At 41.3% G+C, this 45,492-nt stretch carries 33 protein-coding genes and 1 riboswitch (1 of these 34 only partly in view); of the genes, 17 read left to right on the top strand and 16 right to left on the bottom strand.

Translation table 11 applies throughout. From position 1 onward, the window contains the following. Positions 1 to 788 precede the first annotated feature (788 nt). The 6 genes from ACK2WI_RS05310 (at position 789) to ACK2WI_RS05285 (ending at position 9,885) form a co-directional block, all read left to right on the top strand. The gene (locus tag ACK2WI_RS05310; protein WP_093100478.1) at positions 789 to 1,406 is read left to right on the top strand and encodes a response regulator transcription factor; all 618 of its coding nucleotides are present in this window, start codon (positions 789 to 791) and stop codon (positions 1,404 to 1,406) included. A 122-nt stretch (positions 1,407 to 1,528) separates the two neighbouring features. After that, positions 1,529 to 2,590 (top strand): efflux RND transporter periplasmic adaptor subunit, encoded by a 1,062-nt coding sequence (locus tag ACK2WI_RS05305; RefSeq protein ID WP_313368339.1) that lies wholly within the window; start codon positions 1,529 to 1,531, stop codon positions 2,588 to 2,590. A gap of 11 nt (positions 2,591 to 2,601) precedes the next feature. Beyond that, a complete protein-coding gene (locus ACK2WI_RS05300; RefSeq protein WP_409149988.1) occupies positions 2,602 to 5,697 on the top strand; it encodes an efflux RND transporter permease subunit in 3,096 nt (1,031 codons plus the stop codon). 1 nt (position 5,698) lies between these two features. Continuing rightward, positions 5,699 to 7,003 carry a TolC family protein gene (locus ACK2WI_RS05295; RefSeq protein WP_093100473.1) on the top strand — a complete coding sequence of 435 codons (1,305 nt, stop codon included), beginning with the start codon at positions 5,699 to 5,701 and terminating at the stop codon, positions 7,001 to 7,003. Between the two features lie 264 nt (positions 7,004 to 7,267). Beyond that, positions 7,268 to 8,677: a Gfo/Idh/MocA family protein gene (locus tag ACK2WI_RS05290; protein WP_093100471.1), complete on the top strand. Its 1,410-nt coding sequence runs from the start codon at positions 7,268 to 7,270 to the stop codon at positions 8,675 to 8,677. 131 nt (positions 8,678 to 8,808) lie between these two features. Then, entirely contained in the window at positions 8,809 to 9,885 is a 1,077-nt protein-coding gene (locus ACK2WI_RS05285; protein WP_409149987.1) for a formylglycine-generating enzyme family protein, read from the top strand. Between the two features lie 154 nt (positions 9,886 to 10,039). On the opposite strand, the gene carB is transcribed toward ACK2WI_RS05285, so the two are convergent. Both carB and ACK2WI_RS05275 read right to left on the bottom strand, forming a co-directional pair. Beyond that, a complete protein-coding gene (carB, locus tag ACK2WI_RS05280; protein WP_312698031.1) occupies positions 10,040 to 12,859 on the bottom strand; it encodes a carbamoyl-phosphate synthase large subunit in 2,820 nt (939 codons plus the stop codon). 279 nt (positions 12,860 to 13,138) lie between these two features. Beyond that, on the bottom strand, positions 13,139 to 15,391 hold the full coding sequence (locus ACK2WI_RS05275; RefSeq protein ID WP_409149986.1) for a family 20 glycosylhydrolase: 2,253 nt from the start codon (positions 15,389 to 15,391) through the stop codon (positions 13,139 to 13,141). A gap of 142 nt (positions 15,392 to 15,533) precedes the next feature. On the opposite strand from ACK2WI_RS05275, the gene lipA reads away from it, so the two are divergent. Together lipA and ACK2WI_RS05265 are read left to right on the top strand one after the other, a co-directional pair. Next, positions 15,534 to 16,415 carry a lipoyl synthase gene (gene lipA, locus ACK2WI_RS05270; RefSeq protein ID WP_093100463.1) on the top strand — a complete coding sequence of 294 codons (882 nt, stop codon included), beginning with the start codon at positions 15,534 to 15,536 and terminating at the stop codon, positions 16,413 to 16,415. A gap of 74 nt (positions 16,416 to 16,489) precedes the next feature. Continuing rightward, positions 16,490 to 17,386: a hypothetical protein gene (locus ACK2WI_RS05265; protein ID WP_409149985.1), complete on the top strand. Its 897-nt coding sequence runs from the start codon at positions 16,490 to 16,492 to the stop codon at positions 17,384 to 17,386. Between the two features lie 4 nt (positions 17,387 to 17,390). Here ACK2WI_RS05265 and ACK2WI_RS05260 read toward each other — a convergent pair whose 3' ends face one another. After that, positions 17,391 to 19,037, bottom strand: a complete 1,647-nt coding sequence (locus ACK2WI_RS05260) for an amidohydrolase (RefSeq protein WP_093100459.1) — start codon at positions 19,035 to 19,037, stop codon at positions 17,391 to 17,393. Between the two features lie 126 nt (positions 19,038 to 19,163). Beyond that, positions 19,164 to 19,574, bottom strand: coding sequence for a BrxA/BrxB family bacilliredoxin (locus tag ACK2WI_RS05255; protein WP_093100458.1), 411 nt, complete (start codon positions 19,572 to 19,574; stop codon positions 19,164 to 19,166). 162 nt (positions 19,575 to 19,736) lie between these two features. Here ACK2WI_RS05255 and ahcY point away from each other — a divergent pair, with 162 nt between their 5' ends. Beyond that, entirely contained in the window at positions 19,737 to 21,053 is a 1,317-nt protein-coding gene (ahcY, locus tag ACK2WI_RS05250) for an adenosylhomocysteinase (RefSeq protein WP_093100456.1), read from the top strand. Positions 21,054 to 21,149: 96 nt separating this feature from the next. Here the strand turns inward: ahcY and ACK2WI_RS05245 are convergent, their stop codons facing one another. The 4 genes from ACK2WI_RS05245 to upp form a co-directional block, all read right to left on the bottom strand. Continuing rightward, positions 21,150 to 21,689: an AAA family ATPase gene (locus tag ACK2WI_RS05245; protein WP_409149984.1), complete on the bottom strand. Its 540-nt coding sequence runs from the start codon at positions 21,687 to 21,689 to the stop codon at positions 21,150 to 21,152. A gap of 12 nt (positions 21,690 to 21,701) precedes the next feature. Then, complete coding sequence (gene pnuC / locus ACK2WI_RS05240; RefSeq protein WP_312698026.1) at positions 21,702 to 22,340, bottom strand: nicotinamide riboside transporter PnuC; 639 nt, start codon at positions 22,338 to 22,340, stop codon at positions 21,702 to 21,704. A 364-nt stretch (positions 22,341 to 22,704) separates the two neighbouring features. Then, entirely contained in the window at positions 22,705 to 23,178 is a 474-nt protein-coding gene (locus ACK2WI_RS05235) for a ribonuclease H-like YkuK family protein (RefSeq protein ID WP_093100451.1), read from the bottom strand. Positions 23,179 to 23,280: 102 nt separating this feature from the next. Continuing rightward, positions 23,281 to 23,925 carry a uracil phosphoribosyltransferase gene (gene upp, locus ACK2WI_RS05230; RefSeq protein WP_093100449.1) on the bottom strand — a complete coding sequence of 215 codons (645 nt, stop codon included), beginning with the start codon at positions 23,923 to 23,925 and terminating at the stop codon, positions 23,281 to 23,283. A 117-nt stretch (positions 23,926 to 24,042) separates the two neighbouring features. Between upp and uvrB the strand changes: the two genes are divergently transcribed. Together uvrB and ACK2WI_RS05220 are read left to right on the top strand one after the other, a co-directional pair. After that, positions 24,043 to 26,076 carry an excinuclease ABC subunit UvrB gene (gene uvrB / locus ACK2WI_RS05225; protein ID WP_093100447.1) on the top strand — a complete coding sequence of 678 codons (2,034 nt, stop codon included), beginning with the start codon at positions 24,043 to 24,045 and terminating at the stop codon, positions 26,074 to 26,076. 54 nt (positions 26,077 to 26,130) lie between these two features. Then, positions 26,131 to 26,562 (top strand): hypothetical protein, encoded by a 432-nt coding sequence (locus ACK2WI_RS05220; RefSeq protein ID WP_409149983.1) that lies wholly within the window; start codon positions 26,131 to 26,133, stop codon positions 26,560 to 26,562. A gap of 35 nt (positions 26,563 to 26,597) precedes the next feature. Here the strand turns inward: ACK2WI_RS05220 and ACK2WI_RS05215 are convergent, their stop codons facing one another. From ACK2WI_RS05215 to ACK2WI_RS05205, 3 genes are all read right to left on the bottom strand, one after another. After that, on the bottom strand, positions 26,598 to 28,622 hold the full coding sequence (locus ACK2WI_RS05215) for an alpha-galactosidase (RefSeq protein WP_409149982.1): 2,025 nt from the start codon (positions 28,620 to 28,622) through the stop codon (positions 26,598 to 26,600). A 146-nt stretch (positions 28,623 to 28,768) separates the two neighbouring features. Then, positions 28,769 to 29,932, bottom strand: coding sequence for an alpha-hydroxy-acid oxidizing protein (locus ACK2WI_RS05210; RefSeq protein ID WP_409149981.1), 1,164 nt, complete (start codon positions 29,930 to 29,932; stop codon positions 28,769 to 28,771). 118 nt (positions 29,933 to 30,050) lie between these two features. Continuing rightward, complete coding sequence (locus tag ACK2WI_RS05205) at positions 30,051 to 30,575, bottom strand: DUF4833 domain-containing protein (protein ID WP_093100439.1); 525 nt, start codon at positions 30,573 to 30,575, stop codon at positions 30,051 to 30,053. Positions 30,576 to 32,074: 1,499 nt separating this feature from the next. Here ACK2WI_RS05205 and ACK2WI_RS05200 point away from each other — a divergent pair. After that, on the top strand, positions 32,075 to 33,466 hold the full coding sequence (locus tag ACK2WI_RS05200) for an APC family permease (RefSeq protein ID WP_409149980.1): 1,392 nt from the start codon (positions 32,075 to 32,077) through the stop codon (positions 33,464 to 33,466). A 64-nt stretch (positions 33,467 to 33,530) separates the two neighbouring features. Here the strand turns inward: ACK2WI_RS05200 and metE are convergent, their stop codons facing one another. From metE to ACK2WI_RS05185, 3 genes are all read right to left on the bottom strand, one after another. After that, complete coding sequence (gene metE, locus ACK2WI_RS05195) at positions 33,531 to 35,840, bottom strand: 5-methyltetrahydropteroyltriglutamate--homocysteine S-methyltransferase (RefSeq protein ID WP_409149979.1); 2,310 nt, start codon at positions 35,838 to 35,840, stop codon at positions 33,531 to 33,533. A gap of 75 nt (positions 35,841 to 35,915) precedes the next feature. Beyond that, a riboswitch (SAM riboswitch) is annotated at positions 35,916 to 36,014 on the bottom strand. Positions 36,015 to 36,284: 270 nt separating this feature from the next. Then, complete coding sequence (locus ACK2WI_RS05190; RefSeq protein ID WP_093100433.1) at positions 36,285 to 36,974, bottom strand: response regulator transcription factor; 690 nt, start codon at positions 36,972 to 36,974, stop codon at positions 36,285 to 36,287. Between the two features lie 18 nt (positions 36,975 to 36,992). Then, complete coding sequence (locus tag ACK2WI_RS05185; RefSeq protein WP_093100431.1) at positions 36,993 to 38,864, bottom strand: sensor histidine kinase KdpD; 1,872 nt, start codon at positions 38,862 to 38,864, stop codon at positions 36,993 to 36,995. A gap of 126 nt (positions 38,865 to 38,990) precedes the next feature. On the opposite strand from ACK2WI_RS05185, the gene ACK2WI_RS05180 reads away from it, so the two are divergent. After that, positions 38,991 to 39,374, top strand: coding sequence for a hypothetical protein (locus tag ACK2WI_RS05180; protein ID WP_409149978.1), 384 nt, complete (start codon positions 38,991 to 38,993; stop codon positions 39,372 to 39,374). A 62-nt stretch (positions 39,375 to 39,436) separates the two neighbouring features. Here the strand turns inward: ACK2WI_RS05180 and pyk are convergent, their stop codons facing one another. Beyond that, on the bottom strand, positions 39,437 to 40,870 hold the full coding sequence (gene pyk, locus ACK2WI_RS05175; protein WP_093100428.1) for a pyruvate kinase: 1,434 nt from the start codon (positions 40,868 to 40,870) through the stop codon (positions 39,437 to 39,439). A gap of 111 nt (positions 40,871 to 40,981) precedes the next feature. Beyond that, on the bottom strand, positions 40,982 to 41,482 hold the full coding sequence (locus ACK2WI_RS05170; protein WP_093100426.1) for an IPExxxVDY family protein: 501 nt from the start codon (positions 41,480 to 41,482) through the stop codon (positions 40,982 to 40,984). 266 nt (positions 41,483 to 41,748) lie between these two features. Between ACK2WI_RS05170 and ACK2WI_RS05165 the strand changes: the two genes are divergently transcribed. The 4 genes from ACK2WI_RS05165 to hisS all read left to right on the top strand — a co-directional run. Continuing rightward, positions 41,749 to 41,985 (top strand): acyl carrier protein, encoded by a 237-nt coding sequence (locus tag ACK2WI_RS05165; RefSeq protein WP_079643602.1) that lies wholly within the window; start codon positions 41,749 to 41,751, stop codon positions 41,983 to 41,985. Positions 41,986 to 42,012: 27 nt separating this feature from the next. Continuing rightward, positions 42,013 to 43,266, top strand: a complete 1,254-nt coding sequence (gene fabF, locus ACK2WI_RS05160) for a beta-ketoacyl-ACP synthase II (protein WP_093100424.1) — start codon at positions 42,013 to 42,015, stop codon at positions 43,264 to 43,266. An 80-nt stretch (positions 43,267 to 43,346) separates the two neighbouring features. After that, positions 43,347 to 44,084 (top strand): ribonuclease III, encoded by a 738-nt coding sequence (gene rnc, locus ACK2WI_RS05155; protein ID WP_312697326.1) that lies wholly within the window; start codon positions 43,347 to 43,349, stop codon positions 44,082 to 44,084. A 186-nt stretch (positions 44,085 to 44,270) separates the two neighbouring features. Further along, positions 44,271 to 45,492: the 5' portion of a histidine--tRNA ligase gene (gene hisS / locus ACK2WI_RS05150; protein ID WP_409149977.1), read on the top strand. It continues 158 nt past the right edge of the window; the window shows 1,222 of its 1,380 coding nt (coding positions 1-1,222); its start codon is at positions 44,271 to 44,273; its stop codon lies beyond the right edge, outside the window.

The raw sequence follows: 45,492 nt of genomic DNA, 5'->3' as shown, positions 1-45,492 counted from the left end.
CTTCCCATTCCGAACAGAGAAGTTAAGCCCGCCAGAGCCGATGGTATTGCCGTAACAGGTGGGAGAGTAGGTCGGTGCCTAATTTTATAGAGAGGCCCGCTGTCAACAGACAGCGGGCTTTCTGTTTTTATGGACATTGGGAAAGCGGTAAGGGAACAGGCAGGTCCGGTGCATGGCGGCGGGCGGATGCGATCCGCCCCTACGGAATGGGGGACGTTCAGGCGGAAGTATGTTTTCCATGACGGTCTTGGTCCATCCTCCAATCCCATCCATCCTGGTTCAAACAATCCTCCCATCCCATCCATCCTGGTTCAACCATCCTTCCCATCCAACTTCAATTGCCCAACAATTAATAAATTATCTCAGTTCCCCCTTAGTCAAGCTTTTTTAAGGTTATTTCACTTAATCCAATATCAATCCTTCTTATTGCTTTACCGTTTTTGTAATTTTATCTAAATAATTCATGGAGAAAACCTCTAATTATTCAATGTATTTATTGAATTTCAATCTATGTTTCTTAAATTTAACCTAATACTTAAGTTGTAACAAATAAATTGTATAAATCTTTGTTTGTTTTTACTTAAGGTTGTTTAAATTATTTCGTTTATCTCTACTGAAAAATATTATCTCTTATTTTTATAAATTAATTAATTTATAAAAAATAATCCTACTTTTACATATAGTTTCTTTCTGAATTTGCATACAAATTGTATATTTATAAGGAAACATAATAAGTTGTTAATATTGATTTGCCCAAGGATCAATTTAGTGGATTTAAGTTAATAAATATGCAGAGCATTAAATTAGGAATAATTGATGATAGCGTCTTTTGTCGTACTTTGACGAAATTCCAGCTTATGAATATCAATGCAGTTCACTTTGATTTTGTAATCGAGGCTGAATCGATCATGGACTTCCAAACGAAAGCCGCTAATTCAGAAATCCCTGATGTAATCCTCTTGGATATCATGATGCCTGATATCGATGGGATCTCTGGTATCCCGATTATTAAGGCGCTTTATCCCAATGTACATATCCTCATGCTATCGGATGTTGATAACCCTGCCATTGTTCGTAAGAGCCTACTTGCTGGCGCTAATGCCTTTGTCAAAAAAGGAACTAAATCCGTGGACATGATGAATATAATCATTGATGTGATCAATGGTTCTTCTTATGTCAGTCCTGAAATTACTAAATCCCTGTTCTTTGGGATCCAACAACCTCCCCAATCGAGGAGAAAGTTGTCCAAGCGTGAATTGACCATAGTGCATCGCTTATTAGAGGGGTTTAGCCTGAATAATATTGCTAAGCACTTTGAAATAACAGTGGATAAATTATGGCAATTGATCCAAGTCATCCTTAAAAAGCTTAATATTGTGAGCTCTGTGCAGGTTCCTTCTGCATAGTATTCTTGTGTTAATTCTCTGCTAATAATAGTATAATAACAATATTACACTATCCTATTCCTTTTTTTTCTATTTTTCAGTTTTATAAAACGTGAAAACGATAAGTTTTTATCTAACCTGAAATGAAAAGAAAATCCATAGTAATATTATTGATAGCAGTATTGGTTGTTGGTGGAATGGTCTTCTATAGGATCAACAAAAATAAAGAAAAAGCAGCGGCACAACAGGGACCTAGAGGTGGCAACTCCTCAGTAAAAGTTTATGGGACTGTCGTTCAAGGCCAACCTTTCTCTGATTTCCTTTCTTTATCGGGTGCCATCGAGGCAGATGAACAGATTGAGCTGCATACGGAGATTTCGGGTATCGTAGAGTCGATCAATTTCTCGGAAGGGGGCAGGGTTTCTCAAGGTCAACCTCTTTTGACCATCAATGATGCGGAGCTGCAAGCTCAATTGGCTCAAGCTCAAACCCGCAATAACCTAGCTGCTGAAAATGAAAGAAGAGCTAAGCTCTTGTTGGAAAAGGAAGCTATTTCTCAAGAAGAATACGATATCGCAAGTGCCGACTTCCGGACTGCGCAATCGCAGATCCAATTGATCAAGGCGCAGTTAAGCAAGACGGTTATCCGTGCTCCTTTTTCGGGCCGTATCGGTCTAAGAAGTATTTCGAAAGGAAGTTATGTGACTCCGACAACCAATATTGCACAACTGGTAAATACCAATAGGTTGAAGGTTTCTTTTTCAATTCCAGAAAAATATGCCAATAAAGTAACCCTCAATAATCAAATTAAATTTAGTGTTCAAGGTGTGGAAGGGGAATTTACTGCCAAGATCTATGCAACGGAACCGGCAGTGGAAGCAAACACCAGGACATTATTAGTAAAAGCAATCACATCTAACAGTTCAGATCGTATCATTCCAGGAACTTTTGCCAATATTATCTTTCCATTGGAAACTTTGGAAAACGGCTTGTTAGTTCCGGCAGAAGCGTTGATACCCGTTCAAAATGGTAAAAAGCTTTTTGTGATGAAAAATGGTATGGCGAATGAGGTCATGGTTGAAACAGGAGCAAGAACGGATGAGGACGTATTGATTACTTCGGGGATCCAGACAGGAGATACTGTGCTGACTTCGGGAGTAATGTCCTTGCGGAATGGCTCTAAAGTTCAGGTGAACCTTCAATAATCGAGAAAAAAATGAGTTTATCTACCATAAGTATTAAGCGGCCTGTCCTGACGATAGTCATGAACTTGATCCTGATTCTTTTTGGAATCATTGGATATACGTTCTTGGGGGTCCGTGAGTTTCCGTCCATTGACCCTGCCCAGATATCCGTTCGAACAAACTATGCAGGTGCCAATGCCGATATCATTGAATCGCAGATAACCGAACCTTTGGAAAAATCCATCAATTCCATTGATGGGATCAGGAATATATCTTCTTCTTCCAATCAGGGCTCCAGTAATATTACCATAGAGTTTAACCTAAGCAAAAACTTAGAAGAGGCAGCAAATGACGTGCGGGATAAGGTTTCGCAGGCCTTGCGGAGTTTGCCTCAAGATATTGATGCCCCGCCGGTGGTTTCCAAAGCAGATGCGGATTCGGAACCTATTCTGACCATGACGATGCAGAGTGCCACTAAGAATGTGTTGGAATTATCGGATTATGCAGAAAATGTCATTGCCCAAAGGCTACAGACCATTCCTGGTGTGAGTTCGGTTCAGATCTGGGGGCAGAAGAAATTTGCCATGCGTTTGTGGATAGATCCCGTGAAGTTAGCTTCCTATGGCTTGACCGTATTGGATGTGAGGTCTGCATTGACCACTCAGAACGTGGAATTACCATCAGGGAAATTAACGGGTGCCAATACTGAACTGGCCATTAAAACCATTGGTAACTTAGCAACAGAGGAAGAATTCAATAATATTATCATCCGTTCGGATAACAACCGGATCGTCCGTTTTTCGGATGTAGGTAAAGCTGCATTAGAGGCTGAAAACTTTGAGACCAAGATGTCCGACTCAGGCTTTCCAATGGTCAGCTTGGCGGTAATCCCTCAACCCGGTACAAACTACCTGGAAATTGCCGATCAGTTCTATAAGGAGTATGATCGCCTGCAAAATGAATTGCCGGAAGGCTTTGAATTGAATATAGCGATCGATAATACTCAATTCGTAAAAAAGGCTGTCTTGGAAGTTGTAGAAACCTTGCTGATCGCTATCGTTTTGGTTGTGTTGATCATCTATCTGTTCTTCCGAAACTGGTCCATTGCCTTTAGGCCATTGATCGATATCCCAGTTTCATTGATTGCCACTTTCTTTATTATGTACCTCTGTGGTTTCTCCATCAACGTATTGACCTTGCTGGCCATTGTATTGGCCACCGGTTTGGTGGTGGATGATGGTATTGTGGTAACTGAGAACATCTTTAAGAAGGTGGAAGAAGGGATGTCGCCTATTCAGGCAGCCATTAAAGGATCGAATGAGATTTTCTTTGCGGTAATCTCGATTTCTATCACCCTAGCAGCGGTGTTTTTACCGGTAATCTTTTTAGAAGGATTCGTGGGAAGGCTATTCCGGGAATTCGGCGTCGTCATCGGGGCAGCGGTATTGATTTCAGCTTTTGTTTCATTGACTTTGACCCCCATGTTGAATGCCTACTTGATGAAAGGTGGCGAGCAGAAGAGATCGAAGTTTTATATGCGTACTGAGCGTTATTTTGAAATGATGAACTCAAGCTATGCAGATTCCTTGAAAGGTTTCCTTCGGATGAAATGGCTTAGTTTTGCCACGATTCTAGCTTGTTTTGCATTGATCTATTTCTTTTATCAATTATTGCCAAAGGAAACAGCGCCCTACGATGACCGTAGTTATATCAGTCTGAGGGCAACGGCTCCTGAAGGGGTATCCTATGATTATATGGATCGGTTTATGACTGACCTGACCCTGTTGATCAATGATTCGGTGCCTGAGAAAAAAGTTAGTTTGGTAATTACATCTCCAGGTTTTGGTTCTGCTTCATCCAATTCAGGATTTGTCCGTTTGGGATTAGTGCAGCCGAATGAAAGAGAAAGGACGCAGCAGGAAATTGCGGATGACCTTTCGAGATTGACCCGAGGCTACTCCGAGGGACGGGTTTCTGTATCGCAGCAACCTACCATTTCGGTAAATAGAAGGGGAGGTCTTCCTATTCAGTATATCATACAGGCGCCAAACTTCCAGAAATTGGAAGAAAAGATTCCTGAATTTATGGATGAGCTGGCAAAAGACAATACTTTCTCCATTACGGATGTCAATTTGAAATTTAACAAACCAGAGGTATATGTGAGTATCGACCGGGAAAAAGCCCAATCCTTGGGTGTCTCGGTGTTGGATGTGGCTCAGACCTTGCAAATGTCCCTTTCTGGTCAACGTTTTGGCTACTTTATGATGAATGGGAAGCAATACCAAGTGATGGGGCAGTTTGACCGTAAGGATAGAGCGACACCGATGGATCTTGCGTCCATCTTTGTCAAGAATAGTCAAGGAGAATTGATCCAGTTGGATAATATCGTGGAAATCGAAGAAAGAAGCAGTCCGCCGCAGTTATTCCACAATAACCGCTATATGGCTGCGACCGTTTCTGCTGGCCTAGCGCCTGGAAAGAGTATGGGGGATGGAATCGAAGCAATGGAAGCGATCAAAGAACGGGTTTTGGATGATACTTTCACTACCGATTTGGGTGGTGAGTCCAGAGACTTTGTGGAAAGTGGATCGAATACCATGTTTGCATTCGGATTGGCAGTTTTGCTAATCTTCCTGATCCTTGCCGCACAATTCGAGAGTTTCATTGACCCTATCATCATCATCATTACCGTTCCGATGGCTGTTGCCGGGGCTATGTTTTCACTATGGCTCTTCGGACAATCTTGGAATATCTTTTCACAGATCGGAACGATCATGTTGATTGGATTGGTAACTAAGAACGGGATCTTGATCGTGGAGTTTGCGAATCAATTGCGGGAAGAAGGCTATAATAAGTACGATGCCGTGGTTACGGCTTCGGAAGCGAGGCTGAGACCTATTTTGATGACCTCATTGGCGATTGCATTAGGCGCATTGCCGATAGCCCTTTCATTAGGGGCTGCATCAACCAGCCGTATCGGCATGGGGGTTGTGATTGTTGGTGGAACTATTTTCGCCTTAATATTGACTTTATTTGTTATTCCTGCATTTTACCTGATGATGTCAAGGAAGAAGAACTTACATCCGGAATTGGAAGAAATTAAAATGCTGGAGGAAATTGAAGAATAAAATGAAGAAACTTGTCTTATTAGGCTGTTTGATCCTGTTAGCAGGGCTGGATTTGCATGCGCAGGGATTATTGACTGCTAAAGATGCTGTTCAGATTGCACTTGAGAATAACTTTGAAATAAAACTATCGCAGAATGACCTTCGTATTGCACAGGAAAATACCACCTATGGCAATGCAGGTATGTTGCCGAATGTGACCGGTAATTTTTCGCAGAATAACTCTGTGATGAACTCCTCGCAGGTGCAAGCCAATGGCGATGAGCGATCCTTAAGGAATGCGAAAAACAATAGTATGAGCTATGGCGTAAGCATTGGATGGACCATCTTTGATGGTTTCGCCATGTTTTCAAGATATGATCAACTCAAGGAGTTGCAAAAGCAAGGCGAGTTTGAGCTTAAAAAAACCATATTGGCTAAGGTATCTGATGTCATCTCTACTTACTATACCATTGTGGAGCAACAGAACCTCCTGAATGCCATAGATTCAAGTATCAATATCTCCATGGAACGCCTACGTACTGCTGAAAATAGATTCATGATCGGAAAAGCTTCTCGTTTGGAAGTATTGAACGTGCAAGTGAACCTGAATGAAGATGAATCCAACCGATTGAGGCAAGCCAATGTAGTCAAGAACCTAAAGATTAACCTGAACAGCCTAATGGCGCGCGAACTCAATATTGAGTTTGATGTAGAAAGAGAAGTGGAGTATGATGATTCTTTGATCTACGATGAACTATTGAACAAAGCCAAAGAGTACAATCCAGATCTGCAGATCATTGCGATTAATAAAAGAATGGCTGAATTGGAAATCAAGCGGGTCAAAGGGAATCGGTATCCAGTTGTTCGCTTGAGCACAGGCTATAATTTTTCAGAATCGGAATCCAGTCTAGGATTCGTTTCCAGTTCGAACTCCCGAGGATTTAATTATGGTGTTACCGCTTCGATCAATATTTTCGATGGATTTAATCAACGGAGAAATGAAAGGGTTGCCAAGATCCAATTGGAAAACTCAGGCTTGATGATCGATCAACAGAATCTATTGATCCGTACAGCCATGTCTACCGCTTATGAATCATATCAAACAAACCTGTCTTTAGCGCGTTTAGAGGAGAATAATGCCGATATCGCCAGACAGAACCTCAATATTACCCTTGAAAAATATAAGATAGGAACCATTTCCGCCGTGGAGTTCCGAGATGCCCAAGAAAACTTCATCAATGCGGTATCGAGGTTCAATTCTTCCAGGTTACAGGCGAAGCTTTCGGAGCTGGCGCTGAAGGAAATGATCGGGAATATCAATCTATAGCCTTTTGTCTCAATATTTTGACAGAAAGCAAACGGTTGTGCAAATTGGACAAACGTTTGCGTGGTCAAATTGTTTTTGTTTTATCAAAAATCGTATTATCATTGTATTAGTGGTTTGATAATCAAGCCCCTCAACCAAATTATACCATTCGTTAATTTGTGATAAATCAAAATTTGACTGTTTAGTTTGTTTTAAAATAGGTGATTTATAGGGGGACTATGTCCCCCTTTATTTTGTAAATTAGTTAGATAATAAATTTATACTATGAATAACTCCCGTAGAGATTTTTTAAAGAAGGCTGGTTTGTTGTCCAGCGCAGCAATCACATTGCCCTCTTTGCAAAACGAGGTGTTTGCAAGTTCCAACTTCAATATGTCTGGATTTGCTGCTCCAAAAATAGATAAAGTTAAAGTAGCCGTTATTGGACTCGGAATGCGTGGTCCTGGTGCTGTGGACCGTCTGTCTTACATCGAAGGAGTAGACATCGTAGCTCTATGTGATAAACATGCTGACCGTGTTACGAAAGCTCAAACTATTTTAACTAAAAAAGGTCTGAAGGAAGCGAAAGCTTATTCTGGTGAAGATGGCTGGAAAACCATGTTGAAAAACGAAGAATTAGACCTTGTATATATCACAACCCCTTGGGAATACCATGCTCCAATGGCTATTGAAGCAATGAAATCTGGTGCTCACGCAGCAACAGAAGTTCCAATGGGATTGACTGTCTCTGAAATCTGGGAAGTGGTAAAAACTTCTGAAGCAACCAAGAAACACTGTATGATGTTGGAGAACTGTTGTTATGACTTCTTCGAAATGTTGACATTGAACATGGTTCGCCAGGGATTATTCGGTGAATTGGTACATGCCGAAGGTGCATATATCCACGACTTATTGAGCCTAAACTTCGATAAGAACGGTTATGATAACATGTGGAGATTGCGCGAAAACATTAAAATGAACGGTAACTTATACCCAACTCACGGTATCGGCCCAATCGCGCAATGTATGAACATCAACTGTGGGGATAAATTGACCCACTTGGTAGCTATGCAGTCTAACGACTTCATGATGGCTGATAAAGCTAGAGAATTGGCTGCCACAGATGATTTCTTCAAAGAATTCGTAGGTAAGAAATACAGAGGTAATATGGACACTACCTTGATCAAAACTGAAAAAGGTAAAACATTAATGGTTCAACATGATGTTACCTCACCTCGTCCTTACTCTCGTATCCACTTATTGAGCGGTACAAAAGGCTTTGCGCAGAAATACCCGCAAGAAGGAATTGCTTTTGGACATAGCTTCGTGAAACCAGAAGAACTTAAGAAACTATACGATCAATATACTCCAGAATTAGTGAAATTCATCGGTGAACAAGCTAAGGAAGTAGGTGGCCACGGTGGTATGGACTTTATGATGGACTGGAGAATGATCGACTGTCTACGTAATGGCCTTCCTCTAGATCAGACTGTTTATGACGGTGCTGTATGGAGTGCGATCGTTCCATTGAGTGTTGAATCTGTTTCTAAAAACAGCAGAACAGTGGATATCCCTGACTTCACAAGAGGTAACTGGAAAACAAACAAGCCTCATGACATGACCTTGAACGGTGGTGGTAACACCAAGATCCGTCCAAAGGTGAATGCGAAGGATGTTCAATTAAACGTGAAATAGTTAAAAATCCTATATTTTCATTAAAGCTGCCTCAACAGGCAGCTTTTTTTGATTCCAGTCCTACTTATTCCAGATTTTCATTTTTCAATTACTCTGTTATCTTTGTAAAAGGAGACTTTCAATCCTGTACTATGAACATTTTCAAATCTATTCCTATATCCATTTTACTATTTACTGCTTGCCAATCAGGTGCTAAGAATAAAGAGCAGGTTGTTTTTTCTGATTCGGTTGCCGTTTGTCATACTTCATCGATCCCTTCGCGTTTCGCAAGCCTGAAGAAGGATTCAATTAGTAATATCGTAGGAGAGGATAAATCGGAGATGGTCAAGATTGAAGGCGGAACCTTTGAAATGGGGAGCAATAACTTCCAAGATGCCCAGCCTTTACATCAGGTTACGGTCAATAGCTTTTACATGGATGTGCATGAGGTGACCAATGCGCAATTCGAAGCTTTTGTAAAAGCAACTGGATATGTAACGGTAGCAGAGCGTCCATTGGACCCAAAAGATTTTCCAGGAGCTGACCCTGCACTCTTGGTCCCAGGTTCGGCGGTCTTCTCGGCTCCCAAACAAGTCCAAGGTTTGCAAGATCACCTGCAATGGTGGGAATATGTCCCCGACGCAAATTGGCGCCATCCTGAAGGCCCTAAGAGCTCCATAAAAGGAAAGGAGAACCATCCTGTCACGCAGCTTGCTTATGAAGATGCAGAAGCGTATGCAAAATGGGCTGGTAAGCGGCTCCCAACTGAAGCAGAATGGGAATACGCTGCCAAAGCAGGAAAGCATCAATCGGAAACCTATTATTGGGGATCCGAAAAGCTAGAAGATGGCAAATGGTTAGCCAATATTTACCAAGGTGAATTCCCAACCAAGAACTCCAAGGAAGATGGATTCGAAACCACAGCACCCGTTAAATCCTTTCCAGGGAATGCCTATGGCCTTTACGATATGGAAGGCAATGTCTGGGAGTGGTGTTCTGACTTCTACAGGCCAGATTACTACCAGCACAGTCCCAAAGATAATCCCAAAGGACCTGCGGACTCTTACGACCCCCAAGAACCCGGAACCATCAAACGCGTACAACGCGGTGGCTCTTTCCTCTGCAACGACCAATATTGCGAACGCTATAAAGCCGGCAGCCGCGGCAAAGGAGAAATCAACTCACCAACCAATAATGTGGGGTTTAGGTGTGTCAAGAGTAGTATTTAGTAGAAGTATTTAGTAGAGAGTATTTAGTATTTAGACTATATGTATGTCAAAAAAGGTCTGAGAAATTAATCTCAGACCTTTTTTTTGTATTTTTTAGTCTTAATACTAAATACTAAATACTAAATACTAAATACTTAGTACTTCGTACTTAGTACTACTGCGCATTCAAGAACATTGATTTCTTGCTGTACAATTCTCTGAAATGTGGATCGTTAAGATCTTTGATAAAGCGGATCGCTTCACCAGTTGATTTCATCTCAGGGCCTAATTGCTTATCTACCTCAGGGAATTTCGAGAAAGAGAACACAGGTTCTTTAATCGCGTATCCATTCAATTTACGTTCAATCGTGAAGTCTTTCAATTTGTTCTCGCCCAACATCACCTTCGTAGCGATATTGATGTAAGGTACATCATAAGCCTTCGCGATAAATGGAACCGTACGGGATGCACGAGGGTTCGCCTCGATTACGAATACCTTCTCATCTTTGATCGCGAATTGGATATTCAATAGACCGATAACATTCAAGGCTTTCGCTAATTTGATAGTGTACTCTTCCATTTTTTGCTGAACATTTTCTGATAAGCTAAATGGAGGCAATACCGCTGATGAGTCACCAGAGTGGATACCTGCTGGCTCGATGTGTTCCATCATACCGATGATGTGAACATCCTCACCGTCACAGATCGAATCTGATTCCGCTTCCTCAGCTCTATCCAAGAAGTGGTCAATCAGGATATGGTTACCTGGAAGGTTTTTCAATAGGTTCACTACTGCTTTTTCCAAGTCTTCATCGTTGATCACGATGCTCATTCCTTGTCCACCTAATACATACGAAGGACGAACTAAAACTGGGTAACCAACTTCATTCGCAACTTTGATGGCTTCTTCTGCAGATGTCGCAACACCGTATTTAGGATAAGGGATATCTAAATCTTTCAATAAGTCAGAGAAACTTCCACGGTCTTCTGCCAAGTCCATGTTAGCGAAGTTTGTTCCGATGATCTTCACGCCCTCAGCTTCTAAGCGCTCAGCCATTTTCAAGGCAGTTTGACCACCCAACTGAACGATTACACCTACTGGTTTCTCCAATTCGATGATTTCACGAACATGTTCCCAGAATACAGGCTCGAAGTAAAGTTTGTCAGCCATGTTAAAGTCTGTCGATACAGTCTCAGGGTTACAGTTCACCATGATGGCTTCGTAACCACATTCTTTTGCTGCCAATAAACCGTGTACACAGGAGTAATCAAACTCGATACCTTGACCGATACGGTTTGGTCCCGAACCTAATACGATGATCTTCTTGCGGTCAGATGCTACAGACTCGTTCTCATCTTCGAAAGTAGAGTAGTAATATGGAGTTTGTGCAGGGAATTCCGCAGCACAAGTATCAACCATTTTATAAACGCGACGGATACCCAGCTCTTTACGACGTGCATAAACCTCGTCTTCTGTAGTATTTCCTAATAACCAAGCGATTTGGATATCAGAATAACCTTTTTGTTTCAAGGTCATGAAGAAGTCGCGCGGGATATTGTTCAATTGGTATCTACGCAATTCACCTTCTAGTTGAACCAGCTCTTGAATTTGCAATAAGAACCATTTGTCGATCAGGGTAGCTTTACGGATTGATTCCAAAGGAACACCTAATTCGAAAGCATCTTTGATATGGAAAAGGCGATCAGCACTTGGATGCTCCAAGCTATACATGATTTCCTCTAAGTTTCTAGATTGGCGACCATCCGCACCTAAACCAGCACGGCCAGTTTCCAGCGATTGAGCAGCTTTTTGAAGCGCTTCGATAAAAGTACGGCCGATTGCCATTACCTCACCTACAGCCTTCATCTGTAAGCCCAATTCTTTGTTAGCACCTTTGAACTTGTCAAAGTTAAATCGTGGAACCTTTACGATTACATAGTCCAAAGTAGGCTCGAAATATGCTGAAGTATTTTTAGTGATCTGGTTCTGTAATTCATCCAGGTTATAACCGATTGCCAATTTCGCAGCGATCTTAGCGATTGGGTAACCTGTAGCTTTAGAAGCTAATGCTGATGAACGGGATACACGTGGGTTGATCTCGATGGCAATGATCTCTTCGTTTTCAGGATTTACTGAGAACTGAACGTTACAACCACCGGCGAAGTTACCGATAGAGCGCATCATCTTGATTGCTTGATTACGCATATCTTGGTAACATTTGTCCGAAAGGGTCATTCCCGGTGCAACGGTAATGGAGTCTCCGGTATGGATACCCATTGGGTCAAAGTTCTCGATGGTACAGATGATGATTACGTTATCGTTCGAGTCACGTAATAATTCCAATTCAAATTCTTTCCAACCCAATACCGCTTGTTCCACCAATACCTCATGGGTAGGGGATGCATGCAGACCTCTGTTCAAGGCAGCGTCAAATTCTTCTTTCTTGTGCACAAAACCACCTCCGGTTCCAGCCAATGTGTAAGAAGGGCGAATTACCAATGGGAATCCGATCAACTGAGCCGCTTCCTTTCCTTCCAAGAAGGAGTTTGCGATTTTAGAGTTCGCAACACCAACACCGATGTCGATCATCAATTGGCGGAATTCTTCACGGTTTTCAGTTTTCTCGATAGCAGCTACATCAACTCCTATCACTTTAATATTGTATTTGTCCCAAATACCACGGTTCGAGGCTTCAATACATAGGTTCAAAGCGGTCTGACCACCCATAGTCGGAAGTACAGCATCGATTTGACGTTCCTGAAGGATCTGCTCGATACTTTCGCAAGTTAATGGAAGTAAATAAACGTGATCTGCTACAACACTATCGGTCATGATTGTAGCTGGGTTTGAATTAATGATGGATACAGAGATTCCTTCTTCTTTCAGAGACAATGCTGCTTGTGATCCTGAATAGTCAAACTCACAGGCTTGTCCGATAACAATAGGTCCAGATCCAATGATTAATACCGAATTGATGGAGGTGTTTCTAGGCATTATTTTTTATTTCAATTGTTAAATACAAATAATTAAGTGGACGCTTGCAGACAGAGATTGCCTTAATGGGAGGTGTTTTTCCGACTGCTTTGTCGGAGTGCAAAGTTACATTTTTATTTTAATAATGAACGAATTATTTCATCGAAAAAATTGAAGTTTCCTATACGCTTATTTAGGAAATTCATCATGAATTAATCGCATTAAACCCTTTATGCCCCAGCCTACAAAAAGCAATGTCCATAAAAAAGGGAACTCATTGTTTTGAATTCCCTTTTTCCTTTAATAAATGACGATCTCATCGGCAAATAGATAACCCTTCATCGGATTGGTTGCCTTGATCTGTATATATCTTGCCATTATCGGCTTTTCTAGCTTGATTTCAAACTTTTGGAATTTCAAGGCTGGATCTGTAGTGCTCACCTGATTTTTTACAGTTCCTAATTCTCTGTAACTTTTTCCATTGTCCGATACTAACACCGTAAACTCTCCCGGAAAATAGACCCCCGGAGCAGGTATCTGCATAAAATTCAGGGCTACAGATTTTATCTCTTCCCTTCTTTCAAAATCCACGATCACATCAACCCCTTTGGTAAATCCTTGCCATTGCCCATCCTGATAGGTCAACGTTCCTTTAATGCCGTTGGTCAGTGTCCTGTTTCCTTGCGCCGGATATCCTTCCCAAGGCGTTTTATAGATCACCTCTTTACCAATCGCTTTATGGATATCCAATTCTATGGTCTCCACTGGGCTTACTCGCGCTGAATCCAAAAATGAGGCCGCTTTGATTACTGCTGATTTGGAAAGCTCGATCGGAAGGTTGTATAAGGTCGATGATTTGCTCGGTTCCGTTCCATCTATCGTATAGCGAATGTATGGTTTAAACTGTTCCGAACTTAAACTTATGGTATTCTTAACCTGAGCAGAATCAAATTCCACCTTGTTGATCACATTATAGGAAGGACGGTAATAATTCACCTCCAGCTTCTGCAATATTTTATATTGCTGTTGCAATCTTTTCTGGAAATCAGGCCAAGATTTACTGTCTTTATCTGTCCAGACCACTTCCGAAAGCGCTAATGCCCTAGGGAATGCCATGTATTCCACATGTTGGTAGGTCGGGATATGCTCGGTCCATACATTGGCCTGTGCACCTAAAATATGTTTCTTCTTATCATCCTGAATGCCTTCGGGAATAGGATTATAACTATATACCTTTTCCAAAGGAAGAAATCCACCCAATGCCTCAGGTTGTGTTCTTGGATCGGTTTGGTAGCCATCAAAATATAGATAAGCACCCGGCGTCATGATCACATCATGACCGGCATTTGCCGATTTGATACCGCCTTCTTCACCTCTCCAACTCATCACCGTTGCTCCCGGAGTCAATCCGCCTTCCAATATCTCATCCCAACCAATCAGCTTTCTGCCTTTTGATTGCAAGTATTCATCCATTTGCTTGATAGCATAGGATTGTAGCTCTTCTTCCGACTTCAAGCTATCCCTTTTCATTAAGGCCTGGCACTTTGGACAATTTTTCCAATGTGATTTATCAGCCTCATCTCCTCCAATGTGGATATATGGGGAAGGGAAGATGGTCATCACCTCGTCCAAAACGTTCTTCAGGAATTTATAGGTATCCTCATTTCCCAGACAGAACTCACCTTGGGTATATGGGACTCCAGTACATGATAGTTCAGGATAAACCGCCAATACCTCTTCGGAATGGCCAGGCATTTCAATCTCAGGAATAATGGTGATACCACGCTTGGCAGCATAGGCCACCAATTCCCTTGCTTGGTTTTGGGTATAATAGCCACCACTGGCATTTGGAGTACCCTCATCGACGTATTGCCTGCCATTGTTCCACCAATCCTTCCATAGCGTATGTGTTCTCCAGGCAGCCTTCTTCGTCAATTCTGGGTATTGCTTGATCTCCAATCTCCATCCAGCACCATCTGTGATGTGCCAATGGAAATAATTGAATTTATAAAGGGCCAATAGGTCTATATATTTCTTCAGGAAATTAAAAGGCATAAAATTGCGCGATACATCCAAGTGCATGCCTCTATATGGAAACCTTGGCTTATCCTCGATGCGAACATAAGGCAAGGACTTCGAATCGTTCAGGTAGCTCAATTGCACCAAGCTATAGATTCCGGGAATCATGGCTTGAGGAGAATGTGCCTTCACTAGAATTCCATGTTCATCCACTTCAATCAGGTAGCCATTAGGATCCACGCGATCAAATTCTTCTGCTTTAAACAAACGGATGCCCGATTGATGCTGTTTCTTGATCTTTTTTACTAATTCTGAATTTCCAATATGGATACCTGGTATCTCATTCACTAAATCTGCAACCTGCGAAAATTCTTCCGTATAGTAGAGATCCAGTTTTTGATTCAGGTTGAGTTCTCCTTCCATAGAAAGGACTTTGACAGGTCGTGGAATGATGGCAATTTCTTGTTCTTGGGCAGAAAGCCATAAGGGCAACAGACAGGTCAAAAAGAGTAATTTACGCAGATGCTTAACCATATTGGAGAATAGGGGTTTGATTTTTAGCAAATATCCTAAAAAAATAATATTTAGATAACAATAAAAGTAGAGACATGTTTTTTATGAGATTATCCTAACATTCATTTAACATAAATACTGTAAATATTATTAAATTTGTTGCATGATTGAACTTCCTGTAATTCCTGTAAACCAGACTCAACGCAAACCTGATTGGTTACGCGTAAAGTTACCTGTTGGAAAAGAATACCGACATGTAAGAAGTTTGGTTGATGAACATAAGCTGCATACCATTTGCGAAAGTGGAAATTGTCCTAACATGGGTGAATGTTGGGGAGCAGGTACTGCTACCTTTATGATCCTAGGAAATATCTGTACGCGATCGTGTTCATTCTGCGCTGTAGCTACTGGTCGACCATTACCTGTAGACCATGATGAACCAAATCGTGTTGCAAATTCTGTCAAATTAATGCAGGTTAAGCATTGCGTGATTACTTCAGTAGACCGTGATGATCAAAAGGATGGAGGTTCCCAGATCTGGGCTGAAACAATCTTGGCTATCCGTAGAGAAAGTCCGGAAACAACCTTAGAGACTTTGATCCCTGACTTTAAAGGGCAATGGGAAAACCTAGACCGCGTATTGGCAGTTCGTCCTGAGGTGGTATCCCACAATATAGAAACCGTAAGGAGACTGACTCGCGAAGTTCGTATCCAAGCTAAATATGATCGCTCATTGGAATGCCTAAGAAGAATCTCTGAAGCAGGCCTTCGCACAAAATCGGGCATCATGTTAGGTTTAGGCGAGAATGAAGAGGATGTAATTGAAACTATGCAAGATCTGTATAATGTTGGTGTCGATATCTTGACCATCGGCCAATACTTGCAACCTACAAAAGCACACCACCCGGTAATTGATTGGGTTACACCTGAACAATTTGAAAAATATAAAGAAATCGGATTGAAAATGGGATTCAAATATGTAGAATCCGGACCATTGGTAAGATCCTCTTACCACGCCGAAAAACATCTTTTCGATATGCAATAAAGATTAAATCCTTAGAATTCTAAGGATTTTTTTTTGAAATACATTACTTTTAACCAATATCAATAAGGTGTTGTATGTTTTTCAATAGAATATTTATTCCTTTATTGCTTCTAGAGCTGCTATTGCTCCTGGTCACCAGTTTTGCCTATTTCCTCCTGGTCCGTTTCTGGAATATTAATCTCCCAGAATGGGTCCTATGGTTGATTCCCCTTGCCTTAAGCCTTTTTTTTATCTATATCTTTCTTCATCGCATCCTCCGTGTTCTGTATCCCGACCTATCACCCAACTCTATCAAGACGGTGCCGATTTTGTTATTATTTGTCCTTATTCCCATTCTTACCGCAATCTTATTTCCTGCTTTGGCAAAGGGAATCCGTTACAATTTCTCCAAGGTACTCCATTTGAAAAGCATCAATGATCTGAAAGCAGGTGAAAGCCCAGTTTTCTTAGAAGTGGAAGACTGGTATGTTGATCGAATGCGAGTAATTCCCATTCGAACCATCAGTAACCCACATTTCTTTAGCATGGGTAAACATCAGGTCAGTATCCTGTTTATTGCACCCATTTTTTCCAAGTCCGATGCCTACCGTACGCATGCGAAGGCTTGGTTGGGCTTTTCTTATAACAAGATTTTTAGTCAGAAGGAACTCAATGCCCATCTGGATGATGAGTTTGCAAAAGGGTCAATAGCCCATTTCAAGAAAATGAACGTTCGGGGATTTGATTATTTCGAAGCCTTTCCAAGGGGCGCACAATATGAGGTGTTAAAAGAGATGGCACAGGTACACGATTATTTTAAAAGTGGCTTTATCAATATCTACAAAGGACAAGATGTGGACCGGGATATTCTTTCGATCTACCATTCAAAATACTTCCTTTTCCTGTTTGGAATCCTGGGGCTGCCCGCATTATTACTGATCTCGGGATTGTTAGCCTATTTCAAACCTAAGGAATTTGATGTGTTAGAATAATCGTTTATTTAGATCTTAGGTATTCTGTCTGCCCGGCGATAACCGTTCTCAGGGTTTTGATATCTCGGAGTTTATCGTTCGCTGCCGTCATAATATCATCTTCTAAGATGACAAAGTCTGCGTCTTTACCTTTTTCAATACTTCCACGTTTCTTTTCCTGAAAACATGAGTAAGCAGCCCAAATGGTCATGCCACGCAAAGCTTGTTCCCTTGTGATGGCATTCTCCATCTGGAAACCACCTTCAGGATATCCAACTTTGTCCACCCTTGCTACAGCAGCGTGAAAACCATATAGTGGATTGTAATGTTCCACGGGGAAATCACTTCCTAATGCCAATAATCCATATTCCTCTAGAAGTTTCTTGTAGGCATAGGCACCTTTGATACGCTCAGGTCCGATTCGATCTTCTGCCCAATACATATCCGAGGTAGCATGGGTCGGTTGCACCGAAGGGATGATCTGAAAATCCTTGAATTTATCGAAATCACCAGGTGCTATGATCTGCGCATGTTCAATCCTCCAACGTCGTTTCTTGCCGTCTTTCAGGTATTTTCCATAGGTGTCCAAGATTATCCTGTTGGCAGAATCCCCAATAGCATGGGTATTTACCTGGAAATTGCTGTTGGCCAATCTTTTGATGATCTTATCGAATTCTTCAGGGCTTTGCAATAGGAATCCATTGGTTGGTGCGTCATGGTAAGGGTGTAATAAACATGCACCGCGAGAGCCCAGTGCTCCATCTGCCATTAACTTAAAGGATCGAACCGTTAAGCGGTCGGACTCAAAGGTTCCTGACCTCAAATAGTCCTTTACACTTTGGTCTGTGGCCAATACCATGGCGTAATCCCGGATAGCCAATGAATCTTCATTATAGAATATCTTGAGCGATTCGATCTGTTCTTTGCTAAGTCCCGCATCTACAATACTGGTCAGGCCTACTGAAAGCAAAGAATCCTGCGCTCTTCTTAAGATCTTCAGTAGAGCAGAATTCTGTTGTTTTGGAATATGGTTCTGAACCAATTGCATGGCATTGTCGATCAGGATACCATCTGGCAAGCCTTCCTTGTTCACCGAAATTACACCGCCTTCAACAAAGTAGGCACTGTCCAAGGAAGCTTTTTCAAGTGCTTTGGAATTTGCCAATGCAGCATGGTAGTCCACCCGGGTTAAATAAATCGGGATATTGGGGAAATATTTGTCCAATGAATCTTTGGTCGGGAAATCCTTCACCTCCCAAAGGTTTTGGTCCCATCCATTACCAATAATCCATTTTTTGTCCGGATTGGCACTGGAATAGGCTTTTAACCTTTCTAAAACCTCATCAAATGATTTTGATCCTACCAAGTTTACTTCATCCATTCCTTCGGCCAGCATAAAGAAGTGTGCATGGGCATCATAGAAACCCGGATAGATAAACTTTCCTTCTGCATCTACTTTTTCCTTTGCATCATACTTGTTCAGTAGGTCTTGAGAGTCCCCCAACTCTACAATGACCCCATTATTTACAGCAAAGGCCTCCACCGTAGAAAAAAGAGAGTCTACCGTGTACACTTTGGCATTATAAACAATCAGGTCAATTTGTTTATTGGTGGTACAGCTTATGAACAAGCTTATCAGAAATAGAAATATAAGTTTGGTTTTAAGATTCATCGTCTTGTTTAGATGATTTAAGACAAAGGTACTAAGAAAAAGCTGAAATTGCCTGGAATAAGAAAAAGCTTCTTTTAAGGTTAAAAGAAGCTTTTTCGATATTCAAAAATCAAAATACAATGAATGTTAGCAGTACTCGTCGAAAGCTGCAACTAAGTTGTCAGCGATCATTTGAGCAGGTCTGCCTTCAATCATATGTCTTTCTATCATATGTACCAACTTACCATCTTTGAACAATGCCATCGCTGGAGAAGATGGAGGGTAAGGTAACATATATTGACGTGCTTTGTCTACTGCATCTTTTTCCATTCCGGCAAATACAGTAACCAATTTGTCAGGGTGTTTCTCGTTCTTAACAGCAGCTTTTGCAGCAGGACGTGCATTGGCAGCAGCACAACCACAAACCGAGTTTACAACTACGAATACAGTTCCTTCAGAAGGAATTGCAGAGTCAACCTCAGCTGCTGACTTTAATTCTTGAAATCCAGCATCAACTAATTCTTGACGCATTGGAGCTACTAAATATTCTGGATACATATTCTTATTCTTAATGATTTATGCAAATATAGTCTTAAATGATGCCATAGTCAAGGCGCTATCCTCAAGAAAATGTCAATTTTACAGTGAATAATGCGACAATGTTTTGAATTGATTTGACTATCAAGTAATTTTGTGATTCTAAAATCAAAAAGGAAAACTATGTCATCATTAGAAACTACCTACGTACCTTACAAAGTAAAAGACATCTCTTTAGCTGAGTGGGGACGTAAAGAAATAGAATTAGCAGAAGCGGAAATGCCAGGTTTAATGTCCCTACGTAAGGAATTTGGTGCAACCAAACCTTTAAAAGGAGCAAGAATCGCAGGCTGTTTGCACATGACTATTCAAACTGCTGTATTGATTGAAACGCTAGTTGAACTAGGTGCTGATGTATCTTGGTCTTCTTGTAATATCTTCTCTACTCAAGATCATGCTGCTGCTGCTATCGCTGCTGCAGGTATTCCGGTGTATGCTTGGAAAGGAATGAATGAAGAGGAGTTTAACTGGTGTATAGAACAAACCTTGTTTTTTGGAGAAGATCGTCAACCATTGAACATGATCTTGGATGATGGTGGTGACTTGACCAATATGGTATTCGACCAATTCCCTGAATTGATCGATGGTATCAGAGGTCTTTCTGAAGAAACCACTACCGGTGTTCACCGTCTATACGAACGCATGAAAAATGGTACCCTTCATTTACCAGCGATCAATGTGAATGACTCCGTAACCAAATCGAAATTTGATAACAAATACGGATGTCGTGAATCATTGGTTGATGCCATTCGCCGTGCTACCGATTTAATGTTGGCTGGTAAAGTTGCAGTTGTTGCGGGGTATGGCGATGTGGGTAAAGGTTCTGCTGAATCTCTACGCTCTGCAGGTGTGCGTGTATTGGTAACTGAAATTGACCCTATCTGTGCGCTACAAGCAGCAATGGAAGGTTATGAGGTTAAGAAAATGGCTGATGCGATCAAAGAAGCTAATATCGTAGTAACTACTACCGGTAACAAAGACATTATCCGCCCTGAACACTTCAAGGCAATGAAAGATAAAACCGTAGTTTGTAATATCGGTCACTTCGACAATGAAATCGATGTGGCTTGGTTAAACCAAAACTTCGGAAATACAAAAGTGGAAATCAAACCTCAGGTTGATAAATATACCATCGATGGTAAAGATATCATCCTATTAGCTGAAGGCCGTTTGGTAAACTTAGGTTGTGCTACGGGTCACCCATCTTTCGTGATGTCAAACTCGTTCACCAACCAAACATTGGCACAATTGGAACTTTGGACCAATACTGACCAATACAAAAAAGAAGTGTACACCTTGCCTAAACACTTGGATGAAAAAGTTGCTCGTTTGCACCTTGCCCATATCGGTGTAGAATTGGATGAATTGACTCCTGAACAAGCTGAATATATCGGTGTAACTGTAGAAGGTCCTTATAAACCAGAAGCATACCGTTATTAATTAGAGATCAAGTATTTAGTAGTTAGTATTTAGACTTTGCTGATTGCTAAAACCATAAAATAAGAAAGCCGAGGAAGATTCCTCGGCTTTCTCATTTTATAAGTTAAGATGCTTTTTTACGGCATTCAAGCCGTTTTGCAGTCTTGCCGCATCGAGTCCGGAAATGATTTCATAGTGGGCTTGGATGGCATGCAGCTCATCTTTCCATACTTGCATAAAGTGGGCTCTTTCAGTAGGGAAGTCCCGCAATGGATCATCCTCCCAAGGCAGGTCAATGTCCATCAAGAGATAGAGGTCATATTTCCTTGATTTGATTTCCTCAGTTACTTCCTTTGGGGTATGGCCAAATAAATGATCGGACCATATCTTCACTGTCAATATTGTTGTATCACAGACCAAGAGTCCATTGCTTGCTGATGCGGTCAATGCTTCTTCCAGAGCAACCTGCCCATAATACATATTGACCTCGTCCTGTAAGGTATATTGATTGTTTAAGTTTTTGCAATAATATCGAGCATACTCCGGAACACATACCGTTCCTAATGCTTTGGCAAGATAATTTGCCATGGTCGATTTACCTGTAGATTCCGGCCCTACCACTGCAACCTTAAAGGGATGTGCTCTTTCAATTTCCATAGAAGGGCAATATTACTGAAAATTTTGATAGGTTTTCTTCCAATCTCGGTACCCGTTCCACGCGATAATGGCAAATGCCAAATAGAGGACGGCCGTCAAGATCAAGTCCTTGTGGAAATACAAAGGGATATAACAGATGTCTACAAATACCCAGAGTAGCCAATTTTGCAAGACTTTCCTCGTCATCAGAAACTGTGCTACAAAACTGGTTGCCGTACAGAATCCATCTGCATAGGGTACATCTGTATCGGTAAAACGGTCTAATACCAAGCCCAAAATAGCTGAAAGGACAGCAATGGATCCAATGGTCATCAGCATCTGTTTGCTGTTGAATGAACTGATGGGTCGCTGATCAGAATGTGCTCTTTTGTTCCAATAGTACCAACCATAAATCGCTGTCCCTAGAAAATAGATCTGCAGGACAGAATCTCCATATAGCTTATTGTGATAGAAGATGTATAAGTAGGTCAGGACGGAGATTATACTGATCGGCCAATTCCAGATATTTTGCTTGGCGGCAAGATAAACACAAAGGAAACCGGTAATCGTCGCCAACCATTCCAGAGGGGAGGTCAGCAGAAACTGCTCATATAATTGCTGTAGGAAGTCCTGCATGCTTTTGTTCTCGAAATTTTTAATAAATGTGCCCATTCTATTCCATTATTAAAAATAATGGTCAGAAAAAATTACATTGCAAGGGTCAATCGTCATTTGGGAATAGGGGTTTTATTCGAGGCATGTTCGAGAATCATTCGAGAATCATTCGGACAGCATTCTGTCCAGTTCGGCATTTCTCGAATGTGTCTCGAATGAGGTCCAAATGGAACAGCATAGATTACTGAAATATTGAATAGATGGAGGCGAAAGAGATCAGCTTGACTTTAAGAAAAATTAGGGGAGAAGATTTTTACTGACCTAGGGATTAGATCAAAAATGAGGGGGTAAGTTTGGCATCCTTCAATTACAGGAAGTAATTAAAGTGGCGACTCAATTACGAAGAAACCTTTAAGCAGGCTTATTGAACCAATTTATTGGCGCAATTTGTACTGGCAAAGGATTCTGGTTTAGCCTTAAAAATAAAACCCATTCCTAGGATGTAGCCCATGGCTTCCTTCAGTGCGGTATTGGATTGGAAATTTGGATTTGTATTGATGTCGGCGTGGACTTCTAGATCGATTTGATACTGATCTAAGAGGGGGCAAAGTTCGTAAGCGGTTTCAATTGAATGCTGAACTTCTAAGAGCATTCTTTCTTTGATGGTCATGTTGTGGCTTTTCTTGTCCTTTCTGATGAACATAAAACCACCTCGGTGTTCTCTGAGGAAGACAACGACTGTTGCAAATTCGACGGTACCTCTTTTGACTTGGGAGTCGGTACCTATATAGACCTTGAGTTTATTGCCAGCAGCTTTCTCCTTTACAATGGTCTCCTCAACTGCGGACCATAAAGGAAGTTTTATTGTCTCTCCGTTGTATTTTTGCCATTCCATAGTATGAAAATTTGTTTATTAAATTTACGGATATGTGGTTCATTATCTAATTGTTATATGTTAATAAATTGCTAAGTATTTGTTTCTTTTTTAGCGGTTAAACTATTCTTTGTTGCCAAAAGCCAGGTCTCCGGCATCGCCCAGTCCTGGGACGATATAAGACTTGCTCGTCAGCTCATTGTCCACGGCGCCCACCCAAATCTGTACCTCTGGCAAAAACGCCTGAACATGCTGTAGGCCTTCTTCCGACGCAATGACCGTGGCAATATGTAATTCCTTGATATCATAATCATTCATCAGGTCCTTGCAGCATAAGACCAGGCTGCGTCCGGTAGCCAGCATAGGGTCGGCCATAATAACGATCTTACCATCCAGGTTCGGTGTGTTCTGATATTTTTTGTGGATCTCAAACTCTCCACTTTTCTTCGTGTGCCTATAAGCAGCAATAAATGCAGAGTCCGCAGAATCAAAGTAGTTCAACAGACCTTGATGAAAGGGTAGACCTGCACGGATAATGGTTGCAATTACCGGTTGTATGCTCATTAAATGGGTATTGGCAACACCCAGTGGAGTTTCTACTTCAGAATATTTGTATTCAAAGGTTTTGGAGATTTCATAGGCCATGACCTCGCCCAAGCGTTCCAGATTCCTTCTGAATCGCATTCTGTCTGTTTGAACCCTCACATCCCTTAGTTCTGCTAAGAAATGGTTTGCAATGCTGTTTTGTTTCGTTAGAATAGTGACCATGACAAAAAGTCTTGTTAGCTACCAAAATAACAATAATTTTTCGGATTCGTTTGTTTGCAGGGCAGATAACTATAAAGGGAATAAAATTTGATAACTTAGGTGTACGAAAGGCATTCTATGAAATTTCAGTTAACATCAGAGTATAAACCAACAGGTGATCAGCCTGGAGCAATCAAAGAATTGGTTAGTGGCGTGGATCAGGGCGAAACCTATCAGACCCTTTTGGGGGTTACAGGTTCGGGAAAGACATTTACCGTAGCGAATGTCATCCAGCAAACCCAGAAGCCCACCTTGATATTAAGCCATAATAAAACACTAGCGGCGCAGCTGTACGGAGAATTCAAGCAATTTTTCCCCAACAATGCGGTGAACTATTTTGTGTCTTACTATGATTATTATCAGCCGGAAGCTTTTATTGCCCATACCAATACCTATATCGAGAAGGATTTGGCGATCAATGAGGAGATTGAAAAGTTGCGATTAGCAACGACCTCGGCCCTGATGTCTGGTAGACGAGATGTTATTGTGGTTTCCTCAGTTTCCTGTATTTACGGTATGGGAAATCCAGAGGATTTTTCCAGATCTATTTTCCGTTTTGGTGTTGGGACCACCATCTCTAGGAATGCATTCTTGCATAAGTTGGTGGAGATCCTCTATGCACGTACAACGGCTGAATTTAAACGTGGAACATTTCGCGTAAAAGGCGATACCATAGATGTTTATCCAGCATATTTAGATGTAGCTTATCGAGTTTCGTTCTTCGGGGATGAAATCGATGAATTGAGTGAGATCGACCCAGTTTCGGGCAGGACCTTGGAGAAACATGAAAGCTTAGCTTTATTTCCGGCGAATCTTTTCGTGACCCCAAAGGATAAATTTACCCAGTCCATTTGGTCCATCCAGGATGAGCTAGTTGCTAGAAAGACCCAATTGGAGGATGAAGGAAAAATGCTGGAGGCCAAAAGATTGGAGGAAAGGGTGAATTACGACTTAGAGATGATGCGGGAGTTAGGTTACTGTTCAGGGATCGAGAACTATTCTCGTTTCTTTGATGGCCGGGATCCAGGAATGCGTCCGTTCTGTTTGTTGGATTATTTCCCAGAGGATTATTTATTGGTGATCGATGAGAGCCATGTGACCATTCCACAACTGCGTGCGATGTATGGAGGTGACCGATCCAGAAAGATTTCCTTGGTAGAACATGGTTTCCGTTTGCCAGCAGCATTGGATAACCGTCCACTGAATTTCCCAGAATTTGAATCCTTAACCAACCAAACCATCTATGTTTCGGCGACTCCAGGCGATTATGAACTGCAACAGACCGAAGGGGTGGTGGTAGAGCAGGTTATCCGTCCGACTGGATTGTTAGATCCAGTTGTGGAAGTCAGACCAGCAGTCAATCAGGTGGACGATTTCTTGGAGCAAGTTGATAAAACAATTAAAGAGGGGGGAAGGATATTGGCGACGACCTTGACCAAACGGATGGCAGAGGAGTTGACCAAATACATGACCCGATTGAACATCAAGGTTCGGTATATCCACTCTGAGGTGAAGACTTTGGAAAGGGTGGAGATCTTAAGGGGATTACGTCTGGGCGAGTTTGATGTGTTGGTGGGAGTCAACCTATTGAGGGAAGGACTCGACTTGCCAGAGGTGACCTTAGTGGCCATCTTGGATGCAGATAAGGAAGGCTTCCTGCGCTCGGAAAGATCCTTGATCCAGACCATCGGTCGTGCGGCACGTAATGATAAGGGTCGGGTGATCATGTATGCGGATAAGATGACGGATAGTATGCGCGTGACCATTGATGAAACCAACCGGAGAAGGGATAAGCAGATTGCTTATAACTTGGAGCATGGCATTACGCCGAGGACCGTAGGGAAGACCAAAGAGGAGATCTTGGAACAAACCTCCGTGGCAGACTTTAAAGGTGAACCTAAGGCTTATATTGAGCCGGAAGCAGGTGCTTCTGTGGCGGCTGATCCATTGATCGAGTATATGAGTGAGAAGGAAATGAAGAAAGCGATTGAAACGGTTAGAAAACGTATGGAGAAAGCAGCCAAGGAAATGGAGTTCTTGGAAGCAGCAAAATTGCGGGATGAGATGTTCTCTTTAGAAAAAACCTACGAAGAAAAATTTGGAGGAAAGTAAGGCTGTAATTAAACCTGTAGAGTCTGTGGAGGTCTAATGTGAAAATCCTCCATTATGAAAACGATCAAGTACATCCTTATTTTAGCGACGTTTTTTATTCTATCCTTTCAGGCTAATGCACAAGAATTTAATAAGTCAATAGATATAGAAGGTTTTACCCAAGACCAGACCTTTGATCATCTCAAGCAATTTGCGCTTGAGAACGATTATTTCATTGAAAAATTGGATCGTGAGGAGGGTTTTATACAATTAGGATATCTCTCTAGGACCAATAACCTCTTTAAAAAGGATTATAAACTGTCCATTAATGTGCTATTGAATTCCATCAATGAAAATGATTGTAGGATTACCTTACAGATCTATATGCAAGAAGCAACCACTAGAGATTTTATCACCACTTATGAAGATATAGGTATGATTAAGTCTCAAAAGGGCTATTCCGATCTGCTTTTATTGATTAAAACCTATATGGATCGGCAAAGGTAATATTGACGATGGCTATGGTTTCTTGATGAGAACAACTATTCCTTCTCTAGTTTAAAGATCTTAGCTCCAATGTTTTCAAATTCAAGTTCCATCTTAGATCCTACCTTACTTTCCTGATTATTGATCAAATCCAACATGTTGTAGTTTCCAGTAAGGCCCAAGTTTTTCAGGTCGATATCAAAATGTGCATTTCCTTCCTTAAAGTTGAATGCAATCAGATAGGCTTTGTTCCCTTCGCGTTTTAGAAATACATTGCTGGTTCTATTATCCTGCATGATTGGAAGGGGTCTAAAGCTTTTTCCATTTTTTATGATGTTCAATATTTCCTGGTTTTGTAGGATGGGTTCCATGACGCTATGCCACTCTTCATTTTGGGAAAAATCATCGCCAAGGATCAGCGGGCCTGCAACTACACCCGAAAGGAACCTCGCTACATTGACATCATGTGATTCGCCGGTAAACACCAAATGGTCAGCATCGATATAATCGTAGAGATAGGTTTGCCAGAAGCCAAAAGTCAAGGAGTTGAGGGTGTAAGCGGTTTGATCGATGGTCTTCCAAGCATCGCAGGCAATCCTACGCATGTGGGCATACTTGTATGTGGCTAGGGAAGGGGAGATAGCTGCATAGATCAACATCTGATTATCTAAGAGTTCATTTAAGTATCTCATTCCAACTGCATAGGCCTGCATCCCGGTTTTGATATTCGGGTTATGGAACTTAATCGATTCAATAGCAGCATGGGATAGGAAGTCGATCTTGATCATCTTGAATCCGCATTCCTTTAATTTTCCGACGATAAATTTCATCCTGGCCTGTGTTCCGGGATGGGTAGGGTCTAAGGCTCTTCCACCATCAAGGTCATGGTATCCAGCACTGGTCTTGGTCCACATTTCTCCAAAGGTATAATCCGATCCCTCGGCTTTTCGATCGGGTCCAGAACCATGTCCCCAATCTGTAAATGGAGCCAAATACACACCGGGTTCCAATCCGGCAGTTTTGCAGTACTCTGCAAACTCCTTTAATTTGCTGTAATCTCCGGACATCCCACCGGGTACCATATTGTCCCAGAAAGAATCTAAGTCTATATAGGCTTTTCCGTTTTCATTTCTGAATCGTGGCAATCTGTCCTTGAAATAATCAACCGTTGCGGTGGCATTTTCCCAGGATAGCTTGGTCTGGATTACGCCCCAGCTGTTCCAGCCTACAGGAGTACCATCCGTCCATGCTTTGAGGTTACTTGGGAAAAGTTTCCTTTGGAATTTTGCAAATTCATCCAATCCATCTTGCCAATTTTTTGAATAGGATATGAGGATTTTTGAGGAGTGGATTTGATTTCCGGAGATATAGCCATGTTCCATGGAATCACGGGTGATGCTTGCTTTTACAAAACCATTTTTTACTTCCAAGTCAGTTTGCTGATTTTCTTGCTTGGCGAGGATTCCAGTCTTCCAAGTAGATTGATCCAAAGAGGCGGTCAAGAAACCAGTTTGATCATTTTGATCATATAATATTCCCAATTCAGAACTTTCATAGGGTTCAGAATCAAGATCCTGTTGTTTATATTCGATAAAGGTGTCATTGTCAAAAGGAACAAAGACTGAGCTTAGTTTTTTACCTGGAAGTAGGTTTTGTCCTTTTAAATGGAATGGAGATAAGGAATTAGAGCTGGTATTCTTTCCCTTCAAAACAAGCTCCATGACGAAAAAAGAACTGCCCTCATAGAAGTAAAAATTTTGGATCGCTTTAGTCCCGTTTTTGTTTAGGTGTTCAATGGAATAGCAGATGCCCGATCCGGCATTGTCCTTGAATTTTTGTTTTAAGGCTCTTGGGTTGGATGAGGAAACATCTTGTACCGAGCCGTTTTTTAATTGATAGGAGGAAATGGCATTTTCAAATACCGGCTTTTTGTTCTGTAATAATGAAAAACTACCTTTTTTTAAGTCGTATCTAAATTCTTGGTTATTGTTGAGTTTAACTTCGATTTGAGCTTGAAGGAGTTGGCAAGGCAAACAAAATAGGCAAATTAGCCAGAATAGGTTCGTAAGTTTAAATAACATGTTGATTAGGTTGAACGATTTTTATGAATTGGTTGTTTCATAAAGTTGTCCAATGTACATCAAAAAAACGAAATCAAATGGGGCTGTGCACAAAAAAATAGGCTATAAAATCGTTTATAGCCTATTTTTTACAAGAACTTATCGAGTTACAATAATCTCGATGGGAACTGTTTGATATTTTCGATACTTAATTGTTGCATGACTTGATAAAGCTGGGCTTTAAACATATTGATGGTATGGTCGCCACCTTCATCACCCAAAGCACCCACTCCATACATAAATGGTCTACCCATAAAGTTGAAGTCAGAACCTACGGCATAGGCTCTTCCCAGATCTACCCCTGAGCGGATCCCACCATCCAACATGATTTTAACCTTGCTGGCATAGCTGGTGTTTTGTGTCAAGCGGATCAGGGAATGGATGGAAGATTCGCCGGCATCAATCTGTCTACCGCCATGATTGGAAACAATAACTCCATCTACACCGATGGAAATTGCAGCTTCCATGTCTTCTTGGGTCGTGATGCCCTTCAAGACTAGGGGACCTTTCCAGATATCTCGAATGGCCTGAACCTTTTGGATATTTACTTTTCCGGTGAAGGTCTTGTTCATGAACTGCCCAAGTTGGGATAGGTCAAGGCCTTTTTCCATATAGGGCTGCAAGGTGGCAAAATTAGGAATGCCATGCTTCAGGGTTTTGATACCCCATTCCGGGCAGATCATGGCTTGGAATATATTGCTGATATTCATTTTAGGTGGCATAGATAGTCCACTTTTGATTTCGCGATAGCGAAGCCCAAATGACGGGACATCCACCAATACTACCAACACTGGACATTCAACGGACTTTAACCTGTTGAGGATATCATCACGGAGGCGGTCTTCTGTAGGATGATAGAGCTGGAACCAGGCTTCGCCATTGGAAACCTCGGCAATTCTTTCAATGCTTGAGGTAGATACTGTACTCAGAATGTAGGGCACATTGTTCTTTGCCGCTGCCTTAGCCAAAATTTCAGGAGCATTTGGCCACATGAGTCCCTGCAAGCCAATTGGTGAAATGCCAAAAGGTGCTGAATATGTTTTTCCGAAAAGTTCTACGGACATATCGATATCGCCAGAAACATGGAGATATTGGGGCTTTAAGAGGATGTCATCAAAGTCATTCTCATTTCTGGCCAAATTGAGTTCTTCATTACATCCGCCTTCCAGGTAGTCAAATGCAAATTTTGGAATGCGCCATTTCGCTCTTTTCTTTAAGTCAGCTACGGAAGGATACCCTGGATTATAGGGATACTTGATTTTTACACTCATTATTATTTAAGATTTAGGTGCTGCAAGCGAAATTACGGTTAAAAAAATGAAATATCCATCCTGTGCTATGTGGTGGAAGCCAGAAAAATGCTGTTCTTATCTATTTTGGATGGATAATTTAATCTATAAGAAGTTTTTCGACAACCTCTTTGTTTTTGGAGGTTCCATAAAAAAGGATGTAATCGACCTTGGTGGTCAATCCTGAGGTTCCATCTCTCTGCCTAATGAAGATCCTGTTGACCTTAAATTTCAGTCCATTGACCGTAGTCACCACATAGGGCTTTCCTTTGGGCGGTAGATACAGGTAAAATTTCTGGCTTGGAAGCGACACGATCGTTAATTCGTAAGTGCGATCGTCGATGGCCCTGGTCTCAATGCCATAGGCAAAGTTTTTTTGGATACCAGTGAGCGGTTTTAATTCTCCAGACTTATCAAATAATTGACGATAAACGCGGACAGGATCATCTTCATCCAATTTATTTTGACCATTCTTATTGAGGTCATAGATGAATGTGTTCTTGCCGCGATTGTGTTGGATGTAGAATAGAAGGTTTTCTTTGTCAGTCGGGCTAGGATAGCCCTCTTGAGCCTGTGCATAATAAGTAGTTACGAATATCAGTAAGGTCAAAATGAATTTGTTCATCTGATTAATTTTGATGGGAAGTTACTGATATTCGCATTAAATGATAATGAAATTTTAGTTAAAGTTTAATTGGTTCCTCCCCGTCCACCAAATAACTTTGAGATCAACCATATTACGAGGACAACGGCGCCGATCACTAAGATGATACCCCACCACATCCCTGCTTTAAAAATTCCTTCAATTAACGAACAGCTGCTGAACAATGAAGTTGTCAGAGCCAGTGCCAAAAATCCAATATATCTATTCATAGTTTCTGTGTTTAATTTATTAAACAATTTCAAAAAGATAATGTTTGATTTTGGGGTATTAAGGGGGACATGATTTTCTACGTTACTTTTGATGCGCAAAAGTAACCAAACCGACGAAGGAGCTCACGGATACCAAAAACAACTCGAATCCGTAAACGCTTCGGCTCATTTAAGATGGCTTTTCGCACCGTCCATCACACAGGCAACGGCATTCTTTCCATTTTTCCGCCATTGGAAATGAGCCGGGGGCTAAAGGGTTTCCTTCGGAAGGGGGAGGTGTTCCTTAACTCACTAACAATGCAGAATTCTTGCAATAATATGAACCCTAGAAGGGTTCAATTATTTTAGCAATCCCATCGCACAGGTCAACGGCATTCTTTCCATTTTTCCGCCATTGGAAATGAGCCGGGGGCTAAAGGGCTTCCTTCGGAAGGGGGATGTTTGTAGAAATTGGGAACCCCTGTAAGGGGTGAAATCTTTATAGAAGTGTACATTGTCTAACGGATAACCCCTAGCGGGGGTGAAATATTTTTCTGCTATTCTTCTTCCTAAAGAAAACAGTTTGTTCATCTTACGATTCACGATGACAACGATCCTTAAAAAAATATAAAATAGATTCTTCGCTGCGCTCTGAATTCCTCTTTGAGACACTTCCAATTCTGAACGAATAGTGAAGAATCTGTACTATAATGCCCCTGATGACCTTGTCATTCTCAATCGAAGATGGAGGACCTGTACGCCATTCCAATCATGGTTTGTTTGGTTCCGAGACACTTCGTTCCTCAGTGTGACACCGGAAAAAGAAGGCATTTTTTTGCGACTTACTGCCCTAGAAGGGCAGAATTATTTTAGAAAATGGTATCGAACAAAACAGGGCTAATGCAAAACCGATGTTCGATTAATCGAACATCGGTTTTGTGCGACTTCCAGGCTATCGTGCCATGCCAGCTAAAATAATGGAACCCCTCTGGGGTTCTATATTAAAAAAATAAAACAGCTAATTTATTTTCATTGCCAACTTGCTGTCATCAACCTCTCTGAGGTTCTATCTTTAAAAATTAAATACCATTCATCAGCGCTCCACTTTCCTCATTTTCACAAAATATGGCCAATAAGCTAAAACCTCATTATATCCTGATAATCTGTGATTTGGCTTTTATGGCTAATAAATGTGGTAACAACAATTTTATGAAATAAGAAAAATATTAACATAATAATTATTTGTACGTTTGGTGAACTTAATTACCAATTATGAATAAAAAACTCAATTTATGGGACTCCATTATGATTGTCATGGGTTCTATGATTGGAAGTGGGATCTTTATTGTTTCATCGGATATGATGCGACAATTAGGGTCGGGCTATTGGCTGATTGCCGTATGGCTGATTACCGCAATTGCGACCATTGCTGCCGCCATCTGTTATGGTGAACTTTCTTCCATGTATCCTAAAGCTGGTGGACAGTACACCTACCTTACCGAAGTTTTTGGGAAAATGACTGGCTTCTTGTATGGCTGGAGCTTATTCGCCGTCATCCAAACCGGTACCATTGCTGCCGTTGCGGTTGCTTTTGGGAAGTTTGCGGCCTACCTCTTTCCGCAACTGAATGATGCCCCGCCCATTTATCAAAATGGCAGTTTTATGATTACCTGGATGCAAATCCTCGCTATTGGAATCATTCTATTGCTGACTTTTATCAACAGTAAAGGGGTGCGAAGTGGAAAGATCGTGCAATCTGTCTTTACCTCCTCTAAGGTTATTGCTCTATTGGCGCTGATCATAGGTGGGCTTTTATTGATCCAGAGCAACCAGTTTTCAGGAAACATGAGTTTTGGTTGGTCTGCAACCCAGAACTTGGACCATTCGAGCTGGAAGGAAATTTCAGGGAATGTACTACTTGGTGGGATTGCTGCCGCGATGGTTGGTTCGGTGTTCAGTAGCGTGGCTTGGGAAAATGTAACCTTTGTGGCTGGTGAGATCAAGAATGCTAAAAAGACCGTAGTGATGGCGATGGTAATCGGGACCAGCTTGGTGATGATCTTGTATCTATTTGCCAATTATATTTATTTGGCGACGCTGAATCGGGAAGAGATTGCTTTTGCTGCCAATGATCGGGTTGCGATTGCGGCTGCTGAGAAGCTATTGGGAAGTGCAGGGACTATTATCATGGCAGTGTTGGTGATGATCTCCACCTTCGGATGTGTGAATGGAATCGTGCTGTCGGGGGCAAGGGTTTTCCAGAGCATGGCCAAGGACGGCCTTTTCCTGAAGCAGGCTATCCCAAACAACAAGAATGATGTTCCGGAAAGGTCCTTGTGGTTTCAGGGAATCTGGGCCTCGCTATTGTGTTTGAGCGGACAGTACGGGAACCTATTGGATATGGTGTCCTTTGTGATCGTGATATTCTATATGATCACGGTGTTGGCGATGATGTATCAACGTTGGAAGAGACCGGACTTGGAAAGACCCTATAAAACATTTCTGTATCCCATTCCTCCATTGGTTTATCTATTGATCGGGACAGCATTCTGCTTGTTGTTGATCTTGTATAAACCACAATATACTTGGCCGGGCTTTATCTTGATCCTAATGGGGGTGCCGATCTATTATTTTGCGAATCGAAGGAAACCTAATATAAAATAAATAACAAGTAAAAGGCCGAACAAATTATTGCTCGGCCTTTATTATTATAAATTACTAATGTTGCTTATTCAGCTCTTAGGATTTTGGCAGCTTCTACCATTGATTCTAAGGCAGCTTTGGTTTCTGGCCAAGCACGAGTTTTCAGACCACAGTCAGGGTTTACCCATAATTGCTCTGCAGGAACTACTGCTTTTGCCTTGCGTAATAAGTTAACCATTTCTTCTGTGCTAGGAACACGAGGAGAGTGGATATCATATACACCTGGACCGATATCATTTGGATATTTGAAATCTGCGAAAGCATCTAACAATTCCATTTGGGAACGAGAAGTTTCGATCGTGATCACGTCAGCATCCATAGCAGCGATATCTTGGATAATATCGTTGAACTCAGAATAACACATGTGCGTGTGGATTTGCGTATCATCATCAACATTGGATGAAGAAACACGGAATGCACGTACAGCCCAGTCTAAGTATTCTTGTTGATCAGCTTTGCGTAGAGGAAGACCTTCACGGATAGCTGGCTCATCAATCTGGATGATTTTGATACCTGCTTTTTCCAAAGCTTGAACTTCGTCTAAGATAGCCAAAGCGATTTGGTAAGTAGTTGTAGAACGAGGTTGGTCGTTACGAACGAATGACCATTGTAAGATCGTTACAGGACCTGTCAACATACCTTTTACTGGACGGTTAGTCAATGATTGTGCATAAGCAGACCAACGAACAGTCATGTCTTCAGGACGGTAAACATCACCAAAAATAATAGGAGGTTTTACACAACGAGAACCGTAAGACTGAACCCATCCGTTTTGAGTGAATGCGTATCCAGCTAATTGCTCACCGAAGTATTCCACCATGTCATTACGTTCGAATTCACCATGTACCAATACATCGATGTCTAGGTCTTCTTGTAGACGGATAGTTCTTTCAGTCTCAGCAGCGATTTCTTTATCGTATTCTTCTTGAGAGATAGCACCTTTTTTCAAGTCAGCTCTCCATTTACGAACATCTTTTGTTTGTGGGAAAGAACCGATTGTAGTGGTAGCAAATCCTGGAAGGTTGAATTTAGCTTGTTGAGCTTCTTTACGAGCATTGAAAGTAGAAGTACGCTTAGCATCTTCATCAGTGATGTTGCTAACGCGGTTTTTAACCTCAGGTCTGTGGATCAATGGAGATGTACGGCGGCTTTCAGCAGCTTCTTTGTTTGCTTCGAAACGTTTTTGGGTTTCAGCATCCACTTCACCTTCAGCCAATACAGCTAGGTCTTTTACTTCAGCTAATTTCTGTTTAGCGAATGCTAACCAGTTTTTCACTTCAGCAGGTAGAGACTCTTCATTGTTCTCATTGTCTAGATCAAATGGAACATGCAATAAAGATGAAGAAGGAGCAACCCATACGCGGTCTTTTCCTAAAGCATCAACTGCTTGTTTGATTTTTTTCAATGAGTTTTCGTAGTCGTTTTTCCAAATGTTACGGCCTTCAACCACTCCTAAAGAAAGGGTTAGAGAAGCAGGAACTTTGGATAATATAGTGTCAAGTTGGTTTTCACCACGAACTAAGTCAAGGTGTAACGCATGCACAGGAAGATTAACAGCGATGTCTTCGTTGTTTCCTAGTGCCTCGAAGTAAGTGGCAACGATTAATTTAATGCCTTTGGCAGCAGCAGCTAACTTTTCGAAAACTTTTCCGTAAAGTGCTTTTGTAGCATCATCGATATCCAAAGCCAAGAAAGGCTCGTCGATTTGAACATATTTTGCGCCAGCATCAGCAAGTTTAGCCAAGATCTCTTCGTATACCGGAAGTAATCTGTCGATTAGATCGATACGGTTAAAACCAGCTTCTTTTTCTTTACCTAGCAATAGGTAAGTGATAGGGCCAATCAGGACAGGTTTAGTTTCGATACCTGATTGTTTAGCTTCATTGTATTCGCTTAGGAATTTCTCTGAAGTCAGTTTGAATTCTTGGTTTTTCACGAATTCAGGAACGATATAGTGGTAGTTGGTATCAAACCACTTCGTCATTTCCATAGCAGTTACATCCACGCCACCTTCTTGGAAACCACGAGCCATCGCAAAATATAAGTCTAGGTTATATTGGCGATCGATTTTGTTCAAAAGGGAGTTGTAACGAGCCGGGATAGCTCCAACAGTTAAGGATAAGTCTAGGACTTGGTCATAGAATGAGAAATCATTAGATGGGATCAGTTCGATGCCAGCATCTTTTTGAGTCTTCCAATTGCTTTCACGGATTTTAAGTCCAGCCTGCAATAATTCTTCCGCGCTGATTTTCTTTGCCCAGTAAGCTTCATTAGCTTTCTTCAGTTCACGGAAAGCACCCACACGTGGGTAGCCTAAATTGTTTGTTAATAGCATATAGTTCTCTACTAAATTAAATAAATTTCAATAAGTCTTTTTGCTAAGAGAAGGCTACCTAGGATTCCTGTAACCAGCTTATCTTTCCCAATCGGGGTAGAATGTAGCACCTTGTCAAGAGACAGGTTGCTAAGGCTTCATCGGGTCTAGTCCCTCTGCCTTTCTCTATAAGCGTCGGCTAAGTTATGGATAAGATTTTTATTTTCCAAGGAAAAAGATTTTTAGATATGAGAATTGAGATATGAGAAAGCGAGGGGTTTCAATATTTTAGTTCTTTGAGTATGAGAGAAATCATGGTTTAAAAGTAGATGGATAGAATTCTATCAAAAAAGGGGCAAAAATACTTTTGCCCCTTTATATATTTTGATTTTGTATATGTTTAAAATATCAAGCATTGGTGTTGCTAATATCTCATATCTCACATCTCTTATCTCACATCCATCCTTAGCTAACCAACAACTTATACCCCTTGCCATGCACATTGACGATCTCCACGTTTGGATCTTCTTTGAGGTATTTTCTTAGTTTACTTAAGAATACATCCATGCTGCGGCCGGTGAAGTAGTTGTCATCATGCCATATTTTGATCAAGGCTTCTTCGCGGGTCAAGACATCGTTTTTCTTAAGACAAAGTAAGCGCAGTAATTCGGCTTCTTTGGTAGAAAGTTTTTGTTGCTGACCTTTGTAAGAGATGATCTGGCTGGTATAGTCGAAGAAGTAATCACCGATTTCAAACTTGTCCGATACCTCTTCTTCTTTGTCCTTGGAAGCTCTTTTTAATAGCGCATTTATTCTCAATAAGAGTTCTTCTACACGGAAAGGCTTAGTGATATAGTCATCACCACCTAGTTCGAAGGCTTGGGTTTTATCCTCCATCATTCCTTTTGCCGTAGCATAGATGATAGGTACCGTTTGATTGATCTTACGGATATCCTTACCAAGGGAGAAGCCGTCTTTTTTGGGCATCATGACATCCAAGATGCAAAGGTCAAATTCCTCTTTGCGGAAGGCATCCATTCCTTCTTGACCATCTGTACAAAGTACGACGTCAAATTTTCCTTTTAATTCAAGATAATCCTTCAGTAATTCGCCCAGATTAGGATCATCTTCTGCTAATAATATCTTTTGATTCATACTTTTCTCTTTCTTATGTTATGCTACTTCCTTGGATGCGTCCTTTAAAGGAAGAGTTACTTCAAATTGTGTGCCTTTATCTTTTTCGCTTTTAACGGAGATTTTTCCGTTCAGTCTTTTGATGATATCGTTAACATAGCTTAGACCTAGTCCGAAGCCTTTCACGTTGTGGATATTTCCCGTAGGTATGCGATAGAACTGATCAAATATCTTTTCCTGTTGGTCCTTGGTCATTCCCATGCCCTTGTCTGCAACGGATATTACGATAGTGTTCCCTCTATTAAAAGTCTTAAAAGTGATTTCTGGTTTTTCTTGAGAGTATTTAATTGCATTATCCACCAGGTTGAACATCACATTGGAGAGGTGAAGTTCATCACCGACAACCAGGTCATTTCCTGCTGATATGTCGATGTTCAGGGTGCCATCGGCCTTGTCCATCTGTAGGCGCATGCTCTCTAGGACCGCATTGGCCAAGGAGTTGATATGCACATTGGTGCGCTCGATTTTTAAGTTTTCTTTCTCCAGTCGGGCGATGTTCAGCACGCGTTCGATATGCGAGCCTAAACGGACGTTTTCATCGTAGATAATGTTTGCTAGTTTATTGACACGCTTGCCATCTGCTGATATTTCAGGGTCACGCAAGGACTCGCTGGCGATCATGATGGTGGCAACCGGTGTTTTGAACTCATGGGTCATGTTGTTGATGAAATCGGTTTTCATCTCTGACATCTTCTTCTGCTTGAAGATGATGCTCAGGGTATAGGCAAAACATCCAATCAATAGCGCTAATAAGGCCAGGATGGTCGGGAATAACCAATAGCCCATGGTTTCAGCAATTATCCCGCCTTTGTTTGGGAAATGTATGCTGAGCTCACCTGGCGCATTTCCTCGGTCACCTTGGAATAGCCTAGCGGTATAGATCAATGGATTATTGACTTCCTTGAGTTGCTCGTTGTTGAATTGATAGACCCCTTGGAAAACGGGCATTTTATTGAAATCCTTGATCTCCATAACGAAGGAGGATTTAATGCCTCTTTCTTGAAGTTCATGGATCAAGAGATTGACGGTTTTCTTGCCGTTGATACGTTCCGCCAATGGTCTTTTGGATAATTCCATACCCATGGCAACATCAGCAATTACAGAGCTTTTCTTGCCCCCTAACATGGCGATGGTATCATATAGCGTTGCGGCTTCCGATAGGCGCTGTCCTCGCAGGTTATTGAGTTTGATCTCCAGTTCTTCGATCTTAGATAAGGTCTTGGAATCATAGCGGGGAGGGAGGGTCCTGATCTGGTAGGCAATTGCTTCTGTGGAAGGTGGGTTGAATACGGGGATCAGGTATCGGGTGCTATCGTCTTTTTGGGCAACCCTGGGAACTACTCTGATGGCTTCCACATTGGTGAACTCTCCAATGGTGTTGTCCGAGGTAAGTCCTTGTTCCAAGGTAATTCGCACAAGGTGCTTGTATTCTTTTCTCTTTAAATAAGTTTCATAGAAATCATTGCTGATAGGGACAGCAGGGAATTGCTGGTTCAGTTCTCTTTCCAAGAAATTGAATCTGGTGGTATGCGCAAAAGCCCTTCTCTGCAAGGTCTTGATGCTGTCTTGATATTGAAGCTGTAGAGCAAGGATCTTCTCGTTCTTTTGGATACGTTCTTGGTCAATCCTGAACTTCTCTTGGTTCAAGCGTTCCTGCTCCCTTGCGAAATCATAGATTTCTTGGCGTTCGATTTTATTGGCCACGGCCGATAAGGAGGCCTTGACTTCCTCATCAAATAGTTTGGACTCCTTGATAAAGGATTCCCGCACAAAATAATATTGCATCGCCATTACGCCAATCAGCGCAATGGACATAAGCCAAATAATCAATGCAATACTTCTTTTTTTCATTTGTTACAAAAGTAATAAGGGAAAACAGCTAATTTTCTCATTTAACACATTTTAACAGCAATATTTTAGCTTTTTTAGCAGAATAGGATTTCCTTTGTTAAAGAATTATGACTTAAGGCACTGATTATGAAAAAATTCATCTTGATTTCTATCTTATTGTTGATTTGGGTGATTCCTTCCTCAGCTCAAAATACTCAAAATATTCAAAAAAAGAAACCATTAGAATTTAAATGGGATGGCAACTCCAAGGATAGTTTAAAGAGGTTCAACATTCCTTTGCTGGATTCTTTGGATAAATCGATAGAGATCCCGAATGCCTATAAGGGCCAGAAGGGGTTGCTTTCGACTCCAAACGCTATACAAAAGCAACAGGATGATACGGTGATCTTGGAGAAGAAACTGTCAGGAGGGGAGAGCGTGAGGATGCCAGGGACACAGAAACTGGAAGAGAGTGGCAAAATTATCAAACAAGACCCTGAGACGGTCAAATCGCCACTGATAAAGAAGTGATTGAAAAATATATGCATAAAAAAAGAGCCTCAAAGGGGCTCTTTTTTTATGTCTTCTTGTAATTATTTTACTTCAGAAACACGGATTGTGTTTGTTCTACCTTTCTCATGAAGAGGGGTAGAGGAAGTGTTGATTACGATCTGACCAGGTTCTACCAAGTGACGTACTTTCAATAAGTCGTTCACATCTTGGATCGTACCATCAGTAGATTCATATTTTTCGTAAATGAATGCTTTCACACCCCAGCACAAGCTAAGCGTACGCAACAAAGTTTTGTTACCAGTGAACACATAGATGTCTGCATCTGGGCGGTAGCTAGAGATTTCCATGGCCGTATAACCAGAAGAAGTCATGACAGCAATTGCTGACGCATGAGTTTTCTCCGCCAAGAAGATCGATGAACTACAGATAGCATCAGGAATACGAGTAACTGGAACAGTTCCCAATTGCTCTTTTTCGCTGTAGTAAGGGTATGAAGTCGCTTCAACATGGGTAATAACTTTCGCCATAGTCTCGATAACGATCTCTGGGAATTCACCAACTGAAGTTTCACCACTCAACATCACGGCATCAGCACCATCGATTACCGAGTTAGCCACGTCATTTACCTCTGCACGAGTAGGGCGAGGGGTAGTGATCATACTTTCCAACATCTGGGTAGCAATGATAACCGGTTTTGAAAGGTTACGACATTTTTGAGCGATGATTTTTTGAAGTCCTGGTACTTCTTCCATTGGAAGTTCAACACCTAGGTCACCACGAGCAACCATGATCGCATCCGTAGCTTCGATAATGCTGTCGATATTTTCGATAGCCTCAGGCTTTTCGATTTTTGCGATTACTTTAGCGTGAGAACCTTTTTGCTTGATGATTTCTTTACATTGTTTGATGTCTTCAGCAGAACGCACGAAAGACATAGCGATCCAGTCAGCACCATGGTCAAGTGCAAAGTTCAAGTTGTCTAAATCTTCTTCAGTTAATGAAGGGATAGAAACTTTTGTATTCGGAAGGTTAACACCTTTTCTAGAAGTCAAGATACCACCGTGAACAACCTCACAAGTCACTGTGTCCAAGTGGTTTGTTGATAACACGCGTAACTGCAATTTACCGTCATCCAAAAGGATGATTTCATCTTCTTTAACGTCGTTAGGGAAGTTGTCGTAAGTGATGTAGATTTTCTTTTCGTCACCGATTTGCTCGTGCGTAGTCATTTCTACTGTGCTACCGTTGACAAGGATTGCACCACCTTCTTTCATTTTTCCGATACGGATTTTAGGGCCTTGTAGATCGGCTAAAATACCTACGTTGAAAGGGTGTTCTTGGTTGATTTCGTTGATTGTGTTGATTACCTTTAAGTGATCTTCCTGGGAACCGTGTGAGAAGTTAAGGCGACATACGTCTACCCCTTTTGCAATCATACGGGTTAAAACATCTTTTTTTGAAGAAGCCGGACCTAGTGTGGCAACAATTTTGGTCCGCTTTTTTAGTTTATCCATTTAAATTAAATTTTAAATTTATATTCTCTATTAAGTCTTTTCCTGCTTTATTCTCCCCTTAAAGCAGATGATTAGGTTTATGTGTATAAGTTACACTATCTTAATAATCCGCTAAAATATCAGATTTTCTTTAGATTTCAATATTGTTGGGTCTATTTCTTTTACTAAAAGAACTTCCGGAATAGACTTAATGTTTTCTAAAAGAGCATCTAAATCCTCCTCGTCGATAAAATGTTTGATCATCAGGAAGTAATCAAAGCTACTAATTTCAGGGATCAACGCAGCACCTTCTACCGAGCGGTTGCTCAGCAAATAGAATTCAAATTCGAAAGTCTGGTTATGATATCTGAAGATGTTGTAGTGATTTTTGACGACGGGTTTGTTTTTTTTGGATTCAAAAAGAATGTGGTAATCCAGTTCGTCCTTGGGTTTTTCCTTGTTATGGCCGTTATGGTCCATGTAATCTTCCTTCCCGTAGACTAGTTGGAGTCCGGTGTGCTTGTTGATAAAGTGGCAAAGTCTGTAATCTCTCAAAACCGAACTGATCCCAATGAGGACAAAATCGAGTTCCAGGTCAAAGTCAGTTTCGAGTTTAAAGGTTATTTTGCTCAAGTCAATTTGTTTTGATGATTTACAAAATTACGTTTTTACTGCATTTAAGTTTGAAGGTTAAGTAAAAATATCATTAAATATGCATTAAGTTTGTAAAACTTTATTTGTTTTAGTATTATTGGATTAAGGTTAATTAATAAGGTATTAAAAACTTTATTTAGGATGACTTTGTTCTTTATTTAATTTCAAAAGTCAAAAAGATTTGATTTTTGGGAATATTTATTTTTTCTTTGCACAGATTTATTAAACAATTAAACTAGAAAATCATGTCAGATATCGCATCAAGAGTAAAAGCAATTATCGTAGAAAAGTTAGGTGTAGACGAAAATGAAGTGACACCAGAGGCTTCTTTCACGAATGATTTAGGTGCAGACTCACTTGATACAGTTGAGTTGATCATGGAATTCGAGAAAGAATTCAACGTTGCAATTCCTGATGACCAAGCTGAAAACATCAGTACTGTAGGACAAGCAATCGCTTACTTAGAAAAAAACGTTAACTAACTAATTTTATTAGGCCAAACATCATAAATGGAGCTTAAGAGAGTAGTTGTAACAGGATTAGGCGCACTTACACCTATTGGTAATTCCGTTTCCGAATACTGGGATGGATTAGTAAACGGTGTAAGTGGAGCCGCTCCTATCACGCACTTCGATGCGTCAAAATTCAAAACACAGTTTGCCTGCGAAGTCAAAGGTTTTGATCCACACGTCTATATGGACCGTAAAGAAGCCCGTAAGATGGATCCCTTTGTGCAATATGCTATTGCTTCTACCGATGAGGCAGTAAAAGACGCAGGTTTAGATTTCGATAAATTAGACAGGACGCGGATTGGTGTAATTTGGGGTTCTGGAATTGGCGGTTTAACAACTTTCACTGAGGAAGTTGCACAATTCTCCAAAGGCGATGGTACGCCTAGGTTCAATCCTTTCTTTATTCCCAAAATGCTTATCGATTTAGCACCTGGTCATATTTCTATGCGCCATGGGTTGCAAGGTCCAAACTTCTCATCTGTTTCTGCATGTGCCTCGGCTACCAATGCAATGATTGATGCCTTCACTTACATCCGTTCGGGAAGGTCTGACATTATTATCACTGGAGGGTCCGAAGCTACAATCAATGAAGCTGGTATCGGAGGTTTTAATGCCATGCACGCGCTTTCCACAAGAAACGACGATCCTAAAACAGCATCTCGTCCATTCGACAAAGATCGTGATGGATTTGTATCTGGCGAAGGTTCTGGAGCTATCATATTGGAAAGCTTAGAGCATGCATTAGCGCGTGGAGCGAAAATTTATGCTGAGGTTGTAGGTGGTGGAATGAGTGCGGATGCATACCATATCACTGCTTCTCACCCGGAAGGATTGGGAGCTAAATTGGCCATGACAATGGCAATCAAAGATGCTGGTATGGATTTCTCGGATATTGATTACATCAATGTCCATGGAACTTCAACACCAGTGGGAGATGTTAGTGAAACCAAAGCGATTGTTGACCTATTCGGTGAGCATGCTTATAATCTGAATATCAGTTCTACAAAATCCATGACTGGTCACCTTCTAGGTGCAGCAGGTGCTGTAGAAGCTATTGCCTCTATCTTGGCAGTTAAGAATGATATTGTACCTCCAACGATCAATCACTTCACAGATGATCCTGAAATTGACAGCAAACTGAACTTCACGTTCAACACAGCGCAAAAAAGAGTTGTAAATGCTGCCTTGAGTAATACCTTCGGTTTCGGAGGCCATAATGCAACAATTATTGTGAAAAAGTATAATGGTTAAAATGTACTCATTTTCACCATGCTAAACATTTAAATAGGTAGTTGCATTTTTCAACTACCTATTTGTTATTTATAGTTACCATGCCTATCACACAGGTCTATAATCTATATCTGTCACCAAATCGAAATTACGTTCGAAAGCTAAAGAACTTGCTTGGGTTCGTACCGGGCAATATACGTCTTTATCAAATGGCCTTCAGACATAAGTCTGTTGCGGTCATGATCAAGGATGGAGTAAAGAATAGCAACGAGAGGTTGGAATTCCTTGGTGATGCGGTGTTAGGTTCTGTGGTGGCTGAATTGCTCTTCAAGCTCTATCCCTACAAGGATGAGGGCTTCTTGACCGAAATGCGGTCCAAGATCGTATCGAGGGCAAACTTGAACCAACTTTCCCGTAAGTTGGGCTTTAATGAGATGATTGAGTTCGATGCCCGAATGATCAGTTATCCAAATAAGCAAGGTTCTCTTCTTGGTGATGCCTTTGAGGCGTTGGTCGGAGCAGTCTACCTGGATAAGGGTTATACCTTTACGAGGGAATTCTTGCTGTCCCGAATCATCAAGCCCCATGTTGATATCCAAACCCTAGAAGTAACCGAAACAAACTTCAAAAGCCGCCTGATCGAATGGTGCCAGCACAACAACAAAGAGATCAGCTTTATGCAGGTCGATAACCCAGAAGGAGAATCCAATAAAATGTTTTCTGTAGTGGCAGTTGTGGATGGCGAAGAATGTGGCCTTGGTCGTGACTTCAATAAAAAGAGCGCCGAAAAGATCGCTGCCGAGCGAGCTTGCGAGTATTTAAAGATATTCGAAGAATAGAATTGAGAAATGAGATGTTAGATTTGAGGTATCAAATCTGATTAGACATCGATTTCCAACATTCTTATTGATTCCATGGTTTTAATGATTTCAGCATCGCTAAGTTCTTGAGAAGGTTAATATCTCTATACTCAAATCTCAAATCTCCCATCCATTTTTTCATGTCTAATGTCTATCTTTGCGGCTATGGCATCAATTAAACCATCTTTAGCAAAGGGTACTCGTGATTTTTCGCCCCTTGAAATGGATAAGCGTAATCATATTTTCAATACCTTAAAATCTATTTTCAGGAAATACGGCTATTCCGAGATCCAGACTCCTTCATTCGAGAATTTAAGTACTTTGACAGGTAAGTATGGTGATGAAGGCGACAAATTAATCTTCAAGATCTTGAATTCAGGTGATTACTTGAGTAAAACTCCAGCTGAATTGTTGGAAGCCAAAAATTCCATTAGCTTGATCTCACATATCTCTGAAAAAGCATTGCGCTATGATTTGACAGTCCCGTTTGCTCGTTATGTGGTGATGCATCAAAACGATATTGCACTTCCGTTCAAGCGATTCCAGATCCAACCGGTTTGGCGTGCAGACCGTCCGCAAAGAGGACGTTATAGAGAATTTTATCAATGTGATGTGGATGTGGTAGGTTCAAGCTCATTGTTGAATGAAGCGGAATTTATCCTGATCTATAACGAGGCCTTGGCGAAATTAGGACTGAAGGATTTCAATATCAAATTAAACAATAGAAAGATCCTTTCCGGGATTGCCGAAGTGGTTGGAAAGCCAGAATTGATCGTCGATATGACGGTGGCAATTGACAAACTTGATAAGATCGGTTTGGAAGGAGTAAACAAAGAATTACTGGAGCGTGGATTTACCGATGAGGATTTAGCTATCCTAAAACCAATCATCGAATTGCAAGGATCCAATGCAGATAAAATAGCTTCTATGAGATCAGTGCTTTCCAATTCGGAAATCGGAATGAAGGGCATCGCTGAATTGGAGGAAGTCTTTGAGTACATCAAGAAATTCGGTCGTGAAGATCTTCTTGAAAAGATCGTCGAAGTGGATATCACCTTGGCGAGAGGCTTGAACTATTACACCGGCTGTATCTTTGAAGTGAAGACCAATGAGGTCCAAATGGGAAGCATTGGCGGTGGCGGTCGATATGATGACCTTACGGGCATGTTCGGATTGAAGGACCTAACAGGAGTAGGGGTGTCATTCGGAGCAGATCGCATCTATGATGTGTTGGAAGAATTAAATCTTTTCCCACAAGCAGGGTCGGCGAGTACAAAGTTGCTGATCGTGAATTTTGAGGAATCCTTGGAAGCTTATACCCTGCCTTTGATGTACAGGTTGAGAGAAGCTGGAGTGGCGGTAGAATTGTATCCGGCAGCCGTAAAAC

Source organism: Sphingobacterium sp. BS-2 (assembly GCF_046161205.1).
In the GTDB taxonomy this organism is placed as follows: Bacteria; Bacteroidota; Bacteroidia; order Sphingobacteriales; family Sphingobacteriaceae; genus Sphingobacterium; species Sphingobacterium mizutaii.
This window is presented reverse-complemented; position numbering and strand designations above follow the sequence as displayed.

Excerpts from the sequence above, each read along its gene's own strand:
- ACK2WI_RS05255 (WP_093100458.1), bottom strand. The coding sequence starts at position 19,574 with ATGTATCCAGAATATTTAGTAGCTCCAATGCGTCAAGAATTAGTTGAT.
- fabF (WP_093100424.1), top strand. The coding sequence starts at position 42,013 with ATGGAGCTTAAGAGAGTAGTTGTAACAGGATTAGGCGCACTTACACCT.
- ahcY (WP_093100456.1), top strand. The coding sequence starts at position 19,737 with ATGTCATCATTAGAAACTACCTACGTACCTTACAAAGTAAAAGACATC.
- ACK2WI_RS05310 (WP_093100478.1), top strand. The coding sequence starts at position 789 with ATGCAGAGCATTAAATTAGGAATAATTGATGATAGCGTCTTTTGTCGT.
- rnc (WP_312697326.1), top strand. The coding sequence starts at position 43,347 with ATGCCTATCACACAGGTCTATAATCTATATCTGTCACCAAATCGAAAT.
- ACK2WI_RS05220 (WP_409149983.1), top strand. The coding sequence starts at position 26,131 with ATGAAAACGATCAAGTACATCCTTATTTTAGCGACGTTTTTTATTCTA.
- ACK2WI_RS05200 (WP_409149980.1), top strand. The coding sequence starts at position 32,075 with ATGAATAAAAAACTCAATTTATGGGACTCCATTATGATTGTCATGGGT.
- metE (WP_409149979.1), bottom strand. The coding sequence starts at position 35,840 with ATGCTATTAACAAACAATTTAGGCTACCCACGTGTGGGTGCTTTCCGT.
- ACK2WI_RS05245 (WP_409149984.1), bottom strand. The coding sequence starts at position 21,689 with ATGGAAATTGAAAGAGCACATCCCTTTAAGGTTGCAGTGGTAGGGCCG.
- lipA (WP_093100463.1), top strand. The coding sequence starts at position 15,534 with ATGATTGAACTTCCTGTAATTCCTGTAAACCAGACTCAACGCAAACCT.
- ACK2WI_RS05190 (WP_093100433.1), bottom strand. The coding sequence starts at position 36,974 with ATGAATCAAAAGATATTATTAGCAGAAGATGATCCTAATCTGGGCGAA.
- ACK2WI_RS05165 (WP_079643602.1), top strand. The coding sequence starts at position 41,749 with ATGTCAGATATCGCATCAAGAGTAAAAGCAATTATCGTAGAAAAGTTA.
- ACK2WI_RS05215 (WP_409149982.1), bottom strand. The coding sequence starts at position 28,622 with ATGTTATTTAAACTTACGAACCTATTCTGGCTAATTTGCCTATTTTGT.
- ACK2WI_RS05185 (WP_093100431.1), bottom strand. The coding sequence starts at position 38,864 with ATGAAAAAAAGAAGTATTGCATTGATTATTTGGCTTATGTCCATTGCG.
- ACK2WI_RS05290 (WP_093100471.1), top strand. The coding sequence starts at position 7,268 with ATGAATAACTCCCGTAGAGATTTTTTAAAGAAGGCTGGTTTGTTGTCC.
- ACK2WI_RS05295 (WP_093100473.1), top strand. The coding sequence starts at position 5,699 with ATGAAGAAACTTGTCTTATTAGGCTGTTTGATCCTGTTAGCAGGGCTG.
- pnuC (WP_312698026.1), bottom strand. The coding sequence starts at position 22,340 with ATGGGCACATTTATTAAAAATTTCGAGAACAAAAGCATGCAGGACTTC.
- ACK2WI_RS05210 (WP_409149981.1), bottom strand. The coding sequence starts at position 29,932 with ATGAGTGTAAAAATCAAGTATCCCTATAATCCAGGGTATCCTTCCGTA.
- ACK2WI_RS05305 (WP_313368339.1), top strand. The coding sequence starts at position 1,529 with ATGAAAAGAAAATCCATAGTAATATTATTGATAGCAGTATTGGTTGTT.
- ACK2WI_RS05205 (WP_093100439.1), bottom strand. The coding sequence starts at position 30,575 with ATGAACAAATTCATTTTGACCTTACTGATATTCGTAACTACTTATTAT.
- carB (WP_312698031.1), bottom strand. The coding sequence starts at position 12,859 with ATGCCTAGAAACACCTCCATCAATTCGGTATTAATCATTGGATCTGGA.
- ACK2WI_RS05275 (WP_409149986.1), bottom strand. The coding sequence starts at position 15,391 with ATGGTTAAGCATCTGCGTAAATTACTCTTTTTGACCTGTCTGTTGCCC.
- ACK2WI_RS05260 (WP_093100459.1), bottom strand. The coding sequence starts at position 19,037 with ATGAATCTTAAAACCAAACTTATATTTCTATTTCTGATAAGCTTGTTC.
- ACK2WI_RS05285 (WP_409149987.1), top strand. The coding sequence starts at position 8,809 with ATGAACATTTTCAAATCTATTCCTATATCCATTTTACTATTTACTGCT.
- upp (WP_093100449.1), bottom strand. The coding sequence starts at position 23,925 with ATGGTCACTATTCTAACGAAACAAAACAGCATTGCAAACCATTTCTTA.
- pyk (WP_093100428.1), bottom strand. The coding sequence starts at position 40,870 with ATGGATAAACTAAAAAAGCGGACCAAAATTGTTGCCACACTAGGTCCG.
- ACK2WI_RS05300 (WP_409149988.1), top strand. The coding sequence starts at position 2,602 with ATGAGTTTATCTACCATAAGTATTAAGCGGCCTGTCCTGACGATAGTC.
- ACK2WI_RS05235 (WP_093100451.1), bottom strand. The coding sequence starts at position 23,178 with ATGGAATGGCAAAAATACAACGGAGAGACAATAAAACTTCCTTTATGG.
- ACK2WI_RS05180 (WP_409149978.1), top strand. The coding sequence starts at position 38,991 with ATGAAAAAATTCATCTTGATTTCTATCTTATTGTTGATTTGGGTGATT.
- ACK2WI_RS05265 (WP_409149985.1), top strand. The coding sequence starts at position 16,490 with ATGTTTTTCAATAGAATATTTATTCCTTTATTGCTTCTAGAGCTGCTA.
- uvrB (WP_093100447.1), top strand. The coding sequence starts at position 24,043 with ATGAAATTTCAGTTAACATCAGAGTATAAACCAACAGGTGATCAGCCT.